The sequence below is a fragment of the Mycobacterium barrassiae genome, assembly GCF_025822765.1.
GTDB classification, from domain to species: Bacteria; Actinomycetota; Actinomycetes; order Mycobacteriales; family Mycobacteriaceae; genus Mycobacterium; species Mycobacterium barrassiae.
The window spans coordinates 343939-393663 of sequence record NZ_JACKUK010000027.1 but is presented as its reverse complement, the minus strand read 5'-3'; the positions used below and the strand labels follow the sequence as shown (position 1 = coordinate 393663).

Sequence of the window (49725 nt, the reverse complement as noted above, 5' to 3'; positions counted from 1 at the left end):
CTAGACGGTATGGAGGCTGACTCGAGGCCGAAGGCCTCGGGCTGCAAATGGACGTGGGTTGCCGATCGCGGGTGAACACTCGCATCGGTAGAGCCACAGTTGCAGATCAGGAGGCCTCCGGTGAGTTTCAACGGTACGAGTGTCGGGTTGGACGTGCACGCGCTTTCGGTGGTTGCGCATGCCGTGGATGAGGAAACGGGTCACGTCGAGCGGGCTCGGTTGTGTCCCGATCACGGTGAGATTCTGGATTGGTTGCACCGACTGCGGGGCCCGGTGCGGGTGGCCTACGAAGCTGGACCGACGGGGTTCGGGCTCGCCCGGGCGTTGACTGCTGCGCAGATCGAATGTGTGGTGGCGGCGCCGTCGAAGTTGATCCGGCCCAGCGGAGACCGAGTCAAGACCGATGCGCGTGACGCTGCGCATCTGACCCGGCTGCTGCGATTGGGCGAGATTACCGCGGTCAGGGTGCCCGAGGCCGCCCTCGAGGCCGTGCGCGATCTGGTGCGTGCCCGCGAAGACGCCCGCGCCGATCTGATGCGGGTCCGGCATCGATTGTCCAAACTACTGCTGCGCCAGGGCCGGGTGTACTCCGGTGGTCAGGCCTGGAACGGCGTGCACGAAACATGGCTCCGACGGCAACGATTCGACGATTCACACACCGCGGCGGCCTTCGATCACCACTTCGATGCGGTCCTCACCACGACGGCTGCTCGAAACCGCCTCGACGAACAGATCGCTGCCGTTGCGGCCTCACCGCGGTGGGCTGACCCGGTCAACCGACTGGGCTGCCTTCGCGGAATCTCGGCGCTGACCGGATTGGCATTGACCGTCGAGATCGGTGACTGGACACGCTTCACCGGGTCCTCGATCGGCGCCTACGTCGGCCTGGTGCCCACTGAGTACTCCTCAGGGTCATCGCGGGTGCAGGGTTCGATCACCAAGGCCGGCAACGCTCACGTCCGACGGTTGTTGATCGAATCGGCCTGGCATCACCGAGCGGCCTATCGCAATCCTGGACCGACGATGCGGGCCCGCTGGGCCAAGGTCGACCCGGTGCTCAAGGATCGCGGGCATGCCGGGAACCGACGGCTGCATCAGCAGTGGTGTCGGTTCAACGAACGCAAGAAACCGCACGTGGTGGCCAACGTCGCGGTGGCCCGCGAACTGGCCGGCTGGTGCTGGTCGCTGGCCACGCTGACCTGACAGCCGGCCACCGAACTTGATCGGGATCGGCCTGTCGGCGGCGAGGTAGGCGAACTGGACCTGCGTTACAGCTATGAGCAGCAACGGCTTTCACCGAATGTCGTTGTGACGCCCGTCCCTAGAGAGCAGCCACCGTTCGCGCCGAACCATCGTCTTGCGGTAACCAACCCGCGTATATCAGTCTGACACCACCGTCGTTGAGCAACGACCGCCGCGCACCGACTGACCCCGATCAAACGAAAGCCGCCCCGGCATCACACCCGGGGCGGCTTTCCCCTGCCTATTGACAAACAGTGCCTACATATCAGCTGTNCCACCGTCGTTGAGCAACGACCGCCGCGCACCGACTGACCCCGATCAAACGAAAGCCGCCCCGGCATCACACCCGGGGCGGCTTTCCCCTGCCTATTGACAAACAGTGCCTACATATCAGCTGTCCTCGGCATGGCCGGCACCGCGGCCGCGGCACCCGCCCACGACTCCGGGTCGACGCACTCCACGTCATCCTCCGGGGATCACGCCGGCTCGGTCTCGGCCCCGCACGTCGAGTCGTCGGCCCCGCACGTCGAGTCGTCGGCCCCGCATGTCGAGTCGTCAGCCCCGCACGTCGAGTCTTCGGCGCCGCACGCCGACGCGGCCTCGCCTGCGGGTGATGACGTAGTCCATGCCCACCTGATTCCCGGCGTCAAGCTCGTACCACCGGCCGCCGAACATCCGCAGACCGCTCACCCGACTCTGGGTTCCACGTCGAATCCAAACGAAATCGGCATGGTCTACCCGTCCGGCAGCATTTACCCCAACGCTCCCGACTACGACCCTAACTGTGGACCCGCCTGCTACGAGGTGATTGACGAGTGAGGTGCTCTACACGCAAGTGAGTTGAGCGGGTAAAGGGCAGGTGTTTCCTGAACACCTGCCCTTGCTCCGCTTTACAGCTCGGACCCCGAGGCGGCAGGCATTCAGGTGCGTCACTCCTGCGCTGGACCAGCTCACGCAAAGGCGGCGCAGCCGATCCGGAGCCTGCAGGCCGCGCGAACGCTGGGCTTATGAGTCGAAACCCGACTTGCTGCGTTACATCAACCGACGCTCGAACGTGCCCTCGATCTGCCTACCGTCCCACTCGCCCGTCAGTACCAGTCGTCCTTGTCGGGTTGGGGCACGCAGGACGATCTGGGCCGAATCTGGGTTGTGTTGCAACAAGCGTGGTCGTGCTGGCGCACGCCCACGTGGCACCTTCACCCGTCCGGCCGACGCCGACCATCACCGTCGTCGAGCCCGGGTGGATGGACCCGAATCCCGACGACGGCGAGTGACCCGCAAGCCGGAGCGCGCGGCTATCGAGAGAACCGCCGCTACGAAGCCGTCCTCCGCCGTCTGCCTACCAGTACGAGGAGCACGATCGCTCCGAGCGCCAGTACTCCGCCGACGGCCGCGACGATGACCAACGGTTTGACCCGCGCCGTTTCCGCCGTCTCCGCCGCCGCCTCGCTGCTGACCAGCTGCACTTGATAACCCGGCATCGGGCCTGGCGACGGCTTGGTGAGTCCGGGCAGCTGATTGGTGCTGGTGACCTCGAACACGCGCTCGCCGCCCGCGGTCTTGCTCCACGTTCCCCACACCGGTGTTTCGCCGTCGAGCAGGGCGCGGTGACCGCCGATCGACGGATCGTCGCCGAGGTCGGCAAGCGTCTTCACTCTGAACAGCTTCGACAGCTTGTCGTTGTACTTCAGCTGCACCAGCACGTTCTTGAAGGTGGTGGGCAGCGCGGGTTTTACGGGCGGCGGCTGACCGGGAGCTGGCTGATATCCGCCCCCGGAGAAGCTGCCAGTGGACACCGTCACCGGCTTTCCGGAGGGATCCCGGTTCACCGCGGTGAAGCTGAAGACATCGGCAACAGGCGCGCTCACTACCGCACGCTGCATCGGCGGGACCTCGACAATGCGAGTGGTGTTGTCGTAGGGGTAGATCACCTGCAGCGGCGTGCTGTACGGATTGGTGAAGACCGGCCGGTACCAATTGTCATAGCCTATCCACGACGAATTCCATTGCGACACACTGCTGCTCCATATCGAAGACGTTGCGGTGGTCGTGCTGTTGACTACCGACTCCAGTGACTCGGTGAGCTCGGTGACTTCGGTTTCCGACGCGGTGGTCGAGTCGACGTCCACCACGTCGGCGCCGTGCGCCTCGTCGAAGGCCTCCTGCGACACCTCGGCGACGTTGGGATCCGGTGTATCGGCCTCGACGCCCGTATCGGTCACGTTCGAATCCGAGTCATCCGGCGATCCGGCGACGGCCGGTTCGCCGCCGGCGCCGGGGGTATCGTCCGCGCCGGTCGCGGACTCCTCAGGGTCCTCCGAACCCAGGTTGGATTCCTCCGGCGCGGTTCCGGATTCGCCCTGGTCGGACGGAGCCGGCTCGTCGGCAGGCGGGTTTGTGGACCCGGAATTGTCGGTTACCTCGGACGAGTCACCGTCGTCGAACGGGTCGGCCAGTGCGGGTGGGACGGCACCCAACCACACAGCCGTCGTGACTGCTACCGACGATAAGGCGAGCGCGCCGCGACGGTAAACGGCGATCCGAGATTCGTTCATGTGATGATCCTTCGATCGGGCCGCCCAAAGCGGCGCGGGACGACCAGCGACAACTGACAGCCGAGATCACCCGGCGGTCGACCACCCCTTACGGCGGGGAGCTACCTTGGGATGCAATGCGTTCCGGTTCCCCCGCCAGCCAGGATGCGGGGGACCGGCGAACGGCTGCACTTCTACGCGACGTCGATCAGGAGTAGGTCCGAACCGGCGATACGGGTCGATGCCGGTCCCGGAGCCGGTTCCGGTGTCGAGTTCGCCGGCTTCAGCTGCGCGACGATGGTCTCGAAGCTGTCGGTCTGCCACGCCTTCATGAAGGCCGCCAGCGGAACTTTCATGTTTATCCCGCCGTTGACGCCCTGTTCGTTTTCGCCGAATCCGCTGTCGTTGAGGTGGACGATCCCCTTATCGAAATCGATGCCGGTGACGACCACCTGATGATCCGAGGCGGAGACCCCCTCGGGCAGCGGCTTGTTCTCGACCGCATTCCAGATGGTTCCCCCATGGAGCCCGACCGACACGGCCTTGTTCTGCTGAAGTGCGATCGCCACGGCTCTCAGCGCCAGGTTGCCCTCGTTCTTGCCATACGAGGTGAGGGTCGCTGAAATACCGTGCATATCAAGCAGTTTGATGGCGTCCTTGACGTCAACACCGTCCTGCGTCTGCAGGCCGGAGTACATCGGCCTGCCCTCGTTGACGACGCTTGGGGTGTTGCCGGCCTCCTCGGCGATCTCTTGCTCGGTTGGCGAGGTTCCCGTTAGTTGACCGATGACCATCGCCGTCGCCATCAACACGCAGTTCTGAGCTGACTGCGCCCGAAAGTACTGCTCACTCAATGTCGGTTCGCCGTACAGGCCGGTGAATTCGGCCGGGGCGGTGAACCAGTCCTGCAAGCCGTGGACGAATTCGGTGATGGCGAACGAGATGTAGTTGACGAACTCCGTCACCACGAACGCCGCCGTGTTCGCGAGTTCCGAGACCACATACGCCGCGCTTGCGACGAGCGCCCCCAGCGGAGACTCCGCGTACTGCGACGCCAGCTGTCCTTCGAGCGCTGCCTTCCGGGTGGCCTGCGCCTCAGTGAACGCCTCGATCCGCTTGACTTGGTCCTTTTGGAACGCTGCGGTTCGTTCGGCCGAAGTGGGCTCCACCGTCAAGTGATACGGCTCCGAGACCACCGTCGGCGGCGCCGCTGCCGTCAGGGCAGCGTTGTTCGAGACATTCGACGCAGGATCGATGATCAGCGGGGTTTCCGTGACCTCCGGGTTATCGCTGGTCAATTCGACTTCGGACGCCTGGTCCAGATCGCGGCGCACCAATTCGAGTGCGCCCACCAGCATTGCGCTCGCGGGCGGCGCCAGGGGGTCACCGTTTGCCGACAATGGCGAGTCAAGGCCCGACGGGTCGGACTCGAGAGCTATCGCCGAGAGCGATGGGACGGTGTCCACATACTCGACGACATCGCCTTGGTTGTCGGCGTCGCCCGATAGCGCGTCCAGCGTGACGGATACAAAGCCAATGTCACCGTTCGACTCGTCGATGCCTGTCGTACCGGAGACGGACGCGGGGGAGCCATCGTTACCGCCGGACTGGACGATGCTCGTCGCGTCGACCACGACAGCGGCGCCGTCGCTCGGCTTTGCGGTCACCGAAGGGGCGTGGTCCTGCAGGTCCGAACCATTGCTCTTCGACTGCTTTGTGTCGACCTCGACCACGACCGGCGAGGCGTTCGCCGAATCATCTACCGGGACAGTCGGATTGGTTTCACTGCCGGCTACCGGAGTAACCGAGGAGGATGTGTCAGGCTCGTCGACTTTTTTGCTCGTCGACTCGGATTCTGAATCCGTATCGCGCTCAGTAGCCGACGACGTCGACGTCTGTCCTGTGACCGAGGACGCCGGTCCCGGCCGAGTCGCTGACGGATCCGAGCCGACAGTGGACACGGGCTTGGCACGCGAGGTAGTCGAACCGGAACTATTGCCCGACGAGTCCGAATTCGTGCCTGTGGTCGACGACGTGCTCGTCGACGCAGACGAGGAGGTCGCCGATTCAGTCGATGAGCTCGTCGACTCGGAGGATGAGCCGGTCGACCCGGAGGATGAGCTCGACGACCCAGACGAACTCGACGACGAGTCTGAATCGTTCGGTGCGGCCGACGCCGCGCCCATGCCTCCGGTGCCGACCAACCCCACTACGCCGAGCGAAAAGGCAACGGCCCCTACCCGCAGCGCATGCTGTGCCGAACTCACACGAGCTCCAATGTTGGCGACGGATCTATATGCAGCGCAGCGCGAGTGGCCATGGCGCCTTTCGTCGGCGAGTGCATCAGTTGCTCAACCAGACGTACCAAAGGCCGTCGTCACCCTGACGGCAGTCCCAGTGCGTGTAGTTGTCGTTGCCCTGCGCGATCTCGACTTGCGGGCCGTCGACCTGGCAGGCCTCAAGCGTCGAGTAGCTGCCCTCGACCTGAACCTCGTCTGCGTTGGCCACTCCCAGCCCAAGCGTCAGTAGCCCGCCCGCGGCAATTGCGCCGGCGGCGATCACTCTTTTCATGCTTCATTCGCCTCTCAAATTGGTCCGAAGACCGCGCTTCGCTCCGGCGAAGGGGCCGGCGGCGAAGTGGGGTCGGGGCTAATTAACGCAGTCGTTATGTTGCTGGGTTGTCCGAAGAAGGACGAATTCATCTGTTCAGATGACAAATATTTGAAACTGTTCAGTGGCTCCGCGCATACGCGTCAGGGGTTCAACCGCTACCTGCTGCAACCGCGCTCAATCAAAGGTCGTCCACGCTGAGGATGTCGTCTTGAATCGCCCGGGCGACCAGAGCAGCCTTGGTGGGGGCCGGTCTGCCGACCGCCGCATACTTTGCCCGCACGCGTTGCAGGTGAGTCGCCACCGTCGACGGCTCGATGTACAACCGCTCGGCGACCGCATTTTTGTTCTCGGTCTGAAACCACGCGATGAGCACCTGTTGTTCGCGGCGACTCAGGCGGGGCCGCTTCCGTCGCTCTTTGTCCAGCGCCTGTGCCATTCGGGGGCTGACGTGCGGGCGGTCGCTTTGCGCGGCATAGATCGCCGCCGCCAGCACCTCTTCGGGTTCAGACCTCGCAACACATCCGACGGCGCCAGCATCCCGGGCCGCCGATACGACGTCGTCATCGATCAGGCAGGTGTAGACGATGACGCGGTGGCCCGCTGCGCAGATCTCCCGAAGCGCCTCAAGGTCCTGCCCGCCGCTCTCACAGGGCAGGTCGAACAGCACCACCGGGCCCTGAGCCGACGCGCGCCGCGTTGCCACGAACTCCGCGGTACTGGAGAAATGGCCGATCATTTTGATGCGGGGGTGGCTGCCGTGCAACCACTCCTCGATGCCGACATACACCACTCGATGGCTGCCCACGACGACGACCGATGTCGACCGCTCGCCTTCATTGGGCGGTGCCACGCCGCCAACCCCCTTACATCGCCGACCCTGCAGTTACTTGCTCGAAGAGGCAGGTGTGGCGCCACGAATTCGACGAGGACGAAAAACTGAGTCCACCGTATTCTTAGCAAGCCTATGCATCCATGCTTTGGATGCCCCATGCCGTCCGCGTCGAAACATGGCGGACTGGACTGGTACACACGGTGATTCGGCGGGTGGAATGCTGTGCCGTTCTCGAGCCGAGATGTCGAGCACATCTCGCGTCGGAGCGAACGGCCGACGATACGGACCGCGCGAGTAAGCGAATTTACGTTATGACGGGCGATGGAAGCTGAAAGGACGTGTCAAGGCTCTTCTAACCATAATTCATATTATGTTATTGTGCGATCCGTCACTGTTGGCACACTCCGCAACGACGCGTAGCAAAGGAGCCGCGATGACCGGCATCGCCATCAAACGTCCGCACGACCCGATCGATCTCTCCGCCGAACGACTGTGGTCGGGTCCCTCCGAGGAACGCGACCGCTTGTTCGCCGAACTGCGTCGCGACCGGCCGGTGAGCTGGCAACGCCCCATCCGTAGCCCGATGATGGACGCGCTGGATCAGCCCGGTCCGCCCGGCTACTGGGCGATCACCCGCCGCGACGACATCGTGACTGTCAGCCGCCATGCCGACGTGTTCTCCTCGGCCACCGGCGGTGTGATGTTCGAGGACTTTCCCGACGAGGTGCTCGAGGCGGCGAGTTCGATCCTGTCCATGGACGAGCCCCGCCACGGCAAGGTCCGCCGCGTCATCAGCTCGGTGTTCACCCCTTGCCGCATCGCCATGATCAGCGACCAGATCTACGACCAGGCCCGCCAGATCGTCGACGATCTCGCCAACGAGCCCAGCGGTCAGGCGGAGTTCGTCCACGCGGTGAGTGCTCGGCTGCCGATGTGGACAGTCTCGGAGATGATCGGCATCCCGAAGGAGCGGCACCAGGAAGTGGCCGAGGCTGCCGCGCCTCTGACCGCCTGGGACGACGAAAGTACCGCGGCCACAGACGCTCTCACCACCATGTTCACCGGGATCACCACCCTGCACGCCCGATGCCAGGAGCTCATCGAGGCCCGCCGCGCCACCCCGCGCGACGATCTGATCTCGGCGCTGGTGCAGGCCGAGGTCGACGGTGACCGGCTGACCGACGACGAGATCCGCGCGTTCTTCGTGCTGTTGTGCGTCGCAGGCAACGACACCACCAAGCAGACCACCAGCCACGCCCTGCTGGCATTGACCCGCCATCCTGACCAACGTGCCTATCTGCTCGACGATTTTGATGCGCGAATCGATGTGGCCATCGAGGAGTTCGTCCGCTGGGCCTCTCCGGTGTTGACGTTTCGCCGCACCGCCCTGAAACCATTCGAGCTGTCCGGCATCACGATCGAGCCCGGGGAGCATGTGGTCCTGTTCTACAACTCGGGCAACCGCGACGAGCAGTGCTTCGACGACCCCTACCGATTCGATCTCGGCCGCAAACCCAACCCGCACATCGGCTTCGGCGGCGGAGGCCCGCACTACTGCCTCGGCAGCCACGTCGCCAAACTGCAACTCAAGGCGATCTTCAGCGAGCTCTTCCACCGGTTGCCCGACATCGAGGCGGTCGGCGAACCAGATTACCTGACAAGCACTTTCATCAACGGCATCAAGAAGCTGGACGTGCGCTTCACCCCGGAGAGGACAGCATGAGCAACGGCGATCGCATCAGGGCCAAGACCATCGCCATCACCGGCGCTGCCCGCGGCATAGGCTACGCCACCGCAGCGGCACTGCTGGCGCGCGGAGCGACGGTGATCATCGGGGACCGGGACACGGAAGCTTTGGCCGACGCATTGAACCGACTCCATCCGCGCGGTGCGGTCACCGGACACCACGTCGATGTCACCGACCGCGAGTCGTTCGCCACGTTCCTGGATCAGGCTCGTGCAGACGGGAACGGGCGCATCGACGTCCTGATCAACAACGCGGGCGTGATGCCAGTCGGATCGTTCATCGAACAGTCGCCGGTATCCATCCGCGCCGCACTGGAGGTCAACCTCGCCGGCGTCATCAACGGCTGCCACCTGGTCCTGCCCGAGATGACGGCCCGTCGTGACGGTCACGTCGTCAACATCTCTTCCATGGCCGGACTGGTCGCCGTGCCCGGTCAGGCGGTGTACGCCGCGACCAAGTTCGCGGTGGTCGGCCTGTCTACCGCACTGGCCGACGAGTACGCACCGCACGGCGTTCATGTCTCGGCCGTCCTACCGACCTTCACCAAGACCGAACTCATCGCGGGCACCACACCGAGCGCCGCGCAGGGCTTGGTCACGCCCGAGGACGTCGCCGCTGCGGTCGTCAAAGTTCTCGACAAGCGGTTGGGACAGCTGTCGGTGCCCGGCCATCTGCGCTCGCTGGGACGCTTCATCGCGCTGCTGAGGCCGCGTGCGCGCCGCTTCATCAACCGCCGAATGGGCAGCGACCGCACATTCCTGGAATACGACGCCGACCAGCGCCGCGCCTACGAGATACGGGCACGCGCCTCGGCAGCGACGGAATCCGCCCGACCCGAGGTGCGATAATTCCGTCGGTGTTGCGATCCGCCGGACAACCCAGGGAGAACCGTGGCGACCGTCAATCGACTCGACTACTTCCAGGGCGCCCTTGATCTACTGGCGAAAGACGGGTTCGGCGCGCTGCGGCAGAACACGTTGTGCCGGTCGCTGGGGATGACCACCGGCTCGTTCTACAACTGGTTTCGCGACTGGAACGACTTCGTCGACCAGTTCCTGGCGTACTGGGAATCGGAGCTGACCGAGCGAATCGCCGCCGAGGCCAGCAAGACCGCCGATCCGGCGGCGCGCCTGGATCGGCTGCGCGAACTCGCGCGCGCCATTCCGCATGACGCTGAGGTCGCACTCCGAGCCTGGGGTAACACCGACGCCCGGGCGGCACGGGTACGTGACGAGGTCGACGCGATCCGTCGCAAACTGATCTTCGACGCCGTGCACGGCCTCATCACAGACCCGACTCTCGCGGGACGCTTGGCAGGCCTGGGCCTGTCGATCGTCATCGGCCATCAGCACCTCGATATCGCCGAAATGGACTGGTCCCTCGGCCAATTCATTGCACTCGTGCGACTACACGCGGACGTCCGATGAAACGTCCGCTCACGAATCGATGACGGCCGACAGCGCGCCTTCCCGACGCGAACTGCAGCGCGCGGCGTCGGTCGCGCGCATCGTCACCGCCGGCGAGGAACTGCTTGCAGAGGCCGACCGGTTCTCCGATATCTCTGTGGAACAGGTCATCTCACGCGCTCGCGTCTCCCGCTCGACGTTCTACAGCTACTTCGATGACATGGGTCATCTGTTGCGGGCGGTCGGCGAGAGTGTGGTCGGCGAGATCGTCGAATCGGCACGTAAGTGGATGGACCTCGACACCGGCGTCACGCAAGACGAACTGGTGCAGATTTTCACGGATTTGGTGCAGACCTACCGGCGCCGTGCGACGCTGCTCGCCGCGCTGGCCGACGCGTCGGCATACGACCCAGGTGTCCGCAAGGAGTTCCACCGACTCTTGACGATCGGGCATGTCGAACTCGCCAAACACATTCGCCGCGCTCAAGCTGCCGGCGGCGCACGGGCGTCGATCGATCCCGAACCTACCGCCGCCTGGCTGGTGTGGATGGTGGAACGCGGTCTCTACCAACAGATTCGTCCCGCCGACGCCGATGGCGTGCCACACCACGTGGCCGCGCTGGCCGCCATCGTGTGGCACGCACTCTACGCACCGGAGACGGGGTCGCCGCGGAGGAGCGAAAGCAGGTAGGAACCGCCGATCAGGCCATTGCGCGGCGGTAGTGCGCCGTATTGCCGCATCATCTCGGTGATCTCGTACTGCGCGAGATACTGCGACAGCAGGCCGTCGCGGAACCCGAGGAAGATGTCGCAGCCGTAGGTCGAAAACCGCCCGTCGCCGAATCGGGCCGGCGCGCTGCCGCTCTGCCGGAACAAGTACAGCGCTTTGCCGTCGGCCGGTGCGGTGAAGAACTGCACCTCCTCGAACTGCACATCCGGCATGACCTTCCAGATCATGTCCACGTAGGCGGGCATGCCGTCGATACCATCGATCACGTCGGGCCAGAAAACGGTGTCTTCCCACCGAATCTCAGGATGCAGCAGCTCGAGCACTCGGTCGGTGTCGTGCGAGTTCCACGCACGATCCCAGCGGTTGCCGAAGTCGCGCAGAAACTCCTCGCTCTGCGGTGCATCAGCCACCATCTCAACTCCTCTCGATCTCCGGACCCACTCGCCGGGCGGTCAAGGTGGTCACTGCGCACAGCTGGCTGCCTGCACTGTGTCCCGTCACCTGGATTACGGCGAAGTTCTTCCCGACGTGATGTGCCCGCGCCGTCACACTCACCGGCGCCCCCGGGACCCCCGATCGCAGAAATGCGGTGTGGATGCGGGCCGTCGTCAGTTCGGGGCTGCGCCGGGCGATCAAGTTCGTAGCAGCGCGATCGGACAGACACGCCCACAACCCACCGTGCAGGACGCCGAAGTCGTTGACCCAGCCCGTCGTGTCCGGCATCGTCACCTGCACACCGTCGGTAGTCACCGAGTATTGCAGTCCGAGAACGTCATCCAGGGTGCCCGTCTGCACATCGATCGTGTGCCAGGCAACGTCGGTGCCCTCGAGGTGTCCGTTGGGGGCCATGGTGATGGTGCGTGCTGTGCTGTGCCCACCGCCTGCACCTTGCCCGTGGCATCGGTGATCGCGCATTCGGCGAATGCGGCGTGGTGTTCGTGTCTGACGAGTCGGGCTTCGCCGCTGAGCGCACCGCGTGCCGGCAGGTCGCCGACGATGTCCAACGTCACCTCGGTGGTCAGCGTCCACCACCCGGCGGGTCTCACCATGAAGGCCGGCTCACCGAGGATGTGGTCGGCCAGCACCATCAGCGCACCTGCCGGGATCCGGTTGTGTTCGTCGAGCACCCATGGCGCAGGATCGAAGTCGCACCCGCCGGGCCGGCAGTTGCGGGCGCCGAACCGTGCTTCCACCGAACCGGGGTCGGCCACCGCACACGGAACAGCGTGCGTGCCGAGCGTCGTCATCGCGCCGATCGTTCGGTGGCGCGGCTCGCGCCGGATTTCAGCCGCTTGAGTCCCTCGTCGAGTTGGCGGGTGAAGAGGCCGCGCTGGAGCAGATCGTGCGTGACCCGTAGTTCGTAGGCCGTCGCGCCGATATGGTCCATGTTCTGGGCGCGCAGCGCGACCTCTTTGAGGATGGTGGTCAGTTCGGCGCCGGCCTCGGCGATCTGCTTGGCCAAAGTCAGTGCGGTGTCCCGCAATCGGCCGACGGGAACCACCTCGTCGACCAGCCCCACGCGCGCCGCTTCGTGCGCGCTGACCGGATCGCCGGTGAAGAACATGCGGCGGGCCCGCTGGGTGTTCATCTTGGCCAGCATCCCGTGGTAGAAGCCGTTCATCGCGTACTTCACCTGGGTGGAGCCGAAGACGGCGTTCTCTGAGGCGATGGTGATATCGCACATGTTGGCCACGTCCATGCCGTAACCGGGGGCGACGCCGGCCACCGCGGCGACCGTGGGTTTGCGGTAGTCGTAGAGGTCGGTCATCAACCGTAAGGCCAAGTCGGTGAAACGATTTCGATCGTCACCCTCGGTGCCCTGCAAGACGTCCAACGCCCAGCCCGCGCAGAAGTAGTCCTCGTTGCCGATGATCAGCACGGCGGCGACCTCGTCGTCGTAGGCCCAGTCCGCGAGCGCGGCAATCAGCGCCTCGTGCAGTTCCCACCCGAGCGCGTTGCGCTTCTCCGGGTGGTTGAGCTGGAGGATGCCCACCCCGTCCTCGATGCTGGTGAGCAGATAGTCGTGGCCGTCCATGCCGTCCTTGTAGTCCTCACGCGAGCGGGTCAGGAGCGCTGACCGCGCCCATCCGCAGGAAACTGTACATGGTGTTCGAGTTTTTATGCAAAAAGTCGAACACCATGTACGGTCTCTGCCATGACCCGGCCGGTCTACAGCGACGAGCACGAGCAGTTCCGGTCCACCGTCGCGCGTTTCATCGCGTCGGAGGTGGCGCCCCACTACGCGCGGTGGGAACACGACAAGCGGGTGGATCGGGCGATGTTCGCCGCTGCCGGAGCGCACGGCATGCTGCTGTTCGCCACCCCGGAGCGGTTCGGCGGCGCCGGCGTCGACGACTTCCGGTTCAACGCGATCCTCAACGAGGAGTTCGCAAGGTCGGGCTACCCCTCTGCCGGCATGGGGCTGGTGCTGCAGAACGACGTCGTCGCCGCCTACCTGACCGACATGACCTCCGAGGAGCAGAAGGAGCGCTGGCTTCCTGGACTGACCAGCGGCGAACTCATCGGGGCCATCGCCATGACCGAACCGGGCGCAGGCAGCGACCTGTCGGGCATCAGCACCCGTGCGGTCCGCGACGGTGACCATTACGTCATCGACGGCTCCAAGACCTTCATCTCGAACGGACAGAACTGCGATCTCGTCGTGGTGGCGGCCCGCACCGGCGAGGACCGGCACCGAGGTCTGTCCCTCTTCGTCGTCGAGGCCGACACCCCCGGATTCGAGAAGGGACGCAACCTCGACAAGCTCGGTCTGCACGGACAGGACACCAGCGAGCTCAGCTTCACCGGCGTCCGCGTTCCAGCCGCCAACCTGCTCGGCAACGAAGGCGACGGCTTCTACCAACTGATGCGCAACCTGCCACGGGAACGACTGTCTTTGGCCGTCAGCGCGGTGGCCGCCGCCGAGGGAGTGCTCGCCACCACCCTGGAATACGTCAAGCAGCGCACCGCCTTCGGCAAGCCCATCGGCGCCTTTCAGCACAACAGATTCCTGCTGGCCGAGCTGTGCACGGAAGTCGAGATCGCGAGGGTGTTCGTCGACCACTGCGTGGAACTGCATGCGCGCAATGAACTCAGCGCCACCAGTGCAGCCAAGGCGAAGTGGTGGACCACCGAACTGCAGGTTCGGGTGGCTGACCGGTGCCTGCAGCTGCACGGCGGCTACGGCTATATGCGCGAGTACTCGGTGTGCCGGGCGTTCGCCGACGCCCGGATTCAGACCATCTACGGCGGGACCACCGAGATCATGAAGGAAATCATCGGCAAAGACCTTGGGCTGTAACCCTTTTCACCGAACACCCTGCCCACCGAACCCGAAGGAATGACCATGTATACCGAGATTCTCACCGACATCACCGACGGCGTCGGCACCATCACTTTCAATCGGCCGGACCGTCGCAACGCGCTGAGCCTGGAGGTGCTGGGCAACCTCAGCGACTGCCTCGACGATTGGCGCGCCAACGACGATGTCGCCGCCGTGGTCATCACCGGTGGTGACAGCGTGTTCTGCGCAGGACTGGATCTCAAACTGCAATCCGGGTTCACCGATGAGTTGCGCGGCACCTACTCCGATGCGTGCCTGCGCGCCTACGGCACGCTGCTGGACTACCCGAAGCCGACCATCGCCGCGGTCGCCGGGCCTGCACTCGGCGGCGGCTGCGACATCGCGGTCTTCTCCGACATCCGCATCGGCTCCGACGACGTCATCATGGGATACCCGCAGATCAAGATGGGCTTGACCCCGTACTTCTCCCCGCTGTGGAAGATCGTCGGGCTCAGTCAGGCCAAGCTGCTGACCTTCTCCGGTGACCGCATCGATGCCGCTGAGGCATTCCGCATCGGTCTGCTGGACCGACTCGTCCCCGCCGGGCAGGCCGTCACCGCCGCAACCGAACTCGCGAAATCGATCGCGGAGACCACCACCGCGTCGGCCATGATCAACAAGGAGATGGCTCTGCGCTCGCCCGCCATGGACCCGATCGCCGCGCTCACCTACGAGACGCTGGCCTACCGCGAGGTCATCTGGCATCCCGACGTCATCGAGCGCATCGGCAACGCCTACCGCAACCTGCGCAAGTAAGTGCACACGCGTGTCTGAGCACAATGCGCAGAAGTTGCGGCATCGCGCGTTGCGTGGCTTGTGCGCATAAGCGCGACAACGCATGGGGCCATCCCTACCTTCTAAAGCAGGAAGCGCTCGAGGGCGCATGGGATCGGCAGGGAGACAACAGTGTTCGCAACTGATGAGGACGTACCGACCTTGGGCTATCTCGATCGCAGAGTGACCGCTAGCGACGGTGTGCGACTCGCGGTTCGCGACTTCGGCAGCGCCGACGCGGAGCACACCATCGTGCTGATGCACGGACTGTGCCTGACGCAAGACAGCTGGGCAGCCCAGGTCCGCGATCTCGTGCAACGGTGGGGCAATTCGATCCGAATCATCACCTACGACCACCGTGGCCACGGCGCCTCGTCGTCGGCGCCCATGCGCACCTACCGGATCGGGCGGCTCGCCGCCGACCTGGCCAACGTGTTATCCGCACTGAACGTGAGTGGCGCGTTGACGCTCGTCGGGCATTCGATGGGTGGCATGACGGCGCTCGAGTACCTCGGACGCCCCGCCGCTCATCGACCAGTCGAGCCGAGCGGGCTGGTCCTCGTCGCGACCGCGGCGGGCAAGCTCGCCGAGCGGGGGATCGGGCGCCTGATCGCCACACCCGCCACCGAAATGCTGTGTGAAATCGTCGAATGCGCACCGAGGTTCGCCACTGACCGGGCGATCAAGTCCATCGTGAAACCACTCAGCGATGCTCTCCTGGCGATCCCTGGCCTCAACCCACACGCGCGGACCGGATTGGCTGCGCTGCCGAAGAACACACTGACGACCGCGGCCGGTTTCCTGCTGGGACTCAAGCACTATGACCGATACGACGCACTCGAGTCGATCACCGCCAAGGCCGTGGTGGTCAGCGGTGGAATGGACTTCGCGACCCCGGTGTCACATTCCGACGATCTGGCTGACGCGATCGCCGGCGCCGTCCACGTGCACGTGCCTTCGGCGGGCCACATGCTTCTGCACGAGGCGCCGCAGCAAGTCAGCAGTGCCATCGGCCTCGCGCTGTCGGCGACGGGTGGTGCGCAGGGTTCACTCGCGACGGTCTCGTAGTCGCCGCGGAGCCCTATGCTGAAGCGTGTCGACCCGGGTGCTTCGAATGCTCGGCTGGCTGTTCGTGTTGATCGCGTTCACCGCGGGCGGACTTCAGTTCGCGGCGTTCACAGCGAGTGAGCACGGCCTGCGCCACCTGATACTCGCGATCTTCGCGCTGTCGGTTGGCGTCAGTGTCGTGATCGCATTGCTGCGGCGTCGGAGGTGACCAGGCCGGGGGAATCACATTGTGGCGCACCCCAATTAAATTTTCAGTGGCGACAATAACGCCTCACGAATTTCTTAGTGGTTGATCTGTCGGGCAACCAAAGTTTGGCTTTTCTCTGAGTATTCCTCCGCTCGGAGCGCGGCGTGTAGCGCTGCGTGTCAGCATGAGCACATGGGGGCATTTCGAACGATTGGGGTACTGGGCGCCGCAGCAGCCGCAACTGCGTTGCTGCAAAGCGCCTCTGTGCCCGCCGTGCATGCAGCGCCGTGTCCTGACGCCGAGGTGATATTCGCCCGCGGCACCACCGAGCTACCTGGCGTCGGCCCGACGGGGGAGGCGTTCGTCAAATCGTTGCAGTCTCAAGTCGGTCCGAAGTCGCTCAGTGTGTATGCGGTGAATTACCCTGCCACCACTGACTTTCGGACCGCTGTCGACGGCATCAACGATGCCCGCGCCCGTATCCTCGCCACGGCTGCCGCGTGCCCTGAAACCAAGATGGTGCTCGGCGGCTTCTCCCAAGGCGCAGCAGTCATGGGCTTTGTCACCGCGAATGTCGTACCCGACGGAGTAACGGACATGGCGGTGCCCGCGCCGATGCCGCTCGAGGTCGCCGAGCACGTCGCCGCGGTCGCGTTGTTCGGTAAGCCGTCGGCGCGCTTCATGCGGGCGATCAATGACCCGCAGATCGTGATCGGGCCCCGCTACGTAGACAAGACCGTCGATCTGTGTGTCGAAGACGACCTGGTGTGCGATCCCGATGGCAGGAGCTTCGGTGTGCACAGTCGCTACCCCGAGGTCGGGCTGGCGAATGAAGGAGCGACGTTGGTTGCCCACAAACTTCTGGCGAGCTGGACGGAGGAGGCCGCCACCGAAACGCCGGAGTCGACTGCGCCGGCTCAGCCGCAGGCCCCCGCGTTGTTGTCCGTGCCCGTCGCAGGTCAGCCGCATGCCGGCGGTTCGACGCTCCGGGCGCCTGGACCGCTGCCGGGTCCCGCACCGGCGCCGGCTGTGCCGCCGGGCCCAGCGCCCTTCGCGCCCTGAGGACCACACATGGCCCTCGACCGGCTTCTAGGTTGCGCGCAGCTGCGGACGCTACTCGGAATCCTGCGCGCGGCCGCGGATCAGTAGTCGGGCGTCGACACTTCGAGGAGTGACTGATCCGGCTCCGCCGGCTGGTCGCCGCGGACGTCCGGCGGGTTGGAGACGGGTTGGCTCTGGACATTGCATTCCGCGCCGCTGACTCCGGCCGGGCACCCGCTCGCGGGTGAGTTGGGGACAAGGTACGGAACACAATGGCCGGTATAGAGATCCCCGTCCTCGCCCGGCGCACATTGGGCAAGCGACGCGGGCTGACCGGGGTGGCCGAGAATGACCGCCGCAATCAGCGGTGCCGCCAGGAACGCACCTGCGATGGCCAGTCGTCGCGTGGTTTGAAGAAGGGTTTGCATCGTGCTCCCCGCTTTCAATTGTTTGTCGATTGGCTCTGCCGCGACCCTACCGCGATAGCCACGTGGGCTGCGGTATCTCAAGTCGCAGGGAATGAGGCGTCCGGCCGGCGCGTTGAAGGGTTTCGTGACCGAGCAACCAAAGCTGAGCCCTACCGACTGGGTCCGTGAGCAGACCGAACGCATCCTGGAACAGGGTACGACCGACGGTGTCCAGGTGCTCGACCGTCCGATCGTCCTGTTCACCACGACCGGCGCCAAGACCGGTGCGAAGCGCTATGTGCCGCTGATGCGGGTCGAGGAGAACGGCCGATACGCCATGGTGGCGTCAAAGGGCGGCGCTCCTGAGCACCCATTCTGGTACTTCAACGTCAAGGCGAACCCCGAGGTGACGGTCCAAGACGGCGACAAGGTCGCCACGATGACCGCACGGGAAATCCACGGCGCGGAACGCGAACACTGGTGGAAGCTTGCGGTGGAGGCGTACCCGCCGTACGCCGAGTACCAGACGAAGACGGAACGGCAGATCCCGGTTTTCGTCGTCGAGTAGTAGATACGCGCAAACACGCCGAACGGCGTGGTCCGTGTGCCGAATTCGATGCGCCGCACGATCGAGACCGACATGCGGTGGTCAAGGTTTTAGGCGTCGTCGCGTCACTACAGCCTGCGTTTGCGGGTTGACGGCGTGCCGGGGAGCGTGCTCCAATAGAACGAAAGTAAATACTTACTTCCGTTAGAGGAGCTATGAATACCCCCGCCGTACCGGCCGACGCGTCGGTCAGCAGCCGCCGAGTGACCGACTCAAACGGGGCGGGGGCAAGTAAGGCTGTTGTAAACCGTTGGACGCCTGCGGGAAGCGCGGAAGCGAACGCAGAGTCACTTCTGAACATCGCCGAACTCGAGCGGAACGCATCCGAGTTACGCCGCCAATTCCATGCGGCGCAACCCTTTCCGCACCTGGTGGTCGACGACCTCCTGCGCCTCGACCCTTCGGCAGCCAACGCCTTTCCGGATAGCTCATGGCCCTTGTGGAACGAAGTGGACGACGGCTACATCCGAAACAAGCGGTTCTGCTTTGAAATCGACCGCATTCCGGAACCGTATAAAGGCCTCATCCGGGAGCTCAACGAGCCGCCGTTCCTGCGAGTGCTCGAACAGATCACCGGCATCAAGCAGTTGCTCCCGGATCCCTATCTGTACGGCGGTGGCATACACGTCAGTGGCCCGGGCGGAATCCTCACGCCGCACACCGACTTCCACTTCTATCGCTTCTTGAATCTGTACCGACGCATCAACGTCATCGTGTACTTGAACGAGGGCTGGACGGCGCAGGACGGCGGTTGTCTGTCGTTCTACGACCAAGAGGGCCGCGCCGTCGACACGGCCGTGCCGGGGTGGGGTAGGGCCGTCATCTTCCGCACCGATGACCAGTCGGTACACGGTTACACCGATCCGATCGCCGACGGCCGTTGGCGGCGATCCGTCGCGCTCTTCTACTACACGGCCGCCCCGGCCAAGAACTTCAGTGGCGACGAGACCACCTACTACCGGCAGCACGGGGATCAGCATGGGCTGAGCCGGAAAGCGCGCATGACGCTCTTCACCGCGATGATGGCCGTCAGCCGCAACATCAGCATCCTCGCGCACATCGTGAACCCCAATATGGGCATCCCGGCGGTGAAGGCCTATCTGGCCTACGTCCGGAAGATCAAGCGCGAGCGCGCGGAATCCGCTCGTACGTCCACGAATCAAGAGGATTAGCGTCAGTCCGGACTCGACCGCGCGGCGTTGACTCCCGCACGGCCGCCCCGCGGTCTAGCCTGATCGTGCCAAATGAGGCGCGAGTGCCTAGTACCAGCGGAGCACGAGGAGGGCGCGGTGGTGGTCAAATCTGACACCGTCTTCCGCACGCTCTTGACACGACATAACCGCGACCGCGCCGTGCTGGCGGTGGTCTTCCTTCTGCTCTTCGTCTTCTCCTACAGCGAAGACATCGTGTTCGCGGTGCTCGATGCGACCGGCAACGACCACGTGCTCGGTTGGATCGTCGGGCTGGTCGGACTCGACGCGGCCGTGCTCGCCGTGGTCGGTCTGCTCAAGCGTGAGATTGCGCAAGCCGACGGTGGGGTCCAACGGCTGTGGCGCCCATGGTGGATCGCGTTCGCCACTGTGGTCGTCCTCGACGTGTTACTGATTCTCCTTCCGGACGAGCACCCGCTGTGGCTCGACATCGCGATGTCCGTCGGGATGGCCTGCCTGATGGGAGTCCTGATGGCGTTGTCGCTCAACGTCTCTCCGCTGGTGTTGTTCGGCAAGGAGTGGCGCGCCGCGGCGCCGGCCGATTGGGAGCGCGTTCGCGCGGTGGTTCCGCTTGTCATCGGAACCTTCGTCCTTTATCTCGCCTCCACCGCCTTCGACGATTTCTTCGATCTCGACACCGTGCGGATCCTCGATCCCGAGATTGCGGCCGAAGTCGCGGCCATGCCATTGGAGGAACAGCTCGGCGCCAACGCGACCCTGTGCGAGGGGGCGGTGAGCCCGGCGTTCTTCCAGCAGGTCGTCAAGGTGATCCCATTGCTGCTGCTCACACTTGGCGTGGAGTTCAACTACTTCCGGCGCACGCTGGCCGAGCCCGTCCAACGCGCTGCCGCTGCTGCCACCGTGACCGTCATGTCGACCGGGCTGGCGCTGGCGATCTCCACACTGCCGTGGGGCGGCAGCGGTTGCGGTGAAGTGCTGGGTTATTGGCATGAATACCTGACGTTCGTGATCGCCGTGCAGGGCGTCGCCACGGGCCTGGCGACGCTCGTGTGGGTGCTTGTGGTGAGCGACCCAGACCGACGCAACACCTCGGGAGTCGACAGTGTCTGAAGCAATCTCACCTCCGCGGGCAGATCGCGCGGTCTTCGGCGTCGTCTTCCTCATGGTGTTCGCGTTCTCCTACAGCGAGCAGGTCGTGTCACAGCTGTTTCCGTCCACCGGCTCCCGCCAAGAGATGGCATGGCGGATCGCGGTGATCGTCGTCGACGCCGCCGTGCTCACCCTCGTCGGCTTGATGAAGCGTGCGATCACGCGGGCGGACGGTGATGCGCCGCGGCTTTGGGGTTGGTGGTGGACGGGCGTCGCCATCCTGATCGGTATCGACGGGTTCCGACTCATCTCCCTGGATTCGATCGGCGTGGACGTGGTGACCGCGACTGTCTACGCCGCCGCAATGGGTTTCACCATCGCCGCATCGCTGAATGCCGACCCGCTCACCCTGGTCAACAGCGAGCGACGGCTGAGGTTGCTCGTCGACTGGTCCCGGGTGCGGGCAATCGTCCCGCTGGTCATCGGAACCTGGCTTTGTTACCTGGCGGCGACTGCCTACGTCGACCTCTTCGACATCGACACGATTCGGACGCTGGGCCCGGCGCTCGAGGCCGAGATCGCGAATCTCTCGGAGTCAGAACAGATGTCGGTGCTCTCGCAACTCTGTCAGGGTGCGATCAGCCCGGTGTTCTTCCAGCTGGTGGCGGAAGTGATACCCGTCCTGTTGCTGGCGCTCGGCGTCGAGTTCAACTACTTCCGCCGGACGCTGACCGACGCCGGCCAGCGCGCAGCGACCGCAGCCACGGTGACGGTGCTGGCGGCCGCGTTGGTCGCGACGCTCTCCACCCTTCCGTGGGATGGCCAGGGATGCGGCGACGTGCTGTCCCGCTGGCACGAGTACATCGCGTTCCTGCTGACGGTCCAGGGCATCTTCACAGGGCTGGCGACACTCGTCTGGCTGCTCGTCGCCAGCACACCGGACGGCCCCGCGGGCGCCGATGATGCGGCCGAAGCGGTGGGGTCGGTCGAGGAGTGAGGAAGCAAGTGCGGGGGCCTCGTCGGGTAAGGTCCCCGCACCTGCTGACAGCAGATTCGCGCGCGGCTCTTGGAAATTTCTTGGAGCGCCAGTCAGCCGACGATCACCGCGGCTTGGTGGTCGTCGGCGCGGACGGCGGTGGCGTCACATCGGGCGGCTGAACCGCCTCGCCCATTGTGTAGACGTTGTCCGGAGTGATGATCTCGGTGATCGCCTTGGCCAGCAGAGTGCTCGGTTCCTGGTCCTGATATTCGATGTCGGTGTTGGTGAAAATCACTAGCGTCGTTTGCTTTTCCGGGAGGTATACACCGACGGTCTGGTAGCCGGGCAGGCTGCCGTTGTGTCCGATCCAGCCGCCGAGGTTGAAGATTCCCACCCCGTAGCCGTCGCCGGGCGGCGTGCCTGGGGGAGTGACGGTCTGCAGCCGCTGCGCCTGCATCTCCGGCGTCAAAAGCTTTCCGGTCGCCAGTGCAGGCACCCAGATGTGCATGTCCTCGAGGGTGGAGATCATCGCGCCTGCGGCCCACCCCCATGACGGATTCCAGTCGGTGGCCGTCGTCACCGCATTGTCGGCGTCCTGCGTGGTGTAACCCTGCGCGTGCGGCTTCGGGAACGCGTTGGTCGTCGGAAAGCTGGTGTGCCCCATATCCAACGGCTGAGAGATGTGCTCGCGGATGTAATCCGGCAGCGATTGCCCGCTGACCTTCTCCACGACCAGGCCGAGCAGAACGGTGTTGGTGTTGCAGTACAGGAAGCCCTCGCCGGGCGGGAACTCCATCGGTTCGGCGAATGCGTAGTCGAGCAGCTGTTGCGGCGTGAAGTTCTGGAACGGGTCCTCGAAGAACGCCTGCTGGAAGGCGCTCGTCGAGGAGTAGTTAGGCAGCCCGCTCTGCATGCGCGCGAGCTGCCTCAGTGTGATCGTGTCGCCCTCGGGGACGCCGTCGACGAATTTCGAGATGGGATCGTCGAGCCCGAGCTTGCCCTGATCTGCCAGCTGCAGCACGCCCGTCACGGTGAATGTCTTTGTCTGACTACCGATCCGGTGGTAGAAGTCCGTCTTCATCGGTTCCCCGCCGGCCTGGTCGGCGACGCCGAACGTCTGCACGAAATCCCCGTCGGGACCCCAGATGCCCACGATCGCACCGGGGATCGACGTTTCGTCCATCGTCTTGTTGATCGTATCGTTGAGCCGCTGCACGACTCCGGCGTCCAACCCGTTGTCCGCTCGCGCGCTCGTCGACGTGCTCTGCGACGTCGAATCCTGTCCGCATCCGGCGACCAACACGAGTACCGCCACCACCGCGAGAAGCCTGCACCGTCTGAACGCTCTTGCCGCCATCGCTCATCCCGTCGTTCGGAGTCTGAGCATCACCATAGGGCGCAACGAAGGTCCGCGGCGTGCCAACGAGGCGCGTCGCGATCTGCGAGACTGAGCACTTGTCGCTGCGGTCCACCCCCGAAGGAGGATGCCGGTCGTGCACATTCGCACCACCGACGGCCACGCACCTTCCCCCTTTCTAACGCCATGCCCGATTCCGCTGCCGTGAACGACCCAGCACCGGACCCGGAACCGGACCCGCCCGGCGAATCCGCCCGCGGACTGGCGCTCATCTGCGTGACCGCCGTCGTGGCGGGCGTCGCGATCGGCTTCATCGGCGGCGCCTTCCGCTGGTGCCTGGAGACCGCCGATCGGTTGCGCATCGACCTCGTCGACTGGGCGCATGGGCTGCCGGGACCGGGGTGGCTGGTGCCCATCGCCGTCGCGGCGTTGGGGGCGACGCTCGCAGCCCTGATCGTGCGGTGGGTGCCGCTGGCTGCCGGTAGCGGGATACAGCACGTGGAGGCCGTGTACCGGGGCAACGCCGATCCTCCGCTGCTCCCAGTCCTGCCCGCGAAGTTCATCGGTGGTGTGCTGTCGATCGGGTCGGGGCTTGTCCTCGGTCGCGAGGGCCCGACCGTTCACATGGGCGCAGCGATCGGCACCGAAGCGGCGAAGCGGATCAAACTCAGCGAGGCCGACGTCAGGATGATGCAGACCGCCGTGGGCGGGGCCGGTCTTGCGGTCGCATTCAATGCGCCGATCGGGGGCACGCTCTTCTCCCTGGAAGAGGTGACGAGGTCGTTCCGCCTGCAGACAGTGCTGGCCACTCTGTTCGCGGCGGCCGCTGCCGTCGGCTGTATGCGCGTACTCCTCGGCAACGATCCGGACTTCCACGTCGACGTGATCGGGGCGCCCGCTCTCCACTGGCTGCCACTGTTCGTGGTTTTCGGTCTGCTCACCGGATGTCTGGGCGCGGTGTACAACCGGCTGTTGTTGTGGTTCCTCGACCATGTCGGGCGAATCCGGCGGATTCCTGCGATCGCGAAAGCGGCCATGATCGGCGCCGTCATCGGCCTGGCGATGTTCGTCTACCCGCACGCGGTCGGAGGCGGCGACGCGTTGACGCAGATGATCCTCGCCGGGCAGGACTTCGTTCTTCCGGTCGTCCTCGGAGTTCTTGCGGTGCGCTTCGTCGCAGGCCCGTTGTCGTATGCCGCGGCGGTGCCGGGTGGCCTGTTCGCACCGCTACTCGCGGTCGGCGCGCTCTGGGGACTGCTGTTCGTCGGGGCTTTCGACGCCGTGTGGCCCGGTGGCGCGACCTCTCTGGCCATCCCGATGGCGCTCGTCGGCATGGCGGCGTTCTTCGGGGCGACGGTGCGGGCGCCCGTCACGGGCATCGTCATCGTCATCGAGATGACGGCCACCACCTCGGCCGCCATCCCGATGCTCGCCGCGACCGCCGCCGCGGTGCTCGTCGCCAATCTCACCGGGTCACCGCCCATCTACGACTCGCTGCGCGAGCGCATGTCGCCTGATCTGCGGCGCTGATACTGGCTATATTCGGTGGTCGTGGCCGATTTTGTGCAGCGCACGATAGAGCTCGCCCGAAACAATGTCGTGGCCGGCGGCCGCCCCTTCGCCACGGTCATCGTGCGGGACGGCGAAGTCCTCGCCGAGAGCCCGAATCTCGTCGCACAGACAACCGACCCGACTGCCCACGCCGAGATCCTGGCCATCCGTGAGGCATGCCGGCGCGTCGGTACCGAGCACCTGGTCGGGGCCACCATCTACGTGTTGGCGCACCCGTGCCCGATGTGCCTCGGTGCGCTGTACTACTGCTCGCCGGACGAGGTCGTCTTCCTGACCACCCGTGAGGCATACGAGCCGCATTACGTGGACGACCGCAAGTACTTCGAACTCGACACCTTCTACCAGGAGTTCGCAAAGTCGTGGGAGCAGCGCCGCCTTCCGATGCGCTACGAGCCGCGCGAGGACGCCGTCGATGTGTATCGGCTCTGGCAGGACCGCAATGGCGGCGAGCGTAGGGTGGCAGGCGCGCCGCGGTCCGACGACTCTGACGGCTCTGACGACTCTGAAGCCTCTGATGCCTAGGCGGCAAGTTGCCTGCTCAACACGGCTACAGGAGGGGAATGCGGTACCTGTGCGGCCCGTCCTATATCCTGATGCCCTGATCAGGACAAGCAGTATCGCCCCATGCAAGGGTGTGATGAACTCGCTAGCCTGTTGCGCGGGTTCAGACTGCAGCCTTGCGATATTAGCCATGACCGCGAGCCGGTCGCTTAACAAGAGGTGAGGCTTGGACGAGCAGCTTTGTAGTGAGAAGTGGGTCGATCGTGTCGCGGTCGTTTCCGCGTCCGGAGAACTCGACATGCTCACGGCGCCCCAGCTGAGGGACGCCGTTCAGTCCGCGTTGAGCCAGAACCCCGCCGGGTTGATCGTCGACCTCACCGACGTCGAATTCCTGGGGTCGGCCGGCATGCAGGTGCTGATGGAGGCGCATAACCAGACGGGCGGGACGGAGACCCGGTTCGCCGTCGTCGCCGAAGGATCGGCGACCAGTCGGCCGCTGAAGATCACGGGGATCGCGGATCTGATCGACCTGTTCTCGTCACTGGATGAGGCTGTGGAGAACCTCACTGCATGAGCCTTGGCCCTTAGGGGTATCCAACGGGCACCATGACCGACCAGCCTTTCTCCGACGACGTGGATGCTGACTTCGCCCGTATCGATGCGGCGGATGCGCATTCCGTGGCCCGGTTACGGCACGAACTCTCTCAGTGGCTGCGATCGCACGTCACGCTCGACGTTGACAAGCTCAACGACATCCTGCTTGCGGTGAACGAAGCATTGACCAACGCCGCCGAGTTCGCCTACCGCGGAAAGCGGGGGACGATGGGGCTCAACGTCCATTTCGACGAGGCCAACCGCTCTCTGGTCGTCGATGTGTTCGACCATGGGACCTGGCGACATGTGGATTCCGCCGCCCAACCGAACACCCGGGGCCGCGGTATCCCATTGATGCGGGCACTCGCGGATGACACCACCATTTCCCCTTCGCCGAACGGCACGCATGTACAGATGCGCTTCGGCGATTGCGCCCTCGTGCGTAGCAAGGCCTTCGCGTCCGTGTGACGCAGCCGGAATCGTCGCGTCACTCGCGACCGGCAAGCTAGCGAACAGCGAACCCGCACGTCGCCCATCACCGAATCGGATATCTGCCTACCGCTCGGCGCGGATTTCGTCGTGGAAGCGATCCCGGGAAGTTTGCTGGCGTGTCTTCCTGTGATTTACGGCTCAATTTCGCGCCTCAACCTAAGAGACCGTTACCGAGGCGAACTAATGGAGCTCGCGACGAGGGGTTGCCACAGAGCTGTCAGGGCTGTTCAACGGGTTGAATTCGGTCGCCAGCCATAGGTCACGACTGCGTAACGAATTGTTTTCTAAGCGGTGTCTGAGAGGTTTCCGTGCGTTGTGATAGACGTATGTTCGCGACGCGTCGGAGGACTGATTTTCGTCGCTACACTCGGTACAGATTGCGCCCCCGAGGGCGTATGCAGACGTGGAATCTAGAGCCGGTGAACGCCAAACCGGCGGAGGTACCGGTGAAATGGCTAACTTTTTGATGCCCAAGAAGGCTCCTGTGGCAGGAGTGAGTGACGAGGCGTATGCCGACGTCGCCCGGATGGGTGCCGCCGAGGTGGGCCGCGGCCCGATCGGAGACATCGCCACCGCCGATGACGGCACGATCGTGGTCACCAATCACGGGGACGACACCGTGACGCTGCTGTATCCCGGCACTCTCGCCGTGGCAGGCGTTGTGGCGGTTCCGGGCGAGCCGTTCGCCGTCGTTGTCGCGGACGGTCGCGCCTACGTCAGCACCACGTCGGCGAATTCCGACGCGATCGCGGTGGTCGACACCGTCACGCAGACGGTGGTCGCGACCTACTCGCTCGCCTTCAGCGTGACGGCACTGGCCGCCAGCCCGGACGGGAAGCGCGTTTTCGCGGCGCGGACGGGCGACGGCTCTGCGGACGTCGTCGTGATCGATACGACGGCCCAGCGCGTGAGCACCATCGACATCGCGACCGGCGCGGGTATCGGTATCGACGCCGTCCGGATGGATGCCGCCGGGAAGCGGTTGTACGTGGGCACCACCGACATGGATGGCAGCGCGCTCGTCGTGGTTGACGCCGACAGTGCGAAGGTCGTGCGCACGGTCGCACTCGGCTCGCCGATCCGCGACATCGCGATTGCCGACGGCATCGCCTATGTCCTGGTTTCGGACCGCGCGCGGGGTGGCGCCGTCGAGGCCGTCGACCTCTCGACCGGTGTGATCACCGGCAGCGTCGAGCTCGGTGTCGGCACTCCGACCCAGATGGCGGTCAGCGCCGACAGGACGCGTGCCTACATCGTCGACTACGACAACGTCACTGTGCTCTGCACTCTGACGATGAAGATCGTCAACAAGATCAAGGTCGACGCTCGGCCCTCTTGTGTCGCAGTCGATTCCGAGGCGGGTCGGCTGTACGTGGCCGACTATGCGGGCGGGCTGACGGTGCTGTCCGTCGCGTCGGCCACGCCGCTTCTGTACTCGCAGTTCGTCGAGACCGATCCGATCTACGCGGCCCAGGTCGACGAGCGCGAGCCGGTCACCGTCTAGGCCCGGGCCCCTTAGGCCCGCGAGCAGACGCAAAAGGGTCTGTTCTGCGGCGTGTCGCGTGACATTTGTGTCTGCTCGCGCGACAAAGTCAGCGCCACTGATAGCGGATTTTGGGCCGTCCGGCCTTGCCGTAGTCCGTATGACGGGTGACCGTCCCGTCATCGGCGAGCCGTTCGAGGTACCGCCACGCCGTCACCCGTGACACGCCCACCTGCTTGGCGACAGCATCCGCGGTGACGCCGTCGACGGAATCCCTTACCGCTCGGGCGATTTCGTCGTTGGTGTCCGGTGCAGCACCTTTGGGCGCCGTGGTTCGGTCGATCACCCGCAGTTCGGCAAGCGCACGGTCGACCTCGGCCTGGCTGGCGGCATCGGTTCCGGCAGGCAGGGCTTCGCGGTAGCGGCGGTAGCGATCCAGCCGGTCCCGGAACGCCGCGAACGTGAACGGCTTCAACAGGTACGCCAGTGCTCCGTGTCCGACCGCCGCACGCACCATCTCGAGATCGCGCTCGGAGGTGATCGCGATGATGTCAGGGGTCGGCCGCAAGCCGGACAGCCCAGACGCCAGGGTGATTCCGCTGGCGTCGGGCAGCCCGATGTCCAAGAGCACCAAGTCGATCGGCGAGTCGGTGGCGCTGGCTTCCGCGGCGATGCGCATGGCGTCGCCGGCGGTGTGGGCGATGCCGGCCACCGAGAAGCCCTGCAGCCGACCGAGATACGTCCGGTGGGCCTCTGCGATCAACGGCTCGTCTTCGACGATGAGTACGTTGATCATGAGACCGTCACCGTCACGACCGACCCGTAGGTGATGTCGGTGCTCAGCGTGCCGTTGTGGCGCTTGACGACCTGGCTGACCAACGCTAGGCCGAGGCCGTGATGATCCGAGTTGCCTTTCGTGGAATATCCACGCTGCATGGCCTTTTCGAAGGTGTCGGCATCCATGCCCGGTCCGCTGTCGGCGACGCGCAATGTGAGTGTGCCGTCCACCATCTGCACGGTGACCTCGACCCACGGATCGTCGCGGTCGCATGCGTCCATGGCATTGTCGATGAGATTGCCGACCACCGTGACCATCTCCTGGCCGGTCAGCGGTACCTCGTCGGAGTTCGACGGCAGGTGGGTGTCCTCGGTGATGGTCAGCTCGATGCCGCGCTCGTCGGCCTGGGCGGTCTTTCCGAGCAGAAGTGCGACGAGCGCGGGTTCGCCGACGGCACTGGACAGCCTGTCGACGAGCTGCTGGGACAGTGCGAGCTCCTCGGTGGCGAAGCGCACCGCATCGTCCGGCCGGCCCATCTCGACCATCGTGACGATGGTGTGTAGCTTGTTGGCGGCTTCGTGCGCCTGGGCCCGCAGGCTGTCGGTGAGCACCTTCAGCGATCCGAGTTCGCCCAGCGCGCCCTGTAATTCGGTGCGGTCGCGGATCGTGACGACCTCCGTGGGGTGCGTGTCGGCGACACGGGACCGGTTCACCACCAGCACGCGGTCGGCGGTGACGTGCACCTCGTCGCGGGCACCGGGGTCGTAGGTGCGCAGGAACCCGGGCAGGTCTTCGCGGTCGACCGGCCCCGGCGGCAGGGCAAGCAACCGACGCGCCTCGTCGTTGACAAGAGCCACACCGTTGCGGTCCAAAACGATCAGGCCCTCGGACACCGAATGCAGGATCGCGTCGTGATGCTCGTACATGACGCGTAGCTCGTCGGGGCGCAGTCCATGCGTCTGCCGCAACAGACGCCGTCGGATCAGCCAGACACCCAGCAGCGAAATAGCAAGTGCCGCAGCGCTTACCGCGGCGATAGTCGGCCACTGTGAACGCCACCGGTCGGCCACGCTGGTCTGCAGGATGCCCGCCGACACCAGACCGACGATCGTGCCCGATTGGTTGCGTACCGGTGCGACGGCGCGAATCGACGGGCCCAGCGTGCCCGTGTTGACCTCGGTGAACGTTTCGCCACGCAGTGCGGGCTCGATGGTGCCGATGTACTTGCCGCCGATCTGCGTCGGGTCGGTATGGGTGAACCTGGTCCGGTCGGGCGCCATGATCGTGATGAAGGCGATGTCGGCGTGCCTGCGGACGGCTTCGGTGACCGGCTGCAGAATCTGGGTGGCCCTGCCGGATTCGATCGCCTGGGCGGTCGACGGCGAGTCGGCCAGGGCGGTGGCGATACCGATGACCTGCTGGCGTGCCGCCTCATCGCCGTCGCGACGGGCGTCGAACAGGGCCAGCGCGCTGCCCGCCAGCACGACCACCGCGACGACGATGATCTGCAGGGCGATCGCTTGACCGGCCAGCGATCGGGGCCATACGCGGGTCAAGCGCGCAATTCCTCTGCGGCAATGGCGAAGATGTCGTCTCCCGCGCCGACGGCGATGAAGTGGCCGGCTTCCTCGACGGGATGCCAGATCGCACCGGGCATCGCATCGGCGACGGCCTTGTTGATGGGGTCCGGTACCAGCTTGTCGTCAAGTCCCTGCCACAGATGGACCGGTCGCTCGATCTTCGCGACGTCGAAAGCCCAATGCCGGTACAGGAGTTCGGCGTCGCGCACGAGTCCGTCCGAGCCATGGGCGAAGCACTCGGCCACGCTTTCGCCGAAGGCGGTTCCGATATCGGGTCGCTGGATCAGTGCGAGGGTTCCTCCCAGGGCGTCGATCTTCGAAAGGTATTGCGCCGCAGAGTTGTCGCCGAACGCCCCGTAGCTGCCCGGCGCGATGCTGCTGACGTGGCGCAGCCGGTCGGGATCGATGTAGGCGGCCGCGGCCAGCGCCCACGGGCCGCCCTCCGACCAGCCGGTCACACCGAATTCGCGGAAGCCCAGTGCGTCGGCGATCGCGACCAGGTCGTCGGCCCAGCCCGAATAAGATTGCGCCTTCTGGGGGCTCGACTGTCCCATGCCGGGCCGGTCGACGCCGATCAGCCTGATCCCGTTCCTGGTGGCCGAGCCTTCGAGCAGACGCACCTCGAGCCGACTGCTCGGACCGCCGTGGTTGTGGATCACGAGCGGGCCGTCAGGGTCGCCGACCTGCAGATACGCCAGTCGACGGCCATCGGCGGTCGCGATGTGCGCAACCCCGGCGTCGGCGGCCATGTGCGTGAACATACCGAACTAAATGAACTAAAGCGTGACCTGGCTCACGTCATCCTCGACGCTACCTACAGCTCATTCGTCGACTCGGAGGTACTGATGACCGTCCTCGCCCGCACGCAACCGGCCGCGGATCCACCCCGCAAACGGGACCGGACCCATTGGCTCTACATCGCAGTCATCGTCGCGGTATTCGCCGGCGTCGCGGTCGGCATCCTGGCGCCGGGCGTCGGCAAGAGCGTCGGCGTCCTTGGCACGATGTTCGTCGACCTGATCAAGATGATGATCGCGCCGGTGATCTTCTGCACCATCGTGTTGGGCATCGGATCGGTACGCAAGGCGGCGACCGTCGGCAAGGTCGGCGGGTTGGCGTTCGTGTACTTCCTCGTCATGTCGACCTTCGCGCTCGCGATCGGTCTGGTGGTCGGCAACATCCTGCACCCCGGCACCGGTATGAAGCTCACCGAGAGTGCTGCGGGCAAGGGTGCCGAACTCGCCGAAACCGCCCATGAGGCAGGCGGTCTCATGGATTTCGTGCGAGGCATCATTCCGGACACGCTGTTCGCGTCGTTGACCGCGGGCAGCGTCCTGCAGGCGTTGTTCGTCGCATTGTTGGTTGGCTTTGCGTTGCAGGCGATGGGTAGCGCGGGCGAACCGATTCTGCGCGGCATCGAGCACCTGCAGAAGCTCGTGTTCAAGATCCTGGTGATGATCCTGTGGCTCGCCCCGATCGGAGCCTTCGGCGCGATCGCCAATGTCGTCGGGCAGACCGGATGGACCGCGGTGACGCAACTGCTCGGCCTGATGCTCGGGTTCTACATCACCTGCCTGGTGTTCGTCTTCGGCGTGCTGGGCACGATCCTGCGTGTGGTCTCCGGGGTCTCGATCTTCAAGCTGGTGCGTTACCTGGCGCGGGAATACCTGCTGATCGTGTCGACCTCGTCGTCGGAGTCCGCGCTGCCGCGGTTGATCGCCAAGATGGAGCACCTCGGCGTCGAGCGGAGCACCGTCGGCGTGGTCGTGCCGACCGGGTACTCGTTCAACCTGGACGGCACCGCGATCTATCTGACCATGGCGTCGCTGTTCATCGCCGGTGCGCTGGGCGATCCGCTGTCGGTGCCGGAGCAGATCGGCCTGTTGGTGTTCATGATCGTCGCCTCCAAGGGCGCAGCCGGGGTGACCGGCGCCGGCTTGGCCACGCTTGCCGCAGGCCTGCAGAGCCACCGCCCCGACCTGCTCGACGGCGTCGGTCTGATCGTCGGGATCGACCGGTTCATGTCCGAGGCCCGTGCGGTGACCAATTTCTCCGGAAACGCCGTCGCGACCATCCTCGTCGGTTCCTGGACGAAGACCATCGACCGCGACCGGGTGAACGCCGTGCTGCGTGGCGACGATCCGTTCGACGAGTTGACGATGGTCGACGACGACCACGCGACGCGGGAGGAGCGGGAGCCCGTCCCGGCCTAGCCCGCACCACCCTTCCCGAGGCTGCGGGCAGATCGCCGATTCCGTCGAAAACGCGATCTGCCCGCTGGGCCCACGCGCAGCTGGGGAGTCCGGCGTCTGGAAAAGTTTTTCGAAATTGCGTTGAACCCCGTTGGGGGGTGTCTCGTCGTACCGCGTGAAGGCCACCGGGGCCAACACGAAAGACGAAGGGAGCGCGACAATGCGCGCAACGCTCTTGACCCCGACGGGACTCGCCGCTGCGGCGTGCGGACTGATCACGCTGCCGGCCGCCATTGCGTCGGCCCAGGAGTCCGCTCAGCTGACCATCTCCACGCTCGAAGCTCAGGGCTTCGACGTGAAGGTCAACCGCATCGGCAGCGCACCGCTGAACCAGTGCGTCGTCACCGATATCGGAAACGTCAGGAACCGAACCGAATTGGTGCGTCGCGGCGATGACCTGATCGAGGTGGTCAAGCAACGCAACATCACGGTCACCGCCGATTGCTCGCGGCGCTGACCCTCCTGAAAAAGAAGCCCGGCCGGAGCGATCCGGCCGGGCTTCTTAAATGCTTTTGAATCAGTTGCGACGTGAGCAGTCCAGCGACACCGAGACAGGCTGGCTCGTCACCTGTGGGAAGAGCACTCCGCTGTCAGTGCCGCCGCCGAGCAGCGGTACCAACTGCGTGAACTGTTGCGGGTTCCTGACGCTGGTGACCACACAGTCCGACAGCGGGGCGGTGCCGATCTTGTCGATCGTCACCGTGTAGCCCTCTTTTTGCAGCTCCTGGATCGTGTCCTGCGCAGATTTGCCGTTGTCAGCCGACGCGAGGCCGGCCGACGCCGTCAGCGCGCCGGCAGCGAGAGCTCCGGCCGCGACGATCCATGTGGTCCGCATAGGCCAATTGTCGCCCATCAGCGCTCGGCGCGCTGGTAAGCGGTCACAACTGCGGCACCGCCCAGCCCGATGTTGTGCTGTAGGGCGGCGTTGACGTTGTCCACCTGCCGCTTGTCGGCGGTGCCGCGCAGCTGCCATGTCAGCTCGGCGCACTGCGCCAGGCCGGTGGCACCCAGTGGGTGGCCCTTGGAGATCAGCCCGCCCGACGGATTGACCACCCAGCGACCGCCATAGGTGGTGTCGTTGTTGTCGATGAGCTTGGGCGCCTCACCCTCGCCGCACAGTCCCAGCGCCTCATAGAGCAGCAGTTCGTTGGCCGAGAAGCAGTCGTGCAGCTCGATCACCTGGAAATCGGACGGTCCCAGCCCGGACTGGTCGTAAACCTTGCGCGCGGCTTGCACATTCATGTCGTAGCCGATGATGTTCTTGGCGCTGCCGTCGAACGTCGACTCGAAATCGGTGGTCATCGCCTGGCCGACGATCTCGACGGCCTGGCCCGCCAATCCGTGCTTGTCGACGAACGCCTCGCTGGCCAGAATCGCCGCGCCCGAGCCGTCGGACGTCGGCGAGCACTGCAGCTTGGTCACCGGATCGGAGATCATCTTCGCCGCCAGGATGTCGTCGAGGGTGTACTCCTCCTGGAACTGCGCATACGGATTGTTGACCGAGTGCTTGTGGTTCTTGTAGCCGATCTTCGCGAAATGCTCTGCGGTGCTGCCGTATTGGCGCATGTGTTCACGGCCGGCGGCGGCGAACATCCACGGCGCGACCGGGAATGCGAACTCCTCCATCTCGGCCAGCGCCTTGATGTGGCGGCCCAGCGGCGACTCGCGATCCTCGGCGCCGCCCTTCAGCGAACCGGGTTGCATCTTCTCGAAGCCGAGCGCGATCGTGCAGTCGGCCAGCCCACCGCGAATCGTCTGCGCGGCAAGGAACAACGCCGTCGAACCCGTCGAGCAGTTGTTGTTGACGTTGACGATCGGGATCCCCGTCATGCCCAGTTCGTAGAGGGCCCGGTTGCCCGACGTCGAATCGCCCGAGCAGTAGCCGACGAAGCCCTGCTGGACTTCGGAGAAGTCGATGCCGGCATCCTCGAGCGCCTTGGTGCCCGACTCACGGGCCATGTCGGGATAGTCCCAACCCTCGCGGCGGCCTGGCTTCTCGAATTTCGTCATTCCGACGCCGACGACGAACACGCGGCCTTTTCCTGCGGTTGACATGCCCAAGTCCCTTCGCTGTGTCTGCGAAATGACAGAAACACATGGCGAGGAAACTGTCTAGCCCGCCTATCGGCCAGGATGAGGACGCGGGGGCCCCGCCGCCGCAGCGAGGCCCCCGCGTAGCGGGAGGGAGTTATCCGAAGAGCGTCCGGTACTCGGGGCAGTAGTTGTGGACCGCGGAGACGACGAACGTCGCGACCTGATCGGTGGTCAGGTCCGTCTCGTCCTTGATCTCCAAGCCGAGGTCGACGGGCTCAGCGCCGCCGTCGAAGGCGGTGCAGACGTCGTGGGCGGCGTGGATCGCATTCTGCGGGCTGTCGTAGCTGATGTTCTCGGCGCTGAGGTCGGCGAGGAAGTTGTCGTCAGCCGAGCTCATGGCGCTGGCGGTGCCTGCGGCGGCGAATGCGGCCAGTCCGAGCGCACCCGCGACGATAGCGGTGCCGGCGAACTTGGTGACTCCGTTGCGAGCGAACATGTGGACTCCTGATGTCGATTCCGTCCGGTGGGTTTCCGGGTCGACATCAGAGTCGGATAGCGGCCTTGATGGATCCTTGTCAGATTCTTGGTTTATTGGCGATTTCGGCGTGCTCAGTCTCGCTGAGCGTGACCCAGCACGCCGAAATCGCTACCTCAGGCGAACTTCAGCCACCAATCGTGCAGGCCGGGGAGATCGGGTCCCTGCGCATCGCCGAGCATCAGGTGTTCGTTGAAGGTCCACGTCACGTCCTGACGGCCGTTGAAGACGCCGCAGGCGATCCGGCCCTCGACCTTGTCCGGCGTCTCGGTGTAGTGCCACGTCGTCGGCGAATCGGCGTTGCTGTTCGGGCACTGCACCAGCTCCGAGTTCGCCGCGACGGAATCGTCGAACGCCCGGTCGAGGGCGCCCTGGTCGGCGAACAGCGAATACCGGGCGTTCTCCGGACCACCCTCGGGTGACGCCGGACCGCAGTCGACGGTCGCGAGGGCGCCCGTCGCCGGTGGGCTCGCCGGCTCGCACACGCCGGCGTCGTAGCCGCGCGGTAGCACCGACATGAGCTTCGATTCGAACGAATCCGGGTTCTGCGTCGGGGTTGTCGTCCTTGGCGTCCGCCTGGTGGTCCGTTCGCTGGTCATCGTCGTCGTGCTGGTCTCCGACGTACCCATGCCCGACGTCGACGAGTCGTCCCCGCCGACCATCCACCAGATGCCGAGGCCCCCGAGCACCAACGCCAACACCGCGGCGACGGCCGCCAGCGGAATCCACGGGACCTTTGACCCACCCGACGACGGCGGCTGCGGCGGACCGGGGGGTGCCGGCGTCGCCGACCACATCGGCCCGCTGGGCGGCCCACTCGGAACCTGAGGTCCGATCGGCCCGCTGGGCGGGGGACCGGTATGAAACGCCACGGGTCGAGGGCCCGACGGCGGGGGCGGTTGTGCGACGGGGTAGGACCCCGGCGTCGGCGGCGATCCCGGCGGCGGTGTGTGGGAGATCGGATAAGGCGGCGGGCCCGGCAGCGGCGTGGGTGGCACAGGCTTCGTCGCCGCCTCGCTGCGCTGCAAGATGGTCGCCGCCTGATCCTGCTCCCGATGGGTCAGCGCTGCGGTGGCGGCCGCCGCCAGGTCGCCCGCGCTGGCGTAGCGATCCTCCGGCTTCTTGGCCATGCCACGGGCGATCACCTCGTCGAATCTGCCGGGAATCCCGGGCCGTTCGACGCTCGGCTTGGGGATGGGGTGCATCAGGTGGGCGGTGATGATGACGCTGACGCTGTCGCCGGGATACGGCTGCCCACCGGTGAGGCATTCGTGCAGCACGCACGCCAACGCGTAGATGTCGGCGCGGTACGTCACCTCGTCGCGGGTGAACCGCTCGGGAGCCATGTAGGCGTAGGTGCCGACCGCGGTGCCGAGTTCGGTGAGCTTCTCGTCGGTGGCGGCGTTGGCGATGCCGAAATCGACCAGGTACGCGAAGTCGTCGCGGGTGATGATGATGTTCTCGGGCTTGACGTCGCGGTGCATGACGCCGCTTTCGTGCGCGGCATCGAGCGCTGAGGCGATCTGCCGCACGATCGCCACGGCCCGCGCCGGCGTCAACGGCCCGTACGCCTTGAGCATCTTGCGAAGGTCTTGGCCTTCGATCATGCGCATGTCGACGTACAGCAGCCCGTCGATCTCGCCGTAGTCGTGAATCGGGACGACGTGGGGTTCCTGCAGCCGTCCGGCCGAATGCGCCTCGCGCTGCAGCCGCTTGCGGAACACCGGATCGTTGGACGCCGACTCCGGCAACAACTTCAGAGCGACGATGCGGTCCTTGACCGTGTCCTCGGCCTCGTAGACCTCACCCATGCCGCCCTTGCCCAGCAGCCGGCGCAGTCGGTACGGGCCGATCTGCGTACCAACGCGTGACTCCTTTTCGGGGTCGCTCACCGGGGCTCTCCTCAGGGGTGTCTTGCCGGGCAAACACACCCTAATGCCGCACTACGTCGAGCGCGGCTCGATCTCAAACGTGAACTCGTGATCGCAAATGCGGATCTTGTCGCCGTCGGCGAGCGTTGCGGTGCCTCGAATCCGCTCTCCCCGCACGTCAATGCCGTTGGCCGAGCGCAGATCGGTGATCACGAAGCTGGTTCCGGTGTCGATGATCACCGCGTGATGACGGCTGACATTGCTGTCGTCGAGCACGATGTCGTTGTCGGCGAGCCGCCCGATCCTGGTGGCCGTCGCCGTCAGCGGGTAGGCGTGCCCGGCCGCCGAACGCAGCGTCGCCAGCGCCGCCGTCGAATTGACCGAGGTGCGCATGTCGATGTCGCCGATCTGGTGTACCGCCGTGGTCTTCGCGGCGCCTTTCACGTCCAGCGACTCCTGCCGAAGGATCTTCTCGTGCAGCGCCCGCACGGTCGGCCCAGGGTCGATGCCCAGATCTTCGGCCAGCGTCGACTTGAGCCGCTGGTAGGCGTCCAGCGCCTCGGACTGGCGTTCGGCCGCGTAGTACGCGGTGATCAGTTGTGCCCACAACGGTTCGCGGTATGGGTACTCCACCGTCAGGCTCTCGAGCTCGCCGATCACGGCATACGCACGCCCACAAGCGATTTCGGCTTCAGCCCGGGCGGTGTGGGCAACCACCTTGTCCTCGGTGAGCGCGGTGGCGAACACGTTGACGAACTGGAAGGTGCGCAGGTCGTCGAGGACGGGGCCGCGCCACTCGGCCAGCGCGTCGGTCAGGTGACGGCTGGCCTCCTCGAAGCGACCCGCCGCGGCGGCGTGCACCCCGGCGGCTTTCTCGGCCACGAACCGGCCGATGTCGCAGTCGGTGTCGGGCAGGTTGAGCCGGTACCCGGGCGGGGCGTTGACCAACATCGTTTTCGGATCCGCACCCGCTGCGCTGATCAGCTTGCGCAGGTTCGAGATGTAGGAATGCAGGCTGGCCCTGGCCTCCGGCGGCGGGCCCTCCTCCCATGCCGCAGTGATCAGGGCGTCGATGGACACCGGCCGATTTCGATTCATCACGAGCATCGCCAGCACGGCCCGCAGCTTGGGGGTGCCCAGCGTGATCGGCGCGCCGTCGGCCGTCATCTGCAGGGGCCCCAGCACGCCGAACTCGATCTTGATCGAAGCCATCGCGCCAATTGTCACCCGAACGGGGCAAGAAGTGGTGTAGACCGGAATAGAACGTGTTCTAGTTTTAGGAGGCGGTATGGCCCTGAAGGTCGTGCAGTGGGCGACGGGTGGTGTCGGAGTTGCCGCCATCAAGGGTGTGCTCGAGCACCCCGACCTCGAACTCGTCGGCTGCTGGGTGCACTCGGCGGACAAGTCGGGCAAGGACGTCGGCGAGCTCATCGGAGGCGAGCCGATCGGCGTCACCGCGACCAACAACGTCGACGAAGTCCTCGCGCTCGACGCCGACGCGGTCATCTATTCGCCTCTGCTGCCCAACCCCGACGAGGTCGCTGCGCTGCTGCGGTCCGGGAAGAACGTGGTGACCCCGGTCGGGTGGGTCTATCCCAGCGAGCGACAGTCGGCCGGCCTTCGCGATGCCGCGCTCGAGGGCAACGTGACGCTGCACGGCACCGGCATGGCGCCCGGCGGCATCAGCGAGAAGTTTCCGCTGCTGTTCTCGGCGTTCTCGACCGGCGTGACATTCGTTCGTGCCGAGGAGTTCTCCGACCTGCGCACGTATGAAGCGCCCGACGTCGTGCGCCATGTGATGGGCTTCGGCGAGGTCCCCGACAAGGCCCTCAGCGGGCCGATGCAGAAGCTGCTCGACGGCGGCTTCATCCAGGCCGTGAAGATGATCGTCGACAAGGTCGGCTTCAACGCCGATCCGAAAGTGCGCTCGTCACAGGAGATCGCGGTCGCCACAGCTCCGATCGAATCGCCGATCGGCGTGATCGAGCCGGGCCAGGTCGCAGGCCGCAAGTTCCACTGGGAGGCGCTGGTCGGCGACGAGGTCGTCGTGCGCGTCACCGTCAACTGGCTGATGGGCGAGGAAAAGCTGGATCCCGCATGGACATTCGGCCCCGAAGGACAACGCTACGAGATGGAGATCCAGGGCAACCCCGACATCTCGATCACGGTCAAAGGCTTCCAGTCCGCCGTCGGTGGAGAGGGGCCGGAGTACGGCATCGTCGGCACCGCGGCGCACTGCGTGAACTCGGTTCCCGCCGTCTGCGCCGCAGCACCCGGAATTGCGACGTATCTGGACCTGCCGCTGATCAGCGGTAAGGCTGCGCCTCGACTGGGCTAGTCCTGGCGGAGGGGTGGGTTTGCCAACTGCGTCCTATGACCGAGATTGAACACAGGGTCGTTTGGCTGATCAACAGCCATGAGCGCAATCTCGGTCATAGGACTGCAAACAGGACATGGCGGCCCCGTCGGCAGTCAACTAGTCCCGCGGTCGGTGAGGGCACCGGTCACGGCTTGACCAGGATGCGGATCGGGTTGCCCTCCTGCCGCTCGAGCCGTTCGATGCCGACCCTGATGTCTTCGAGTGCGACGATGTCGCTGATTGACCGCGAGATATCAAGGCGCCCAGTGGAAACCAACGCGGCCAGGGTTGCGATGTCGACGTTCTGGTAGCCGAGGTGGCCCAGCACGTGCTTCTGCGTCAGCCCGAACATGCTGGTGGGTCCGACGGTGGGGGATTCGGCGCTCATTCCGACTGCTACCAAACGGCCGCCGACCGTCAGGCTATCGAGGGCCTGTTCGAACGTCGACTTCAGACCGACCGCGTCGAACGCGACATCGAGCTTGCGGCCTCCCGTCACGTCAGCGATCTTCTCCGCAAGCCGGTCGTCACGCGCATCGAAGGCGTGGTCGGCACCGAGTGTGAGTGCGCGATCGAGCACTTCGGGTTTGATGTCGACGGCGATCACCGGCACGGCACCGACCAGCCGCGCGAGCTGCACGATGTGGGTGCCGACACCGCCGACGCCCCATACGCCGACCGATTCGCCGATGCCGACCTTGCCGGTGCGCACCACCGCACCGAACGGCGTCGACACCGCGTCGGCGAGGATCGCCGCCTGCTCCAGCGGGACGTTGTCGGGGACCGGGGTCAGGCCGAACGCCTGCGCGACGGTGTATTCCGCCCACCCGCCGTCGTAGGCGAACGCCATCAACTGGATGGCCAGGCAGTTCGTCACGTCGCCGCGGCGGCAGTTCGCGCAGGACATGCACGGGCGGCCCGCCGCGACGACCACGCGGTCGCCCTCCTTCCAGCCTGTGACGTCGGGACCGAGCTTGGCGATCGTCCCCGACGCCTCGTGACCCTGTGTCACCACGGGCAGCATTGCCGGGAAGGTGCCGTTGATCAGGCTGAGGTCGGAGTGACAGATGCCGCAGAACGCGACCTTGACCAAAACTTCGCCGGGCCCGGGCTCCGGTATCGGAACGTCTTCCACCGCAATGGTCTTCGAGTCTGCGTAGAAGCGCTGCGCCCGCATTGTGTCGACCATGTCACTCCTAGGGGATGCGGTAGAACGGATTCGGTAGCAGGTAGGTCTGTTGGGCGAAGCCACCGGCGAGATCGGACGGCTGGTCGCCGACGTTGGCGATGATCGTGTAGCCCTGCGCTTCGATCGCCGCCCGCTGCGGCGCCTTGAAGTCAGCGGCGGAAACATAGTGGGCGCCAGTCGGTTCCATGATCAGCCGCTCATATCCGATGTAACCGGTGTCGAGCAGATTGCGTTCGGTGGCGGCACGCTGAGACTCGTCACGGCCGGTGATGAAGAAGATCGTCGCACCGTGCTCTTTCGCGGTGTTGAAGACATCCATCGTCGGCGGGATCAGCGTCGAGCGCCCGCTCAGATCCCACGCCAGCCATCCGCATGGCCCCTCGGGCAGCTGGTCACACGGCCCGTCGCCGAACCGGCCGAAGTCGTTGGCCTTGATGGCTTCCCAGTTCGACAACGCGGTTTCGTCGATGTCGAAAACCACCGCAGGACGGGCGACGTGCGGAGCCTGCTCCTTGATCCACGCGGCCGCGGGCGCGGCGGCCTGTTGCAGGTTCGTCAGGTATGCGCCGCTGTCGTAATACGCGACGGCGTCGCGCTTGACGTCGCCCACGTTGGCCGGCTGGACGGGCGGCGGGATGATCGGGGTCGGCGGCGCGGGTGGCTGGGCCAGGGCGGCCGGACAGCCCGCGACGATCAACGCTGCGGCTCCGACGGCGGCGATGAATCCCGTGCCGGGCATCATGGCTCGACACTAACGGTTGCGCAGGCCCGCGGAATCGTCGGCACCGCCGCATTTGGCACACTCGCAGCTGTGACGACGAAACGTGCGCTGGTGCTCGCCGGCGGGGGACTGGCGGGCATCGCGTGGGAGACGGGCATTCTGCGCGGCGTCGCCGACGAATCACCCGCGACGGTGGAGGCACTCTTGAACACCGACGTCCTGGTGGGGACGTCGGCAGGGTCGACGGTCGCCGCGCAGCTGGTCAGTGGACTCAGTCTCGACGAGTTGTTCCAGCGACAGACCGCGCCGACGTCGACCGAGCTGAACCCGAAGATCGGCGTCGACGAGATCACCGAATTGTTCGTCGCCGCCATGCTGCAGCCCGGTGTGACGACCGCCGAGAAGCTGCAGAAGATCGGTGCGATCGCGCTGTCGGCGGAGACCGTCAGCGAGGCCGTGCGTCGCGACGTGATCGCCAACCGCCTGCCCAGCCACGAGTGGCCGGAGCGGGACGTGCGCATCTCGGCGATCGACACCGCGACAGGTGAACTCGTCGCCTTCGACGCGTCGTCGGGAGTCAGTCTGGTCGACGCGGTGGCCGCCAGCTGCGCCGTTCCCGGTGCCTGGCCGCCCGTGACGATCGGAGACCGGCGCTACATGGACGGCGGCGTCGGCAGCACCGTCAACATGGCCCTGGCAGCCGATTGTGACGAAGCCGTTGTCCTTGTGCCGCAGGGCAAGTCGTCGCCGTCACCGTTCGGCGACGGAACTGCCGCCGAGGTCGAGGCGTTCTCCGGTGCGACGTATGCGGTGTTCGCCGACGACGAGGCGCTGGCGGCCTTCGGTCCCAACCCGCTGGATCCCGCATGCCGGGTGCCGTCCGCCGTGGCGGGCCGTCAGCAGGGCAGGCGGGTGGCGGCAGAGGTCGCCGATTTCCTCGGTCGCTGAATCACGTTTTCACAGAGGCGGTCTCGGGCTTCTCCAGCCCGTCGAGCACCGTCGCGGCGAGTTCGCGACCGATATCGATGACCTCGCTTGCGCGGTGGAATTCGAGACTGCGGCATGCGGTCCTTGGCACCTCGATCAACACGTCGGGGGGATACGCCGCCAGGGTGTGACGGGCCAGCGCGGCCTGCGCGATGTCGATCGTCCGGTTCATCACCTCGAAGCTGCCGAGCTTCGGCACCGGCATCCCCTTGGGAGCCTCCTTCGACGCGGCGATGAGCTTGTCCTCGCTCTCGTCGGACTGGCCCGCGTCGAACAGCGCGGTGGTGCTGCGCCACATCCGCCCCAGCCATTCCGCGGTGGGCCCGGGTTCGGAATCCTCGGGCTCCTCGCCGCCCGCCTCGCTGCCGGCCAGACTCACCGCGATCGTGAGATCGGCGTTGGCGGCGGCTATCGGCGCCATCGGCAGCGGGTCGAGGATGCCACCGTCGGCAAGCAGTCGCCCGTCGAGCACGTGCGGCACGATCACACCCGGGATCGCGATCGACGCCCGGATCGCGGCATCCACGGGCCCGCGCTGCAGCCATACCGACTTCCCCGAGAGCAGGTCGGTGCTGACCGCCGTGTAGGGGATCGGCAACTCCTCGATCTTCACTTCGCCGAGGATGTCGCGGACCGCGTCGAGGATCTTCTCGGCGCGCAGCACCCCGGCGGCGGTGATCTTCGGATCGAGGAGGCGAAGTATCGCGCGTTGGGTCAGCGCCCTGGCCCACTCCGCGAAATCGTCGAGCTTTCCCGCGGCCTGGAGGCCGCCGACGAGCGCACCCATCGACGATCCCGCGATGCCGACGATCTCGTAGCCGCGGTCCTGCAGTTCATGGATGACCCCGATGTGGGCGTACCCGCGAGCCCCTCCACTGCCGAGGGCAAGGGCGACTCGCTTGCCAGCCATAAGGCCATTCTGCGCCTAACCGCAGAGCGCGTCGGCGGCGGCTTGCGCCGCCACGATCACCGCCGCCTGGCGCGGCGGAGGCAGCTGGGACCACGGGGTGTCGAACGTGCCCGGGCCCGGTGCGTCGGAGGCCTGCACGTTTTTCAAATACGGCTCGAGCTGCGCCTTGGCGTCGCCGCCCTGCTGTTGCATCCAGTCGCGCGCAGCCTTACACGCCTTGAAGTACTCGTCCTCGGTGGAGTCGGCTGGAGCTCCGACGGCCGTCGTGACGCCGTCCGGGGATACGGCGACCTCGCCGGGGGCCGCGGTAGGGGTCTCCGACGTCGTCGTGGTCGTCTCGGCCGGTGCCGGCGTGGTGGGCCCGGCGTCGGGTCCTGACGAGGTGTCGGTTCCTGATGAGCACCCGGTGCCCACGGCCATGGCGACGATCACGAGCGCCGCCGCCCCGACGGCGCGCCGAGAATGCCTGCTCATGCCAGCCAATCTATGCAATGGCTCGCGGACGGACGATCGTGCCGTCGACTTCGACTCACCGTGAATTTAGATGCCGGCCTCAAAAGCCACTCCCTGAACAGCGGCTTCCGTCCGGTCCGGTACGGGCCACGGCGTCGTTGCAGATCGGCCACCCGTCTTCATGCCAGACTTGCGGCCGTGACGACCGGATACCTGTGCATCTGCCGCATGGACTGTTGCGCCTGACGCGCCTGTCCCTGTCCGTTCCGTCCGTCATTCCCTGGAGTTCGCATGGTTTCCGCCATCTCGTTGCCGACCCGACTGCGCCAACCCGACCTACTGCATGCCACCGACCGTTACGCCGATGACGTGTTCTCCGGCCGCTACGACGGCGTGCTGCCGCCGGGTGGTCTCCCGACAACCGACCGCTGGTACACCCGGCTGCACGGCGACGACGACCTCGACGTCTGGCTCATCAGCTGGGTTCCGGACCGCTCGACCGAGCTGCACGACCACGGTGGTTCGCTGGGCGCACTGACCGTGGTGTCCGGTGCGCTGGAGGAAACCCGTTGGGACGGCCGGGAGCTCAGGCGCCGGCACCTCAAGGCGGGGGACCAGGCGGCGTTCCCGCTCGGCTGGGTGCACGACGTGGTGTGGGCGCCCGACCGGGACACTTCGGCACCGATCACCCCGACTTTGAGCGTGCACGCATACTCGCCGCCGTTGACCGCGATGTCCTATTACGAGGTGACACCTCGGAACACACTGCGCCGCAATCGCACCGAACTCACCGACGAGCCGGAGGGATGACGTCGATGGCTACAGTTTCGGTGGTGAGCCGCATCGATCGCATCCTGGCCGACGCCCGTGCCCGGCTGACCAGACTAACTGCACAGGAAGTGCCTGCGGCGTTGGCCCGTGGCGCGATCCTGGTGGACATCCGGCCGCAGGCCCAGCGCGAACGTGAAGGGGAGGTTCCGGCGGCCCTGGTGATCGAACGCAACGTGCTCGAATGGCGCTGCGACCCGACCAGCGATGCCCGGCTCCCGCAGGCCGTGGACGACGACGTCGAATGGGTGGTGCTGTGCTCGGAGGGCTACACCTCCAGCCTGGCCGCCGCGTCCCTGCTCGACCTCGGGCTGCACCGTGCCACCGACGTCATCGGCGGCTACCACGCGTTGAAGGCCGAAGGCGTTCTGGTCTAGGCGTTTTCGTCGTTGCTCAGTAGCGGGCGCAGCTTCTCGGTCTTCTCCGGTGTCCAGCCCGGGGGCTGCAGAATGTCCGCCCAGGCGTTGGCGACGTCCTTGACGTACACGTGGCCGTGGCCGTCGGGCACATCAACCGCAACCGCCATGTCCGCGGAGACCTGCAGGAAGGTGACGATCGGGATCCACTGCATGCGTCCTGACACGTCGTAGCCGCGTGGCTCCTTGAGCCAATCCGGTTCGGCGAACAGCAGATCCGGGTTCCACCAGGCAATCGGGTCCGACGCATGCTGCAGGTACACCACCCGCGGATGACCCCACGGATCGTCGGGCCTGTCGAGGTTCTCCGACCTCGCGGCGAAGCGGACGTTGTCGCCCTTGTCGAAAATGGGCAGCCATTCCGGCGAGCCCGCATCGCGGTTGCGGGTCAGTTGGGTCCAGATCGTGTTGTTGAACGTCGGGCCGGAGAACAGCGCGCCGTCGGTGCGGGCGATGAGGTTGTTCAGCGCCAGGAAGGGCGCCTCGCCGCCGAACGAGCCCAGGCTCTCGCCGAACACCACCAGCCGGGGCCTATCCGCCTCGGGCATCTCGCGGATCAGCCCGTCAACGGCCTCGAACAGCGCCTGCCCCGCCTGGCGTGCGTTCTCCTTGTCGACGAGGAAGGACAGCCAACTCGGAAGGAACGAGTACTGCATGGACACGATCGCGGTGTCGCCGTTGTACATGTACTCCAGCGCCGAGGCCTCGGCCTCGTTGATCCAGCCCGTGCCGGTGGTGGTGGCGACGGCGACCACCTCGCGGTCGAGGCCGCCCTTACGTTGCAGCTCCTCGGCCGCTAGCGCGGCGGTCGCCTTGATGCCGTCGGCGGAGTGCAGTCCGGCATAGGTCCGGATCGGTTCCATGGCGGGTTTGCCGTTGAATTCGGTGAGCTCCTCGACCGTGGGCCCCGCCGAGACGAACACCCGTCCCTGATGGCCCAGCGAATCCCACGTGACCGCCGAGCCGGGCCCGCCGGAGCGCAACGGCGATGTCGGCGGCCCGAATTCGGGATCGGTTTCGTCGTTGGCCGCCGCGAACGTCTTGTTCAACGCGCTCATGCCGAAGCGCACCACCACACCGTTGAGCAGCGCGATGGTCAGGGCGAGCAGCAGGACGACGACGATCACCGCCGAGATGCGGGGTGGTGCAACGCGATTGAGCTGCCGCACCAGAAAGCGCACGAGCCTGCCGATGAGCTGGCCGATTTCGACGAAGATGAACAGCACCACGATCGACAGGAACGCACACCACGGGTAGTCCCAGAACTCCAGGCGCGCTACGCCGTTGAGGTCGCGGACCTCGTCCTGCCAGCGGTGGAAGTAGAAGATCATCAGGAGCATGCCGATGGCACCGACGACCAGGAGGGCCATCCAGGCCCAGCGCGGCGCCGGCGGACTGGCGTCCTTCGATCGCATGTAGCGCCACAGCCACACCACGAACACGCCGAGGCCGTATCCGATCGCGCCCGCGGAACCGCTGACGACGCCTTGGAACAGCGGCCCGCGCGGCAGCAGCGACGGCGTCAGGGACAGCCAGATGAAAACCAGACCCAGTGCCGTACCGGTGAACGTGTAGTGACGCACCCACCACGGCCGCTTGGGTGGCGTTTCCTCCTGCGGCGGGGCGTCCTCGACGGCCTCAGCGGTGTCTGTCACCCACGCAGATTAACGGTGGCGGAAGTTCGGTGTGCGCTTCTCGGTGAACGCGTTCATGCCCTCGGTCTGGTCCTCGGTCGCGAACGCGGAGTGGAAGAGCCTGCGCTCGTAGAGGAGTCCTTCGGCCAGCGTCGATTCGAACGCCCGGTTGACCGCCTCCTTGGCCATCCGTGCCGCGGAGAGCGACATCCCGGCGATGGTCTTGGCGACCTTGTTCGCCTCGTCCATGAGCGCGTCCGCCGGCACCACACGCGAAACCAGGCCGGCGCGCTCCGCTTCCTCGGCGTCCATGTTGCGTCCGGTGAGGATCAGGTCCATCGCCTTGGCCTTGCCGATGGCGCGGGTCAGCCGTTGCGAGCCGCCCATACCGGGGAGCACGCCGAGCTTGATCTCGGGCTGACCGAACTTCGCGGTGTCGGCGGCGATGAGCAGATCGCACATCATGGCCAGCTCGCAGCCCCCACCGAGCGCGTACCCGTTGACCGCGGCGATCGTCGGCGTGCGGGTGGCGGCGAACTTCCCCCAGGCCGCGAAGAAGTCGGAGGAGAAGACGTCGGCGAACGACAGCTGAGCCATCTCTTTGATGTCCGCGCCTGCCGCGAACGCCTTCTCGCCGCTGCCGGTGATGATGATCGCGCCGATGCCGGGGTCGTTGTCGAATTCGGCTGCGGCCGCGACGACTTCGTTCATCACCTGGCTGTTGAGCGCGTTGAGCGCCTTCGGCCGGTTCAGCGTGATGGTGCCGACGCGGTCGTCGCGCGTGACGAGGATGGTTTCGTAGCTCGTCATGAGAACTCCAATTCGCGGTCGGCCGGCGCGAAGTAGGCCTCGACGTCGGCGGTGGTGACGGCCGCCAGCGAGTCGGGCGACCATTTCGGGTTACGGTCCTTGTCGACGACCTGGGCACGGATGCCCTCGACGAAGTCGTGGCTGCGCGCCGCCCCGGACGACGTCCGATACTCCTGGCGCAGAACGTCTTCCAGAGTCGCGAGCTTCGCAGCTCGTCTGACCGCCTCCAGCGTGACGGACAGTGCGATCGGCGACCGGGTGGCGATCAGGTCGGCGGCGGCGGTGGCGGGGCCCTCGCCTTCGTCGCGCAGCGCCGCGAGGATGTCGGCGACTGATTCTTTCGCGTAGCAGTTGTCGATCCAGCCTCGCTGGGCCAGTAGCTGACTCGGCGGCGGTTCGGTGGCATGCGCTGCCACGGCGGCGTCGACACCGTCGGCGATGACGGTGCGCCTGAAGCTCTCGAGGGCGTCATGAGGCACGTAGTGGTCGGCGAAGCCCATCGCGATCGCGTCGCCTGCGCCGAACGGTGCGCCCGTCAGCGCGGCGTGCAGGCCGAGCAGACCCGGCGTACGCGACAGGTACAGGGTGCCGCCGACGTCGGGGATGAAGCCGATGCCGACCTCGGGCATCGCCATCTTCGTCGTATCGGTGACGATGCGGACGTTGCCGTGCACGCCGATGCCGACGCCCCCGCCCATCACAATGCCGTCCATCAGGACCACGTAGGGCTTGTCGAAGCGGCCGATCTGGGCGTTGAGCCGGTACTCGTCGTACCAGAACTGTCGCGCCTCTTGGCCCTGGTTGGGGCCAAGGCAGCTGTGATAGAGCGCGACAATGTCGCCACCTGCGCAGAGGCCACGTTCACCGGCGCCGTCGACCAGGACGGCACGAATGCCGTCGTCGGCCGCCCATTCGGTCAGGACGGGCGCTATCGCGTTGACCATCGGATGCGTCAGCGAATTGATGGCCTTGGGCCGATTGAGGGTGATCAGGCCGACGCCTTGCTGTGCGTTTACTAGGACATCCTCGTTTTCGTCCACGGAATGCAATCTAGATCGTCAACCCGCTTTGAGCTCCGCCGGGTAGGGTTTCCTGTGAAGACCCTGGGAGGTTCTCTTCGGGAACCCATCAGCGTCGCCAGTCGTTGATCGAATGTTCGTCAACGAGTCGAACCAAAGCATCAGAGAGGAACCGACGGTGCGGGAGTCCAGCAACCCGGTATTTCGTTCCCTGCCCAAGGGCCAGGGCGGCTACGCGCAATTCGGTACCGGTGCCGCCGGCTACGGCGCGCAGGCGGTACAGGCCGATCCATATATCCAGTACCCCGACCAGCGGCAGGCGGGCGTCGCCCGGCCGCTGACCATCGATGACGTCGTCACCAAGACCGGCTTCACCTTGGCCGTGGTGACTGTGGTCGGTGTCCTGTCGTACTTCTTGGTGTCGCAGAACCTCGCGCTGATGATGCCGTTCGTGCTCGTCGGCGCGCTCGGCGGACTGGCGATGGTGTTGATCGCGACGTTCGGACGCAAGCAGGACAACCCGGCGATCGTGCTGAGCTATGCCGCGTTGGAGGGCCTCTTCCTGGGCGCGGCGTCGTTCCTGTTCGCCAACCTCGTCTCGTCCGGTGGTCCGGGGATGATCGCGCAGGCGATCTTCGGCACCGTCGGTGTGTTCGTCGGCATGCTCGTCGTCTACAAGACCGGAGCCATCCGGGTGACGCCGAAGTTCACCCGCATGATGGTCGCCGCGCTGTTCGGTGTGGTGGCTATCGCCTTGCTGAACTTCGTGCTCGCGATCTTCGGTGTCGGCGGCGGCGAGGGCTTCGGCCTCCGCAGCGGCGGTCCGCTGGCGATCATCTTCTCGCTCGTCTGCATCGGTCTGGCGGCATTCATGTTCCTGATCGACTTCGACGCCGCTGATCAGATGATCCGTGCCGGCGCGCCGGAGAAGGCGGCATGGGGCATCGCGCTCGGCCTGACCGTGACCCTGGTCTGGCTGTACCTCGAGATCCTGCGGCTGCTGTCGTACTTCAACAGCGACTAGCAGCTTTTGCGAAAAGGCCCGGCACGAATGTGCCGGGCCTTTTGCTTTTCGTTGACTCTGAACTTTCGCCGAAACTGTTCACAGATCGCGATTTATCCACAACTGGCGATCTGCGAGCAGTTTCGAAGTCGCGAAAGCGCGAGAGTCGCAACATGACGACTCTCAAGTGGCCGTTCGTGGGCAGCGAAGCCATCGCCAACGGTCTCGTCAAGAAGCATCAACTGCGGTCGCGGTTCCGTGCAGAATTCCCAGATGTTTACGTGCCGACGGATGTCGCGCTGACGTTGCGTCAGCGTGCAGTCGCGGGATGGCTGTGGTCACATCGAGAGGGCGTAATCGCCGGGTTGACGGCGTCGGCCCTACACGGCGCGAACTGGGTCGACGAGACAAACCCCATCGAGCTGGTGTGGCACAACGCTCGTCGGCCTCGCGGTCTGCGGACATACGACACGAGGCTTCATGCCGACGAATTCGGTGTCTACAACGGACTCCCGTCACCACCCCCGAGCGCACGGCATTCGACATCGGACGTCGCGGTCGACTCGGCGAGGCTGT

At 65.6% G+C, this 49725-nt stretch carries 52 protein-coding genes and 1 pseudogene (1 of these 53 only partly in view); 28 read left to right on the top strand and 25 right to left on the bottom strand.

The features are described from left to right. Positions 1-120: 120 nt before the first annotated feature. The gene (locus H7J93_RS18985) at positions 121-1203 is read left to right on the top strand and encodes an IS110 family RNA-guided transposase (protein WP_267307828.1); all 1083 of its coding nucleotides are present in this window, start codon (positions 121-123) and stop codon (positions 1201-1203) included. Positions 1204-1647: 444 nt separating this feature from the next. Next, positions 1648-2061 carry a hypothetical protein gene (locus tag H7J93_RS18980; protein WP_267307827.1) on the top strand — a complete coding sequence of 138 codons (414 nt, stop codon included), beginning with the start codon at positions 1648-1650 and terminating at the stop codon, positions 2059-2061. Positions 2062-2555: 494 nt separating this feature from the next. On the opposite strand, the gene H7J93_RS18975 is transcribed toward H7J93_RS18980, so the two are convergent. The 4 genes from H7J93_RS18975 to H7J93_RS18960 form a co-directional block, all read right to left on the bottom strand. Then, positions 2556-3797, bottom strand: coding sequence for a hypothetical protein (locus H7J93_RS18975; RefSeq protein WP_267307826.1), 1242 nt, complete (start codon positions 3795-3797; stop codon positions 2556-2558). A gap of 173 nt (positions 3798-3970) precedes the next feature. Next, positions 3971-5443, bottom strand: a complete 1473-nt coding sequence (locus H7J93_RS18970) for a C39 family peptidase (RefSeq protein ID WP_267307825.1) — start codon at positions 5441-5443, stop codon at positions 3971-3973. Between the two features lie 676 nt (positions 5444-6119). Next, entirely contained in the window at positions 6120-6347 is a 228-nt protein-coding gene (locus H7J93_RS18965; protein ID WP_267307824.1) for a hypothetical protein, read from the bottom strand. 220 nt (positions 6348-6567) lie between these two features. Next, positions 6568-7239: a LuxR C-terminal-related transcriptional regulator gene (locus H7J93_RS18960; RefSeq protein ID WP_267307823.1), complete on the bottom strand. Its 672-nt coding sequence runs from the start codon at positions 7237-7239 to the stop codon at positions 6568-6570. 415 nt (positions 7240-7654) lie between these two features. Here H7J93_RS18960 and H7J93_RS18955 point away from each other — a divergent pair, with 415 nt between their 5' ends. The 4 genes from H7J93_RS18955 to H7J93_RS18940 are packed head-to-tail and all read left to right on the top strand — an operon-like array spanning position 7655 to position 11065. Beyond that, positions 7655-8944, top strand: coding sequence for a cytochrome P450 (locus H7J93_RS18955; RefSeq protein WP_267307822.1), 1290 nt, complete (start codon positions 7655-7657; stop codon positions 8942-8944). After that, positions 8941-9816, top strand: coding sequence for an SDR family oxidoreductase (locus H7J93_RS18950; RefSeq protein WP_267307821.1), 876 nt, complete (start codon positions 8941-8943; stop codon positions 9814-9816). The genes H7J93_RS18955 and H7J93_RS18950 overlap by 4 nt, the downstream gene beginning before the upstream one ends. Before the next feature lie 42 nt (positions 9817-9858). Then, positions 9859-10395 (top strand): TetR/AcrR family transcriptional regulator, encoded by a 537-nt coding sequence (locus H7J93_RS18945; protein ID WP_267307820.1) that lies wholly within the window; start codon positions 9859-9861, stop codon positions 10393-10395. A gap of 19 nt (positions 10396-10414) precedes the next feature. Next, positions 10415-11065 carry a TetR/AcrR family transcriptional regulator gene (locus tag H7J93_RS18940; RefSeq protein WP_267307819.1) on the top strand — a complete coding sequence of 217 codons (651 nt, stop codon included), beginning with the start codon at positions 10415-10417 and terminating at the stop codon, positions 11063-11065. On the opposite strand, the gene H7J93_RS18935 is transcribed toward H7J93_RS18940, so the two are convergent. Genes H7J93_RS18935 through H7J93_RS18920 form a run of 4 tightly spaced genes read right to left on the bottom strand, consistent with a single transcriptional unit; the run spans position 11020 to position 13139 of the window. Further along, positions 11020-11517 (bottom strand): nuclear transport factor 2 family protein, encoded by a 498-nt coding sequence (locus H7J93_RS18935; protein WP_267307818.1) that lies wholly within the window; start codon positions 11515-11517, stop codon positions 11020-11022. The two genes, H7J93_RS18940 and H7J93_RS18935, sit on opposite strands and share 46 nt — an antisense overlap. Before the next feature lies 1 nt (position 11518). Continuing rightward, entirely contained in the window at positions 11519-11827 is a 309-nt protein-coding gene (locus H7J93_RS18930) for a PaaI family thioesterase (protein WP_267307856.1), read from the bottom strand. Between the two features lie 23 nt (positions 11828-11850). Continuing rightward, positions 11851-12351, bottom strand: a complete 501-nt coding sequence (locus H7J93_RS18925; protein WP_267307817.1) for a hotdog family protein — start codon at positions 12349-12351, stop codon at positions 11851-11853. Further along, positions 12348-13139 (bottom strand): enoyl-CoA hydratase/isomerase family protein, encoded by a 792-nt coding sequence (locus tag H7J93_RS18920; protein ID WP_267307816.1) that lies wholly within the window; start codon positions 13137-13139, stop codon positions 12348-12350. Before H7J93_RS18920 ends, H7J93_RS18925 begins: the two co-directional genes overlap by 4 nt. 120 nt (positions 13140-13259) lie before the next feature. On the opposite strand from H7J93_RS18920, the gene H7J93_RS18915 reads away from it, so the two are divergent. From H7J93_RS18915 to H7J93_RS18895, 5 genes are all read left to right on the top strand, one after another. Next, positions 13260-14405: an acyl-CoA dehydrogenase family protein gene (locus H7J93_RS18915; RefSeq protein ID WP_267307815.1), complete on the top strand. Its 1146-nt coding sequence runs from the start codon at positions 13260-13262 to the stop codon at positions 14403-14405. A 39-nt stretch (positions 14406-14444) separates the two neighbouring features. Then, a complete protein-coding gene (locus tag H7J93_RS18910; RefSeq protein WP_267307814.1) occupies positions 14445-15203 on the top strand; it encodes an enoyl-CoA hydratase/isomerase family protein in 759 nt (252 codons plus the stop codon). A 150-nt stretch (positions 15204-15353) separates the two neighbouring features. Then, on the top strand, positions 15354-16289 hold the full coding sequence (locus tag H7J93_RS18905) for an alpha/beta fold hydrolase (protein ID WP_267307813.1): 936 nt from the start codon (positions 15354-15356) through the stop codon (positions 16287-16289). A 25-nt stretch (positions 16290-16314) separates the two neighbouring features. After that, positions 16315-16497, top strand: a complete 183-nt coding sequence (locus tag H7J93_RS18900; protein ID WP_267307812.1) for a hypothetical protein — start codon at positions 16315-16317, stop codon at positions 16495-16497. A 171-nt stretch (positions 16498-16668) separates the two neighbouring features. Next, positions 16669-17538: a cutinase family protein gene (locus H7J93_RS18895; protein WP_267307811.1), complete on the top strand. Its 870-nt coding sequence runs from the start codon at positions 16669-16671 to the stop codon at positions 17536-17538. Between the two features lie 80 nt (positions 17539-17618). Here the strand turns inward: H7J93_RS18895 and H7J93_RS18890 are convergent, their stop codons facing one another. After that, positions 17619-17945 (bottom strand): hypothetical protein, encoded by a 327-nt coding sequence (locus tag H7J93_RS18890; protein WP_267307810.1) that lies wholly within the window; start codon positions 17943-17945, stop codon positions 17619-17621. Between the two features lie 124 nt (positions 17946-18069). Between H7J93_RS18890 and H7J93_RS18885 the strand changes: the two genes are divergently transcribed. The 4 genes from H7J93_RS18885 to H7J93_RS18870 all read left to right on the top strand — a co-directional run bounded on the left by H7J93_RS18885 (position 18070) and on the right by H7J93_RS18870 (position 21789). Next, complete coding sequence (locus H7J93_RS18885) at positions 18070-18492, top strand: nitroreductase family deazaflavin-dependent oxidoreductase (protein ID WP_372507939.1); 423 nt, start codon at positions 18070-18072, stop codon at positions 18490-18492. Between the two features lie 410 nt (positions 18493-18902). Next, complete coding sequence (locus H7J93_RS18880) at positions 18903-19703, top strand: 2OG-Fe(II) oxygenase (RefSeq protein ID WP_267307808.1); 801 nt, start codon at positions 18903-18905, stop codon at positions 19701-19703. A 117-nt stretch (positions 19704-19820) separates the two neighbouring features. Next, positions 19821-20813 (top strand): hypothetical protein, encoded by a 993-nt coding sequence (locus H7J93_RS18875; protein WP_267307807.1) that lies wholly within the window; start codon positions 19821-19823, stop codon positions 20811-20813. Further along, the gene (locus H7J93_RS18870) at positions 20806-21789 is read left to right on the top strand and encodes a hypothetical protein (RefSeq protein ID WP_308204930.1); all 984 of its coding nucleotides are present in this window, start codon (positions 20806-20808) and stop codon (positions 21787-21789) included. Before H7J93_RS18875 ends, H7J93_RS18870 begins: the two co-directional genes overlap by 8 nt. Before the next feature lie 103 nt (positions 21790-21892). Here the strand turns inward: H7J93_RS18870 and H7J93_RS18865 are convergent, their stop codons facing one another. Then, entirely contained in the window at positions 21893-23128 is a 1236-nt protein-coding gene (locus H7J93_RS18865; RefSeq protein WP_267307806.1) for a serine hydrolase domain-containing protein, read from the bottom strand. A gap of 186 nt (positions 23129-23314) precedes the next feature. On the opposite strand from H7J93_RS18865, the gene H7J93_RS18860 reads away from it, so the two are divergent. The 5 genes from H7J93_RS18860 (at position 23315) to H7J93_RS18840 (ending at position 27791) form a co-directional block, all read left to right on the top strand. After that, entirely contained in the window at positions 23315-24658 is a 1344-nt protein-coding gene (locus H7J93_RS18860; protein ID WP_267307805.1) for a ClC family H(+)/Cl(-) exchange transporter, read from the top strand. Between the two features lie 21 nt (positions 24659-24679). After that, positions 24680-25222 carry a nucleoside deaminase gene (locus H7J93_RS18855; protein ID WP_267307804.1) on the top strand — a complete coding sequence of 181 codons (543 nt, stop codon included), beginning with the start codon at positions 24680-24682 and terminating at the stop codon, positions 25220-25222. A gap of 205 nt (positions 25223-25427) precedes the next feature. After that, entirely contained in the window at positions 25428-25775 is a 348-nt protein-coding gene (locus H7J93_RS18850) for an STAS domain-containing protein (RefSeq protein ID WP_267307803.1), read from the top strand. A gap of 32 nt (positions 25776-25807) precedes the next feature. Next, a complete protein-coding gene (locus H7J93_RS18845) occupies positions 25808-26263 on the top strand; it encodes an ATP-binding protein (RefSeq protein ID WP_267307802.1) in 456 nt (151 codons plus the stop codon). A gap of 475 nt (positions 26264-26738) precedes the next feature. Then, positions 26739-27791 (top strand): MmpL3/TtfA transport complex stabilizer, encoded by a 1053-nt coding sequence (locus H7J93_RS18840; protein WP_276022097.1) that lies wholly within the window; start codon positions 26739-26741, stop codon positions 27789-27791. 88 nt (positions 27792-27879) lie between these two features. On the opposite strand, the gene H7J93_RS18835 is transcribed toward H7J93_RS18840, so the two are convergent. Genes H7J93_RS18835 through H7J93_RS18825 form a run of 3 tightly spaced genes read right to left on the bottom strand, consistent with a single transcriptional unit; the run spans position 27880 to position 30877 of the window. Then, the gene (locus tag H7J93_RS18835) at positions 27880-28566 is read right to left on the bottom strand and encodes a response regulator (RefSeq protein WP_267307800.1); all 687 of its coding nucleotides are present in this window, start codon (positions 28564-28566) and stop codon (positions 27880-27882) included. Next, on the bottom strand, positions 28563-30104 hold the full coding sequence (locus tag H7J93_RS18830) for a sensor histidine kinase (RefSeq protein WP_267307799.1): 1542 nt from the start codon (positions 30102-30104) through the stop codon (positions 28563-28565). Before H7J93_RS18830 ends, H7J93_RS18835 begins: the two co-directional genes overlap by 4 nt. Next, a complete protein-coding gene (locus tag H7J93_RS18825) occupies positions 30101-30877 on the bottom strand; it encodes an alpha/beta fold hydrolase (RefSeq protein WP_267307798.1) in 777 nt (258 codons plus the stop codon). The genes H7J93_RS18830 and H7J93_RS18825 overlap by 4 nt, the downstream gene beginning before the upstream one ends. A 96-nt stretch (positions 30878-30973) precedes the next feature. On the opposite strand from H7J93_RS18825, the gene H7J93_RS18820 reads away from it, so the two are divergent. Continuing rightward, entirely contained in the window at positions 30974-32341 is a 1368-nt protein-coding gene (locus tag H7J93_RS18820) for a cation:dicarboxylate symporter family transporter (RefSeq protein WP_267307797.1), read from the top strand. Between the two features lie 199 nt (positions 32342-32540). Continuing rightward, the gene (locus H7J93_RS18815) at positions 32541-32837 is read left to right on the top strand and encodes a hypothetical protein (protein ID WP_267307796.1); all 297 of its coding nucleotides are present in this window, start codon (positions 32541-32543) and stop codon (positions 32835-32837) included. Between the two features lie 60 nt (positions 32838-32897). Here H7J93_RS18815 and H7J93_RS18810 read toward each other — a convergent pair whose 3' ends face one another. The 5 genes from H7J93_RS18810 to H7J93_RS18790 all read right to left on the bottom strand — a co-directional run bounded on the left by H7J93_RS18810 (position 32898) and on the right by H7J93_RS18790 (position 38032). Continuing rightward, the gene (locus tag H7J93_RS18810; protein WP_267307795.1) at positions 32898-33215 is read right to left on the bottom strand and encodes a hypothetical protein; all 318 of its coding nucleotides are present in this window, start codon (positions 33213-33215) and stop codon (positions 32898-32900) included. Between the two features lie 17 nt (positions 33216-33232). After that, entirely contained in the window at positions 33233-34435 is a 1203-nt protein-coding gene (locus H7J93_RS18805; protein WP_267307794.1) for a lipid-transfer protein, read from the bottom strand. A 133-nt stretch (positions 34436-34568) separates the two neighbouring features. Beyond that, positions 34569-34910, bottom strand: coding sequence for a DUF732 domain-containing protein (locus H7J93_RS18800; RefSeq protein WP_267307793.1), 342 nt, complete (start codon positions 34908-34910; stop codon positions 34569-34571). Between the two features lie 155 nt (positions 34911-35065). Continuing rightward, positions 35066-36841: a serine/threonine-protein kinase gene (locus H7J93_RS18795; protein WP_267307792.1), complete on the bottom strand. Its 1776-nt coding sequence runs from the start codon at positions 36839-36841 to the stop codon at positions 35066-35068. A 51-nt stretch (positions 36842-36892) separates the two neighbouring features. Beyond that, the gene (locus H7J93_RS18790) at positions 36893-38032 is read right to left on the bottom strand and encodes a BTAD domain-containing putative transcriptional regulator (protein ID WP_267307791.1); all 1140 of its coding nucleotides are present in this window, start codon (positions 38030-38032) and stop codon (positions 36893-36895) included. Between the two features lie 76 nt (positions 38033-38108). Between H7J93_RS18790 and H7J93_RS18785 the strand changes: the two genes are divergently transcribed. Beyond that, positions 38109-39158, top strand: coding sequence for an NAD(P)H-dependent amine dehydrogenase family protein (locus H7J93_RS18785; RefSeq protein ID WP_267307790.1), 1050 nt, complete (start codon positions 38109-38111; stop codon positions 39156-39158). Positions 39159-39324: 166 nt separating this feature from the next. Here H7J93_RS18785 and H7J93_RS18780 read toward each other — a convergent pair whose 3' ends face one another. Together H7J93_RS18780 and H7J93_RS18775 are read right to left on the bottom strand one after the other, a co-directional pair. Next, positions 39325-40368: a zinc-binding dehydrogenase gene (locus H7J93_RS18780; RefSeq protein WP_267307789.1), complete on the bottom strand. Its 1044-nt coding sequence runs from the start codon at positions 40366-40368 to the stop codon at positions 39325-39327. 7 nt (positions 40369-40375) lie between these two features. After that, on the bottom strand, positions 40376-41110 hold the full coding sequence (locus H7J93_RS18775) for an HAD family acid phosphatase (RefSeq protein ID WP_267307788.1): 735 nt from the start codon (positions 41108-41110) through the stop codon (positions 40376-40378). A gap of 69 nt (positions 41111-41179) precedes the next feature. Here H7J93_RS18775 and H7J93_RS18770 point away from each other — a divergent pair, with 69 nt between their 5' ends. Beyond that, positions 41180-42037 (top strand): patatin-like phospholipase family protein, encoded by an 858-nt coding sequence (locus H7J93_RS18770; RefSeq protein ID WP_267307787.1) that lies wholly within the window; start codon positions 41180-41182, stop codon positions 42035-42037. A 1-nt stretch (position 42038) separates the two neighbouring features. Here H7J93_RS18770 and H7J93_RS18765 read toward each other — a convergent pair whose 3' ends face one another. Together H7J93_RS18765 and lpqV are read right to left on the bottom strand one after the other, a co-directional pair. Further along, positions 42039-42986, bottom strand: coding sequence for a patatin-like phospholipase family protein (locus H7J93_RS18765; RefSeq protein ID WP_267307786.1), 948 nt, complete (start codon positions 42984-42986; stop codon positions 42039-42041). Between the two features lie 15 nt (positions 42987-43001). Continuing rightward, positions 43002-43460, bottom strand: a complete 459-nt coding sequence (lpqV, locus tag H7J93_RS18760; RefSeq protein WP_267307785.1) for a lipoprotein LpqV — start codon at positions 43458-43460, stop codon at positions 43002-43004. 270 nt (positions 43461-43730) lie between these two features. Here lpqV and H7J93_RS18755 point away from each other — a divergent pair, with 270 nt between their 5' ends. Together H7J93_RS18755 and H7J93_RS18750 are read left to right on the top strand one after the other, a co-directional pair. Continuing rightward, complete coding sequence (locus H7J93_RS18755; protein WP_267307784.1) at positions 43731-44249, top strand: cysteine dioxygenase; 519 nt, start codon at positions 43731-43733, stop codon at positions 44247-44249. Between the two features lie 23 nt (positions 44250-44272). Then, positions 44273-44644: a rhodanese-like domain-containing protein gene (locus tag H7J93_RS18750; RefSeq protein ID WP_267307783.1), complete on the top strand. Its 372-nt coding sequence runs from the start codon at positions 44273-44275 to the stop codon at positions 44642-44644. Here H7J93_RS18750 and H7J93_RS18745 read toward each other — a convergent pair. Genes H7J93_RS18745 through H7J93_RS18735 form a run of 3 tightly spaced genes read right to left on the bottom strand, consistent with a single transcriptional unit; the run spans position 44641 to position 48167 of the window. Continuing rightward, positions 44641-46338, bottom strand: a complete 1698-nt coding sequence (locus H7J93_RS18745) for an alpha/beta hydrolase (protein WP_267307782.1) — start codon at positions 46336-46338, stop codon at positions 44641-44643. The two genes, H7J93_RS18750 and H7J93_RS18745, sit on opposite strands and share 4 nt — an antisense overlap. A gap of 9 nt (positions 46339-46347) precedes the next feature. Further along, a complete protein-coding gene (locus H7J93_RS18740; RefSeq protein WP_267307781.1) occupies positions 46348-47127 on the bottom strand; it encodes an enoyl-CoA hydratase in 780 nt (259 codons plus the stop codon). Beyond that, on the bottom strand, positions 47124-48167 hold the full coding sequence (locus H7J93_RS18735) for an enoyl-CoA hydratase/isomerase family protein (protein WP_267307780.1): 1044 nt from the start codon (positions 48165-48167) through the stop codon (positions 47124-47126). The genes H7J93_RS18740 and H7J93_RS18735 overlap by 4 nt, the downstream gene beginning before the upstream one ends. 157 nt (positions 48168-48324) lie before the next feature. On the opposite strand from H7J93_RS18735, the gene H7J93_RS18730 reads away from it, so the two are divergent. After that, complete coding sequence (locus H7J93_RS18730; protein WP_267307779.1) at positions 48325-49170, top strand: Bax inhibitor-1/YccA family protein; 846 nt, start codon at positions 48325-48327, stop codon at positions 49168-49170. 152 nt (positions 49171-49322) lie between these two features. Further along, positions 49323-49725 (top strand): annotated as a pseudogene (locus H7J93_RS18725) (type IV toxin-antitoxin system AbiEi family antitoxin) (it continues 466 nt past the right edge of the window).

Excerpts from the sequence above, each read along its gene's own strand:
- H7J93_RS18755 (WP_267307784.1), top strand. The coding sequence starts at position 43,731 with ATGGTTTCCGCCATCTCGTTGCCGACCCGACTGCGCCAACCCGACCTA.
- H7J93_RS18785 (WP_267307790.1), top strand. The coding sequence starts at position 38,109 with ATGGCCCTGAAGGTCGTGCAGTGGGCGACGGGTGGTGTCGGAGTTGCC.
- H7J93_RS18775 (WP_267307788.1), bottom strand. The coding sequence starts at position 41,110 with ATGATGCCCGGCACGGGATTCATCGCCGCCGTCGGAGCCGCAGCGTTG.
- H7J93_RS18910 (WP_267307814.1), top strand. The coding sequence starts at position 14,445 with ATGACCATGTATACCGAGATTCTCACCGACATCACCGACGGCGTCGGC.
- H7J93_RS18890 (WP_267307810.1), bottom strand. The coding sequence starts at position 17,945 with ATGCAAACCCTTCTTCAAACCACGCGACGACTGGCCATCGCAGGTGCG.
- H7J93_RS18925 (WP_267307817.1), bottom strand. The coding sequence starts at position 12,351 with ATGACGACGCTCGGCACGCACGCTGTTCCGTGTGCGGTGGCCGACCCC.
- H7J93_RS18740 (WP_267307781.1), bottom strand. The coding sequence starts at position 47,127 with ATGACGAGCTACGAAACCATCCTCGTCACGCGCGACGACCGCGTCGGC.
- H7J93_RS18940 (WP_267307819.1), top strand. The coding sequence starts at position 10,415 with ATGACGGCCGACAGCGCGCCTTCCCGACGCGAACTGCAGCGCGCGGCG.
- H7J93_RS18865 (WP_267307806.1), bottom strand. The coding sequence starts at position 23,128 with ATGGCGGCAAGAGCGTTCAGACGGTGCAGGCTTCTCGCGGTGGTGGCG.
- H7J93_RS18975 (WP_267307826.1), bottom strand. The coding sequence starts at position 3,797 with ATGAACGAATCTCGGATCGCCGTTTACCGTCGCGGCGCGCTCGCCTTA.
- H7J93_RS18810 (WP_267307795.1), bottom strand. The coding sequence starts at position 33,215 with ATGCGGACCACATGGATCGTCGCGGCCGGAGCTCTCGCTGCCGGCGCG.
- H7J93_RS18955 (WP_267307822.1), top strand. The coding sequence starts at position 7,655 with ATGACCGGCATCGCCATCAAACGTCCGCACGACCCGATCGATCTCTCC.
- H7J93_RS18825 (WP_267307798.1), bottom strand. The coding sequence starts at position 30,877 with ATGGCCGCCGACGCCGGGGTTGCGCACATCGCGACCGCCGATGGCCGT.
- H7J93_RS18800 (WP_267307793.1), bottom strand. The coding sequence starts at position 34,910 with ATGTTCGCTCGCAACGGAGTCACCAAGTTCGCCGGCACCGCTATCGTC.
- H7J93_RS18950 (WP_267307821.1), top strand. The coding sequence starts at position 8,941 with ATGAGCAACGGCGATCGCATCAGGGCCAAGACCATCGCCATCACCGGC.
- H7J93_RS18935 (WP_267307818.1), bottom strand. The coding sequence starts at position 11,517 with ATGGTGGCTGATGCACCGCAGAGCGAGGAGTTTCTGCGCGACTTCGGC.
- H7J93_RS18860 (WP_267307805.1), top strand. The coding sequence starts at position 23,315 with ATGCCCGATTCCGCTGCCGTGAACGACCCAGCACCGGACCCGGAACCG.
- H7J93_RS18780 (WP_267307789.1), bottom strand. The coding sequence starts at position 40,368 with ATGGTCGACACAATGCGGGCGCAGCGCTTCTACGCAGACTCGAAGACC.
- H7J93_RS18840 (WP_276022097.1), top strand. The coding sequence starts at position 26,739 with ATGGCTAACTTTTTGATGCCCAAGAAGGCTCCTGTGGCAGGAGTGAGT.
- H7J93_RS18815 (WP_267307796.1), top strand. The coding sequence starts at position 32,541 with ATGCGCGCAACGCTCTTGACCCCGACGGGACTCGCCGCTGCGGCGTGC.
- H7J93_RS18920 (WP_267307816.1), bottom strand. The coding sequence starts at position 13,139 with ATGGACGGCCACGACTATCTGCTCACCAGCATCGAGGACGGGGTGGGC.
- H7J93_RS18965 (WP_267307824.1), bottom strand. The coding sequence starts at position 6,347 with ATGAAAAGAGTGATCGCCGCCGGCGCAATTGCCGCGGGCGGGCTACTG.
- H7J93_RS18915 (WP_267307815.1), top strand. The coding sequence starts at position 13,260 with ATGACCCGGCCGGTCTACAGCGACGAGCACGAGCAGTTCCGGTCCACC.
- lpqV (WP_267307785.1), bottom strand. The coding sequence starts at position 43,460 with ATGAGCAGGCATTCTCGGCGCGCCGTCGGGGCGGCGGCGCTCGTGATC.
- H7J93_RS18790 (WP_267307791.1), bottom strand. The coding sequence starts at position 38,032 with ATGGCTTCGATCAAGATCGAGTTCGGCGTGCTGGGGCCCCTGCAGATG.
- H7J93_RS18805 (WP_267307794.1), bottom strand. The coding sequence starts at position 34,435 with ATGTCAACCGCAGGAAAAGGCCGCGTGTTCGTCGTCGGCGTCGGAATG.
- H7J93_RS18895 (WP_267307811.1), top strand. The coding sequence starts at position 16,669 with ATGGGGGCATTTCGAACGATTGGGGTACTGGGCGCCGCAGCAGCCGCA.
- H7J93_RS18980 (WP_267307827.1), top strand. The coding sequence starts at position 1,648 with ATGGCCGGCACCGCGGCCGCGGCACCCGCCCACGACTCCGGGTCGACG.
- H7J93_RS18835 (WP_267307800.1), bottom strand. The coding sequence starts at position 28,566 with ATGATCAACGTACTCATCGTCGAAGACGAGCCGTTGATCGCAGAGGCC.
- H7J93_RS18820 (WP_267307797.1), top strand. The coding sequence starts at position 30,974 with ATGACCGTCCTCGCCCGCACGCAACCGGCCGCGGATCCACCCCGCAAA.
- H7J93_RS18765 (WP_267307786.1), bottom strand. The coding sequence starts at position 42,986 with ATGGCTGGCAAGCGAGTCGCCCTTGCCCTCGGCAGTGGAGGGGCTCGC.
- H7J93_RS18845 (WP_267307802.1), top strand. The coding sequence starts at position 25,808 with ATGACCGACCAGCCTTTCTCCGACGACGTGGATGCTGACTTCGCCCGT.
- H7J93_RS18930 (WP_267307856.1), bottom strand. The coding sequence starts at position 11,827 with ATGCCGGACACGACGGGCTGGGTCAACGACTTCGGCGTCCTGCACGGT.